At 58.2% G+C, this 57,671-nt stretch carries 49 protein-coding genes, 1 tRNA gene, 3 pseudogenes and 1 riboswitch (1 of these 54 cut by a window edge); of the genes and pseudogenes, 29 read left to right on the forward strand and 24 right to left on the reverse strand.

What is annotated here, in order from left to right; all coding sequences use genetic code 11:
• Positions 1-3: 3 nt before the first annotated feature.
• A pseudogene (locus AGA_RS01100) lies at positions 4-1,652 on the forward strand (carbohydrate porin).
• 117 nt (positions 1,653-1,769) lie between these two features.
• On the opposite strand, the gene AGA_RS01105 reads toward AGA_RS01100, so the two are convergent.
• The 3 genes and pseudogenes from AGA_RS01105 to AGA_RS01115 form a co-directional block, all read right to left on the reverse strand.
• Entirely contained in the window at positions 1,770-2,495 is a 726-nt protein-coding gene (locus tag AGA_RS01105) for a CbtA family protein (RefSeq protein ID WP_059022641.1), read from the reverse strand.
• A 29-nt stretch (positions 2,496-2,524) separates the two neighbouring features.
• Positions 2,525-2,743 carry a CbtB domain-containing protein gene (locus AGA_RS01110; protein WP_048854940.1) on the reverse strand — a complete coding sequence of 73 codons (219 nt, stop codon included), beginning with the start codon at positions 2,741-2,743 and terminating at the stop codon, positions 2,525-2,527.
• 184 nt (positions 2,744-2,927) lie between these two features.
• Positions 2,928-4,479: pseudogene (locus tag AGA_RS01115) on the reverse strand (carbohydrate porin).
• A 204-nt stretch (positions 4,480-4,683) separates the two neighbouring features.
• Positions 4,684-4,906, reverse strand: a riboswitch (cobalamin riboswitch).
• A gap of 164 nt (positions 4,907-5,070) precedes the next feature.
• On the opposite strand from AGA_RS01115, the gene AGA_RS01120 reads away from it, so the two are divergent.
• Together AGA_RS01120 and gabT are read left to right on the forward strand one after the other, a co-directional pair.
• Positions 5,071-6,021, forward strand: coding sequence for a LysR substrate-binding domain-containing protein (locus AGA_RS01120; protein ID WP_059024563.1), 951 nt, complete (start codon positions 5,071-5,073; stop codon positions 6,019-6,021).
• A 163-nt stretch (positions 6,022-6,184) separates the two neighbouring features.
• Complete coding sequence (gene gabT, locus AGA_RS01125; protein WP_059022642.1) at positions 6,185-7,471, forward strand: 4-aminobutyrate--2-oxoglutarate transaminase; 1,287 nt, start codon at positions 6,185-6,187, stop codon at positions 7,469-7,471.
• A gap of 658 nt (positions 7,472-8,129) precedes the next feature.
• Here the strand turns inward: gabT and AGA_RS13975 are convergent.
• Positions 8,130-8,291, reverse strand: a complete 162-nt coding sequence (locus tag AGA_RS13975) for a hypothetical protein (protein ID WP_231945874.1) — start codon at positions 8,289-8,291, stop codon at positions 8,130-8,132.
• Here AGA_RS13975 and AGA_RS13980 point away from each other — a divergent pair.
• Entirely contained in the window at positions 8,284-8,436 is a 153-nt protein-coding gene (locus tag AGA_RS13980; protein ID WP_231945876.1) for a hypothetical protein, read from the forward strand. The genes AGA_RS13975 and AGA_RS13980 overlap by 8 nt on opposite strands.
• Before the next feature lie 91 nt (positions 8,437-8,527).
• On the opposite strand, the gene AGA_RS01135 is transcribed toward AGA_RS13980, so the two are convergent.
• Both AGA_RS01135 and ruvX read right to left on the reverse strand, forming a co-directional pair.
• Complete coding sequence (locus AGA_RS01135) at positions 8,528-8,983, reverse strand: endoglucanase (RefSeq protein ID WP_231945878.1); 456 nt, start codon at positions 8,981-8,983, stop codon at positions 8,528-8,530.
• Between the two features lie 89 nt (positions 8,984-9,072).
• A complete protein-coding gene (ruvX, locus tag AGA_RS01140; protein ID WP_059024564.1) occupies positions 9,073-9,552 on the reverse strand; it encodes a Holliday junction resolvase RuvX in 480 nt (159 codons plus the stop codon).
• Positions 9,553-9,631: 79 nt separating this feature from the next.
• Between ruvX and gatC the strand changes: the two genes are divergently transcribed.
• From gatC to AGA_RS01160, 4 genes are all read left to right on the forward strand, one after another.
• Entirely contained in the window at positions 9,632-9,919 is a 288-nt protein-coding gene (gene gatC / locus AGA_RS01145; RefSeq protein ID WP_025828657.1) for an Asp-tRNA(Asn)/Glu-tRNA(Gln) amidotransferase subunit GatC, read from the forward strand.
• Positions 9,919-11,406, forward strand: coding sequence for an Asp-tRNA(Asn)/Glu-tRNA(Gln) amidotransferase subunit GatA (gatA, locus tag AGA_RS01150; protein ID WP_059022644.1), 1,488 nt, complete (start codon positions 9,919-9,921; stop codon positions 11,404-11,406). The genes gatC and gatA overlap by 1 nt, the downstream gene beginning before the upstream one ends.
• Positions 11,403-12,857 carry an Asp-tRNA(Asn)/Glu-tRNA(Gln) amidotransferase subunit GatB gene (gene gatB, locus AGA_RS01155; RefSeq protein ID WP_059022645.1) on the forward strand — a complete coding sequence of 485 codons (1,455 nt, stop codon included), beginning with the start codon at positions 11,403-11,405 and terminating at the stop codon, positions 12,855-12,857. The genes gatA and gatB overlap by 4 nt, the downstream gene beginning before the upstream one ends.
• A gap of 107 nt (positions 12,858-12,964) precedes the next feature.
• A tRNA-Ser gene (locus tag AGA_RS01160) sits at positions 12,965-13,057 on the forward strand.
• Positions 13,058-13,366: 309 nt separating this feature from the next.
• Here the strand turns inward: AGA_RS01160 and AGA_RS01165 are convergent.
• Together AGA_RS01165 and AGA_RS13985 are read right to left on the reverse strand one after the other, a co-directional pair.
• The gene (locus AGA_RS01165; protein WP_059022646.1) at positions 13,367-15,160 is read right to left on the reverse strand and encodes an ABC transporter ATP-binding protein; all 1,794 of its coding nucleotides are present in this window, start codon (positions 15,158-15,160) and stop codon (positions 13,367-13,369) included.
• Entirely contained in the window at positions 15,136-15,393 is a 258-nt protein-coding gene (locus AGA_RS13985; protein ID WP_231945880.1) for a hypothetical protein, read from the reverse strand. Before AGA_RS13985 ends, AGA_RS01165 begins: the two co-directional genes overlap by 25 nt.
• Between AGA_RS13985 and nth the strand changes: the two genes are divergently transcribed.
• A complete protein-coding gene (nth, locus tag AGA_RS01170; protein WP_083503496.1) occupies positions 15,299-16,057 on the forward strand; it encodes an endonuclease III in 759 nt (252 codons plus the stop codon). The genes AGA_RS13985 and nth overlap by 95 nt on opposite strands.
• Before the next feature lie 7 nt (positions 16,058-16,064).
• Here the strand turns inward: nth and hemH are convergent, their stop codons facing one another.
• Together hemH and AGA_RS01180 are read right to left on the reverse strand one after the other, a co-directional pair.
• Positions 16,065-17,102 carry a ferrochelatase gene (gene hemH / locus AGA_RS01175; protein ID WP_059022648.1) on the reverse strand — a complete coding sequence of 346 codons (1,038 nt, stop codon included), beginning with the start codon at positions 17,100-17,102 and terminating at the stop codon, positions 16,065-16,067.
• 82 nt (positions 17,103-17,184) lie between these two features.
• Positions 17,185-18,252 carry an A/G-specific adenine glycosylase gene (locus tag AGA_RS01180; RefSeq protein WP_157065265.1) on the reverse strand — a complete coding sequence of 356 codons (1,068 nt, stop codon included), beginning with the start codon at positions 18,250-18,252 and terminating at the stop codon, positions 17,185-17,187.
• 99 nt (positions 18,253-18,351) lie between these two features.
• Here AGA_RS01180 and AGA_RS01185 point away from each other — a divergent pair, with 99 nt between their 5' ends.
• The 13 genes from AGA_RS01185 (at position 18,352) to AGA_RS01240 (ending at position 35,548) form a co-directional block, all read left to right on the forward strand.
• Positions 18,352-18,780 (forward strand): DUF721 domain-containing protein, encoded by a 429-nt coding sequence (locus tag AGA_RS01185; RefSeq protein WP_059022649.1) that lies wholly within the window; start codon positions 18,352-18,354, stop codon positions 18,778-18,780.
• A gap of 165 nt (positions 18,781-18,945) precedes the next feature.
• A complete protein-coding gene (locus tag AGA_RS01190; RefSeq protein ID WP_059022650.1) occupies positions 18,946-19,170 on the forward strand; it encodes a hypothetical protein in 225 nt (74 codons plus the stop codon).
• Between the two features lie 70 nt (positions 19,171-19,240).
• Positions 19,241-20,320, forward strand: a complete 1,080-nt coding sequence (locus tag AGA_RS01195; RefSeq protein WP_059022651.1) for a lytic transglycosylase domain-containing protein — start codon at positions 19,241-19,243, stop codon at positions 20,318-20,320.
• Positions 20,321-20,462: 142 nt separating this feature from the next.
• Positions 20,463-22,451, forward strand: coding sequence for an AfsR/SARP family transcriptional regulator (locus AGA_RS01200; RefSeq protein WP_083503497.1), 1,989 nt, complete (start codon positions 20,463-20,465; stop codon positions 22,449-22,451).
• 178 nt (positions 22,452-22,629) lie between these two features.
• Positions 22,630-23,166 carry a DUF3576 domain-containing protein gene (locus tag AGA_RS01205; protein ID WP_059024566.1) on the forward strand — a complete coding sequence of 179 codons (537 nt, stop codon included), beginning with the start codon at positions 22,630-22,632 and terminating at the stop codon, positions 23,164-23,166.
• A gap of 66 nt (positions 23,167-23,232) precedes the next feature.
• The gene (leuS, locus tag AGA_RS01210) at positions 23,233-25,851 is read left to right on the forward strand and encodes a leucine--tRNA ligase (RefSeq protein WP_059022653.1); all 2,619 of its coding nucleotides are present in this window, start codon (positions 23,233-23,235) and stop codon (positions 25,849-25,851) included.
• A complete protein-coding gene (locus AGA_RS01215) occupies positions 25,851-26,546 on the forward strand; it encodes a hypothetical protein (RefSeq protein WP_059022654.1) in 696 nt (231 codons plus the stop codon). The genes leuS and AGA_RS01215 overlap by 1 nt, the downstream gene beginning before the upstream one ends.
• An 18-nt stretch (positions 26,547-26,564) precedes the next feature.
• The gene (gene holA / locus AGA_RS01220) at positions 26,565-27,578 is read left to right on the forward strand and encodes a DNA polymerase III subunit delta (protein ID WP_059022655.1); all 1,014 of its coding nucleotides are present in this window, start codon (positions 26,565-26,567) and stop codon (positions 27,576-27,578) included.
• 818 nt (positions 27,579-28,396) lie between these two features.
• Positions 28,397-29,383 carry a hypothetical protein gene (locus tag AGA_RS01225; protein WP_231945882.1) on the forward strand — a complete coding sequence of 329 codons (987 nt, stop codon included), beginning with the start codon at positions 28,397-28,399 and terminating at the stop codon, positions 29,381-29,383.
• A gap of 70 nt (positions 29,384-29,453) precedes the next feature.
• Positions 29,454-30,914, forward strand: a complete 1,461-nt coding sequence (locus tag AGA_RS13910; RefSeq protein WP_197556483.1) for a PLP-dependent aminotransferase family protein — start codon at positions 29,454-29,456, stop codon at positions 30,912-30,914.
• A 79-nt stretch (positions 30,915-30,993) separates the two neighbouring features.
• Positions 30,994-32,178: an aminotransferase class I/II-fold pyridoxal phosphate-dependent enzyme gene (locus tag AGA_RS13915; RefSeq protein ID WP_197556484.1), complete on the forward strand. Its 1,185-nt coding sequence runs from the start codon at positions 30,994-30,996 to the stop codon at positions 32,176-32,178.
• 94 nt (positions 32,179-32,272) lie between these two features.
• The gene (aspT, locus tag AGA_RS01235) at positions 32,273-33,961 is read left to right on the forward strand and encodes an aspartate-alanine antiporter (RefSeq protein ID WP_059022657.1); all 1,689 of its coding nucleotides are present in this window, start codon (positions 32,273-32,275) and stop codon (positions 33,959-33,961) included.
• A 309-nt stretch (positions 33,962-34,270) separates the two neighbouring features.
• Positions 34,271-35,548 carry an MFS transporter gene (locus AGA_RS01240; protein ID WP_059022658.1) on the forward strand — a complete coding sequence of 426 codons (1,278 nt, stop codon included), beginning with the start codon at positions 34,271-34,273 and terminating at the stop codon, positions 35,546-35,548.
• Here AGA_RS01240 and AGA_RS01245 read toward each other — a convergent pair.
• On the reverse strand, positions 35,545-36,249 hold the full coding sequence (locus AGA_RS01245) for a tetratricopeptide repeat protein (protein ID WP_059022659.1): 705 nt from the start codon (positions 36,247-36,249) through the stop codon (positions 35,545-35,547). The genes AGA_RS01240 and AGA_RS01245 overlap by 4 nt on opposite strands.
• 35 nt (positions 36,250-36,284) lie before the next feature.
• A complete protein-coding gene (locus AGA_RS01250; RefSeq protein ID WP_059022660.1) occupies positions 36,285-38,591 on the reverse strand; it encodes a TonB-dependent receptor in 2,307 nt (768 codons plus the stop codon).
• Positions 38,592-39,063: 472 nt separating this feature from the next.
• Between AGA_RS01250 and exbB the strand changes: the two are divergent.
• From exbB to AGA_RS01275, 4 genes and pseudogenes are all read left to right on the forward strand, one after another.
• Positions 39,064-39,803, forward strand: a pseudogene (gene exbB, locus AGA_RS01260) (tonB-system energizer ExbB).
• Between the two features lie 24 nt (positions 39,804-39,827).
• On the forward strand, positions 39,828-40,265 hold the full coding sequence (exbD, locus tag AGA_RS01265; RefSeq protein ID WP_059022662.1) for a TonB system transport protein ExbD: 438 nt from the start codon (positions 39,828-39,830) through the stop codon (positions 40,263-40,265).
• Positions 40,262-41,107, forward strand: coding sequence for a TonB family protein (locus AGA_RS01270; protein ID WP_059022663.1), 846 nt, complete (start codon positions 40,262-40,264; stop codon positions 41,105-41,107). Before exbD ends, AGA_RS01270 begins: the two co-directional genes overlap by 4 nt.
• Before the next feature lie 126 nt (positions 41,108-41,233).
• Positions 41,234-41,842 (forward strand): superoxide dismutase, encoded by a 609-nt coding sequence (locus tag AGA_RS01275; RefSeq protein ID WP_059022664.1) that lies wholly within the window; start codon positions 41,234-41,236, stop codon positions 41,840-41,842.
• 6 nt (positions 41,843-41,848) lie between these two features.
• On the opposite strand, the gene AGA_RS01280 is transcribed toward AGA_RS01275, so the two are convergent.
• A complete protein-coding gene (locus AGA_RS01280; protein ID WP_059022665.1) occupies positions 41,849-42,916 on the reverse strand; it encodes an NAD(P)H-dependent flavin oxidoreductase in 1,068 nt (355 codons plus the stop codon).
• A gap of 356 nt (positions 42,917-43,272) precedes the next feature.
• On the opposite strand from AGA_RS01280, the gene AGA_RS01285 reads away from it, so the two are divergent.
• Positions 43,273-43,644 (forward strand): HdeA/HdeB family chaperone, encoded by a 372-nt coding sequence (locus tag AGA_RS01285; RefSeq protein WP_059022666.1) that lies wholly within the window; start codon positions 43,273-43,275, stop codon positions 43,642-43,644.
• 289 nt (positions 43,645-43,933) lie between these two features.
• Here the strand turns inward: AGA_RS01285 and tnpC are convergent, their stop codons facing one another.
• The 9 genes from tnpC to trbL all read right to left on the reverse strand — a co-directional run bounded on the left by tnpC (position 43,934) and on the right by trbL (position 53,686).
• Positions 43,934-45,544: an IS66 family transposase gene (gene tnpC, locus AGA_RS01290; RefSeq protein WP_007397838.1), complete on the reverse strand. Its 1,611-nt coding sequence runs from the start codon at positions 45,542-45,544 to the stop codon at positions 43,934-43,936.
• Between the two features lie 63 nt (positions 45,545-45,607).
• Complete coding sequence (gene tnpB, locus AGA_RS01295; RefSeq protein WP_010510701.1) at positions 45,608-45,955, reverse strand: IS66 family insertion sequence element accessory protein TnpB; 348 nt, start codon at positions 45,953-45,955, stop codon at positions 45,608-45,610.
• The gene (tnpA, locus tag AGA_RS01300; RefSeq protein WP_007400224.1) at positions 45,952-46,311 is read right to left on the reverse strand and encodes an IS66-like element accessory protein TnpA; all 360 of its coding nucleotides are present in this window, start codon (positions 46,309-46,311) and stop codon (positions 45,952-45,954) included. Before tnpA ends, tnpB begins: the two co-directional genes overlap by 4 nt.
• Before the next feature lie 561 nt (positions 46,312-46,872).
• Positions 46,873-49,050: a hypothetical protein gene (locus tag AGA_RS01305; RefSeq protein ID WP_231945883.1), complete on the reverse strand. Its 2,178-nt coding sequence runs from the start codon at positions 49,048-49,050 to the stop codon at positions 46,873-46,875.
• A 119-nt stretch (positions 49,051-49,169) separates the two neighbouring features.
• Complete coding sequence (locus tag AGA_RS01310; RefSeq protein ID WP_059022667.1) at positions 49,170-49,418, reverse strand: DUF2274 domain-containing protein; 249 nt, start codon at positions 49,416-49,418, stop codon at positions 49,170-49,172.
• Positions 49,415-50,611, reverse strand: coding sequence for a TrbI/VirB10 family protein (locus AGA_RS01315; protein WP_059022668.1), 1,197 nt, complete (start codon positions 50,609-50,611; stop codon positions 49,415-49,417). Before AGA_RS01315 ends, AGA_RS01310 begins: the two co-directional genes overlap by 4 nt.
• A complete protein-coding gene (gene trbG / locus AGA_RS01320; RefSeq protein WP_059022669.1) occupies positions 50,608-51,609 on the reverse strand; it encodes a P-type conjugative transfer protein TrbG in 1,002 nt (333 codons plus the stop codon). Before trbG ends, AGA_RS01315 begins: the two co-directional genes overlap by 4 nt.
• The gene (gene trbF / locus AGA_RS01325; RefSeq protein ID WP_059022670.1) at positions 51,606-52,289 is read right to left on the reverse strand and encodes a conjugal transfer protein TrbF; all 684 of its coding nucleotides are present in this window, start codon (positions 52,287-52,289) and stop codon (positions 51,606-51,608) included. Before trbF ends, trbG begins: the two co-directional genes overlap by 4 nt.
• A gap of 5 nt (positions 52,290-52,294) precedes the next feature.
• The gene (gene trbL, locus AGA_RS01330; protein WP_059022671.1) at positions 52,295-53,686 is read right to left on the reverse strand and encodes a P-type conjugative transfer protein TrbL; all 1,392 of its coding nucleotides are present in this window, start codon (positions 53,684-53,686) and stop codon (positions 52,295-52,297) included.
• A gap of 161 nt (positions 53,687-53,847) precedes the next feature.
• On the opposite strand from trbL, the gene istA reads away from it, so the two are divergent.
• Positions 53,848-55,371 carry an IS21 family transposase gene (gene istA / locus AGA_RS01335; RefSeq protein WP_059024568.1) on the forward strand — a complete coding sequence of 508 codons (1,524 nt, stop codon included), beginning with the start codon at positions 53,848-53,850 and terminating at the stop codon, positions 55,369-55,371.
• Positions 55,361-56,140, forward strand: a complete 780-nt coding sequence (gene istB, locus AGA_RS01340) for an IS21-like element helper ATPase IstB (protein ID WP_025437151.1) — start codon at positions 55,361-55,363, stop codon at positions 56,138-56,140. The genes istA and istB overlap by 11 nt, the downstream gene beginning before the upstream one ends.
• A gap of 70 nt (positions 56,141-56,210) precedes the next feature.
• On the opposite strand, the gene AGA_RS13920 is transcribed toward istB, so the two are convergent.
• Together AGA_RS13920 and AGA_RS01355 are read right to left on the reverse strand one after the other, a co-directional pair.
• Complete coding sequence (locus tag AGA_RS13920) at positions 56,211-56,660, reverse strand: relaxase/mobilization nuclease domain-containing protein (protein WP_197556485.1); 450 nt, start codon at positions 56,658-56,660, stop codon at positions 56,211-56,213.
• Positions 56,661-57,123: 463 nt separating this feature from the next.
• Positions 57,124-57,671, reverse strand: the 3' portion of a protein-coding gene (locus AGA_RS01355) for a lytic transglycosylase domain-containing protein (protein ID WP_059024569.1). 106 nt of this gene lie beyond the right edge of the window; only the last 548 of its 654 coding nucleotides appear in the window; its start codon lies off the right edge, out of view; its stop codon occupies positions 57,124-57,126.

A 57,671-nucleotide genomic window follows, 5' to 3' on the forward strand; every position in this document is an offset into this window, starting at 1 on the left:
TCAATGTCACGTTTCTGTCTGGCATCACGCCATACACCGCTCAGCCAACACAAAAAAAATAAAGCTTTTTCCAAGACTATTTTTGTATCTGTTGCGTTATCTCTCCTTTCCTCCACTGCCTTTGCGCAGAATGCGGAGACACAGCTGGAGCAGGACCGGCGACGTATGGGCAATTCCGGCCCGCTGGTTTCGGAAGTAGACCCGGCCACGGTGCGTGACAGTATGCGCGCGGCAGAAGCCGCTGCGGCCAAACCCGATGATGACCACCCCGACATGAGCGACCACCTGCTGGGCAATATGTGGGGCGCGCGCGACTGGATGGCCCGCCACGGCATTACCTTTGACATTCAGGAAGTGGACGAACTGTGGGGCAACACCACAGGCGGCACAGCATCCTCTGCCGATGGGGCAAATGGCTCGGGCACCGGCCCCGCCTATGACGGCATGACCATGCCAACCCTGACCGTGGATCTGGAAAAGCTCATCGGCCTCAAGGGCGGGATCTTCAACATCAGCGCACTCCAGCTGCGTGGGCGCTCGATCTCACAGGATCATCTGGGCGTGTTCAACCCGGCCTCCGGGTTCGAGGCCGACCGCTCCACCCGCCTGTTCGAACTGTGGTACCAGCAGTCCTTCCTGGACGGTAAGCTGGACGTCAAGGTCGGGCAGCAGGATCTGGATACCGAATTCCTGATTAGCGATTACGGCAGCCTTTACCTCAACTCCAATTTTGGCTGGCCCATGGCCCCATCGGTCAACCTGTATGGGGGTGGGCCCTCATGGCCGCTGGCCTCCCCCGCCATCCGCATCCGCTACCGGCCTACGGACCAGTTTACCGTCATGTTCGCCGCGGCCGATGATAACCCGCCGGGCAACCGCTACAACTCCCTGCCCATCCAGCAGGCAACCGGTTCCATCAGCGGGTCCAGCAATGACCCGACCAGCCAGAACGCCAACAACAACGCCTCTGGGCACCCAGTTCAACATGGGCACGGGGTCGTTGCTGATGACCGAGCTGCAATACGCCATCAACCCCCAGCCCGAGGATATGTCCAAGGTCACCAAAGACCCCGGCCTGCCGGGCATTTACAAACTGGGCGGGTATTATGACACGGCCAAGTTTGCAGACTACCGCTACAACAAGAACGGTGGTTCGCTGGGGGCTGCGGTCGCAAATGGCGGGTCCGAACGGGACCTGACCCCGCGCTGGGACCGGGGCAACTGGATGGTGTACGGTATTATTGACCAGATGATCTGGCGGCCCTCGCTCCAGTCTCCGCAGTCAGTGGGTGTGTTTGCACGCGCCACGGGGAATGGTGGGGACCGCAACCTGATCAGCTTTGCCGTGGATGCGGGCATTAACCTCAAGGCCCCTTTCAAGGGCCGTGACAACGATACGGTGGGCGTGGGCTGGGGCATTGGCCGTGCCTCCTACGGGCAGCGCCAGATTTGACCGCGACTCCGGCTCCCACGCACAGGGGAACGAAAACCATCTGGAAGTCACCTATCAGGCGCAGGTCATGCCGTGGTGGGTCATGCAGCCGGACTTCCAGTATGTGTGGAACCCTTCGGGCGGTGTAGCTGACTGGACCGGCACCAAACGCATTGGTAACGAGGCCATCTTCGGCCTCCATTCCAGCATCACTTTCTAACCAATGCCAGCGTGACCTTGCCGTAAGGCGGGTCACACCCGGACGTTCTGCCCAAACAAAAAGGGCCACGCAAACGCGTGGCCCTTTTTTATACCTCAACGCCAGTGGCAGAACGCTTTAGCGCGCCTGCACACGGGACGTTTGCAGAAGTTTTTCGGCCAGTGCGCCAAAGATCAACCCAAGCGCGGACCACATTACAAGCTGCATACCAATAGCGGCTTCGCGGAACCGCCACAGCACAACAGCGGGAAAATTATCGGGCACTTCGTTAATATCCGGCAGGCCGAACTGCGCCAGCACAACCAGCGCAATGCCAAGGGCTATGCCGCACAGCGCCCCATTCCAACGCCCAAGAGAGGCTGACAGGGCACGCCCCACCAGCAGCGAGATCATGGAAATAGCGATGGAAATGCCGACCATGGCAAAATACATGCCCGTGCGCAGCCCAATGGTTTCCTCCAACCCAACAGCAGGTGGGTTGGGCGGATATTTAAGATCTGGAATGAGCACAAAGGTTAAAAAACCAACCCCGGCCAGCAGCAGCGCCAGCGCACGCGGGCTGGAAAGTGTGAGCCGTTTGTAAGCCAGTGCAAACACAATGGCGAACATGCCGCCATAGGCCGCGCCATACATGAGCACCGCAGTCAGCAAACCATAGGAGGCCTGCACCGCACGGCTAACAAGTTCAGGTTCGGGGGCGTTACCTGCTGCGGCATCCTGTGCTGCTTCAAACGCAATGGCCAGAGCAACCTGCGGTTCGCCAAACACCTTGGCAAAAACAAACCCCAGCAATGCAGCCACAATACCCGCGGCCATGCCACGGGCGAGAAGACGACCAACCATGAGACGGATCTTTCCTGACGACTAATTATTTAATGGCAGGGGAAACCAAGAAGATGGCGGCCGTCATGCACGAATTCATGCACGGCATGGCCAGAAATCAGGGACGTAGCGCCCTGCTCCGCACCCACAAAATAGATCAGCAGTGCAGCAACGATCAGGCCGAATACACCCCACGGCAGAATGTCGCGCAGTGGAATACCGGCATCGGCCACCAGAGCGGGGGCGGTCGTATGAACAGATGTGTTCATGGTGTTATCCTTTTATGTCTTGGCATGGTGGCACAACGCGGAGCGTGTGCGGATCGGTCAGAAAATATGGATAGTCTCATGGTTGTCGTGCGGGCATCATAGATTTTCAGCACCACACGGCAAGACTTTTAACTGCCGGGCCGCCATCCTCCTGTGTCATCCCCCTGCCTGCTTCTGTCGTTATTCAGAAAGTGATGCTGGAATGGAGGCCGAAGATGGCCTCGTTACCAATGCGCTTGGTGCCGGTCCAGTCGGCCACACCGCCCGAAGGGTTCCACACATACTGGAAGTCCGGCTGCATGACCCACCACGGCATGACCTGCGCCTGGTAGGTAACTTCCAGATGGTTTTCATTCCCCTGCGCGTGGGAGCCGGAGTCGCGGTCAAACTGGCGCTGGCCGTAGGACGCACGGCCAATGCCCCAGCCCACGCCCACCGTGTCATTATCCCGCCCCTTGAAAGGGGCCTTGAGGTTAATGCCCGCATCCACGGCAAAGCTGATCAGGTTGCGGTCCCCTCCGTTCCCCGTGGCGCGCGCAAACACACCCACTGACTGGGGAGACTGGAGCGAGGGCCGCCAGATCATCTGGTCAATAATACCGTACACCATCCAGTTGCCCCGGTCCCAGCGCGGGGTCAGGTCCCGTTCGGACCCGCCATTTGCGACCGCAGCCCCCAGCGAACCACCGTTCTTGTTGTAGCGGTAGTCTGCAAACTTGGCCGTGTCATAATACCCGCCCAGTTTGTAAATGCCCGGCAGGCCGGGGTCTTTGGTGACCTTGGACATATCCTCGGGCTGGGGGTTGATGGCGTATTGCAGCTCGGTCATCAGCAACGACCCCGTGCCCATGTTGAACTGGGTGCCCAGAGGCGTTGTTGTTGGCGTTCTGGCTGGTCGGGTCATTGCTGGACCCGCTGATGGAACCGGTTGCCTGCTGGATGGGCAGGGAGTTGTAGCGGTTGCCCGGCGGGTTATCATCGGCCGCGGCGAACATGACGGTAAACTGGTCCGTAGGCCGGTAGCGGATGCGGATGGCGGGGGAGGCCAGCGGCCATGAGGGCCCACCCCCATACAGGTTGACCGATGGGGCCATGGGCCAGCCAAAATTGGAGTTGAGGTAAAGGCTGCCGTAATCGCTAATCAGGAATTCGGTATCCAGATCCTGCTGCCCGACCTTGACGTCCAGCTTACCGTCCAGGAAGGACTGCTGGTACCACAGTTCGAACAGGCGGGTGGAGCGGTCGGCCTCGAACCCGGAGGCCGGGTTGAACACGCCCAGATGATCCTGTGAGATCGAGCGCCCACGCAGCTGGAGTGCGCTGATGTTGAAGATCCCGCCCTTGAGGCCGATGAGCTTTTCCAGATCCACGGTCAGGGTTGGCATGGTCATGCCGTCATAGGCGGGGCCGGTGCCCGAGCCATTTGCCCCATCGGCAGAGGATGCTGTGCCGCCTGTGGTGTTGCCCCACAGTTCGTCCACTTCCTGAATGTCAAAGGTAATGCCGTGGCGGGCCATCCAGTCGCGCGCACCCCACATATTGCCCAGCAGGTGGTCGCTCATATCGGGGTGGTCATCATCGGGTTTGGCCGCAGCGGCTTCTGCCGCGCGCATACTGTCACGCACCGTGGCCGGGTCTACTTCCGAAACCAGCGGGCCAGAATTGCCCATGCGTCGCCGGTCCTGCTCCAGCTGTGTCTCCGCATTCTGCGCAAAGGCAGTGGCTGGGAGCATCATGCCCGCAACGGTAACGGACTGGCACAACAGGGCAAGACGCCACCGTAGACCATGTGTTTTACGTAAAAAGATCATTGAATTGTGTGCCTGTTTTTCCAACCCTGAGCGGGTTTGCGTTTGAAGAAATGCGCGTGTGGAAAAAAGGCTGTCAGACACAAAGAAACATAAGCGACCATCCACCTCCGGCACCCCCGTCCGGCGATCAAGATATGAGCGGCAACGGCAGGTCTCCTGACTTGCGGATCAACGCATCTGGTCCAACCTTCCCGGTTGCCGGGCAACCAGTGGCAGCGGCGCTTGGAAGCCGCTCGGACCAGAGACTCTCCGCCTACAGTTGCGGGGGCAGTTGCCGACTGGTCTCCCAAACGGGAGCATACGGCATTCCCTTTTATTCCGCTTGCGCGGGACCGTTGGCTATAATGGGTGCGCAATACCCCATGTTTCTGGTGCTTTGCAACGCAAAAACCTACTCCGCGCGCCGCACCATCCGGCATGGCAGGCAGGTAGAGCGGGGCCAGACCTTGCTTTTTGGGGCGTTTGGCCTCCAATGGCGTGCCAGCAACCCCAACCGTGCAACGTACCCGCCCCGTTATGGACCCACGCTACCGTATTCCTCCCCTGTCCGCGCTGAACGCCTTTGTCGCCTTTGCCCGCACGGGTGGCATCCGACGGGCGGCCACGGAGTTGCGCGTGGACCATGCGGCCATCAGCCGCCACATTCGCGACCTTGAACTCTCGCTCGGCATTACCCTGCGGGACAAGGCCACCGGAAGCCTGACACAGGCGGGCCACACCTATTACGACCGCATAGCCCCCCTGCTGGACGGGCTGGCTACCGCCACGGCAGACATGCGTAACCGCGTGGCCCCACTTACGGTGACCTGCGCGCATGGGTTTGCCTACCACTGGCTGCTGCCCCGGCTCTATGCTTTTCGCAAATCGCACCCCCATATGGAGGTGCTGCTTCGCTCGGTGGATGCCAGCGCGGCTTTCCATGTGAGCGGGGTGGAATCCACCAACCATGCCCAGATCGGCTACGTGCGTGATGGGAGCACAACGCCAGAACCGCGCGCCGTCCGCCACATGGCCATAGCCCGGCCGCCGGTTTTTCCCGTAGCGTCCCCCGCATGTATCCAAACCCTTGGTGGCCAGCCCCGCACCACGGAAGACCTGCTGGACGCCCCTCTGCTGCATGAGGAGGACGATACGGAATGGCGGCGCTGGTTTGCGGCGCAGGGCGTTCATGCCTCCGTCATTCCCACAGCGGGCAGGCTGTGGCAGGCCCACATTACGCTGGCTGCCGCCCGTGCGGGCGAAGGCATAGCCTTGGGCAACCCGTTTTTGCTGGGGGATGACCTGCTGACCGGGCGGCTGGTGCGCGTGCAACCCACCCAGACCCCCCTTAAGGAAGCTCCGCTGGGCGCCTACGTGCTGCGCGCCTCCGAACAAATATGGGAAAAACCCTCCCTGCGCACCTTCCGCAACTGGCTGATGGAACAGGTGGAGCAGGATGAAGACGCCACGCGCCTCCCCCCGCCCTGACCCGGCTTTTACACCCGGTAGTGGGGTGTTGTTTTCTGGTCACCACCTACGCACCAAAAAATCGCCTCCCATCACACAATAAAAACACTTACGGAACGACCATGCCTGTCTGGCCCAGCCAACGGCCTGACCACATGACGCAATACCCGGAGCCAAACCTGAAATGAGCACCACAAACAAAGACCTTCTGGCCCGCCGCCACAACGCCGTGCCGCGCGGTGTTGCCACCTCCACCCCCGTTTTTGCCGACCGGGCCGAAAACGCGGAGCTGTGGGATGTGGAAGGCCGCCGCTACGTTGACTTTGCAGGCGGCATTGCCGTGCTGAACGTGGGCCACCGCCACCCCAAGGTGATGGCCGCAGTGCAGAAGCAGCTTGAACGCTTTACGCACACGGCTTTTCAGGTTTCGGCTTACGAATCCTACATTGAACTGGCCGAAAAGCTGAACGCCCGCGCGCCCTTCTCCGGCCCGGCCAAGACCATTTTCTTCACCACCGGTGGGGAAGCGACCGAAAACGCGGTCAAGATTGCCCGTGCTGCCACCGGCCGCAATGGCGTCATTGCCTTTTGCGGTGGGTTCCACGGCCGCACGCTGCTGGCTTCGGCCATGACCGGCAAGGTCCTGCCTTACAAGGCACCGTTTGGCACGCTGCCGGGCGAAGTGTACCACATCCCCTTCCCCGACCATGACATTACGGTGGAAGACAGCCTGAAGATGCTGCACTTCCTGTTTGCTGCCGATATTGCACCCAGCAACGTGGCTGCCATTATTATTGAACCCGTGCAGGGCGAAGGCGGGTTCCGCGTGGCTCCCACAGCACTGCTCAAGCACCTGCGCGCCCTGTGCGACCAGCACGGCATTAAACTGATCGCCGATGAAGTGCAGAGCGGCTTTGGCCGTACCGGCAAGCTGTTTGGCATTGAACACTCCGGCGTGGAACCGGACCTAATCTCCGTTGCCAAGTCCCTTGCTGGCGGCATGCCGCTCTCTGGCGTTATTGGCCGTGCGGACCTGATGGACAGCGTACCCCCCGGCGGGCTGGGTGGCACCTACGCTGGCGCACCGCTTGCCTGCGCAGCAGCCCTTGCCGTGCTGGATGTGATTGACGAAGAAAAACTGCTCGACCGCGCCAACGCCATGGGCGAACGCCTGAAGGCCCGCATTACCGGCTGGCACAAGCGCACGGACCTGCTGCCCGTAAGCATGCCACGCGGGCTGGGTGCGATGATCGCCTTTGACATTCTGGAACGCCATGCAGGTGTTGAACAGCGCGCAGGCTTTGCCTCCAAACTGTGCGCCAAAGCGTGCGAAAAAGGGCTGATCCTGCTGGCCTGCGGCGTGCAGGGCGCAACCATCCGCATTCTGACCCCGCTGACCGCATCCGACGCGCTGCTGGATGAAGGGCTGGATATTATTGAGCAGATTCTGGTGGAAGAAGCCAAAGCCTGATCTCCCAGCCTCTACGGCATAGGCAACATCAAGGGCGGCTCCCCTGTGGGAGTCGCCTTTTTTAATGAGCGACACGGGGCAAAATTCCTGCAAAATGCCGTGCCGTCATAGTCAGGCCATGATTAGCCCCTAACCTTAAAAAAGATTTTAAGCTCAGAAGAGGGGCGCAGGATGACTGCTTTTGAAGCCTACTGGCGGGCCTTGCTCACCAGACTGACCACGTTACGCACAACACGCCGCGCGTTCTGGTGGCCACGCAACGCGGGTCATTGATACACTCAGGGTGCATGCACCTGCCCCCTGCGGCCAGCACCATGTCCGCCGATGTTCTCCCCAGTGGGGAACCAGAACACATACGCAGAAAAACGAAAAATCTGTTTATATAAATTATACTTTTCGATTTATAAAATATAGAAATCCCATACTCGCCTGCTCCGGCATAGACCTTGGCCATCCGGGCTACCGACCCAACAAAACGGCCTTGCACGCCATATGTCCGAATTTGCAAAATTTCTGTTATATCAGCGGCAATGTCACACCATGGTGCCATTCCGCCACACCCCTAAACCGCGCATCGGGCATGAGTGATAAAGATTGACATTTTCCGCGCACAGGCACGAAAATACCGACGTTTTTTAATTCATTAGATAATGGGACATCACTCAATGTCTTCTTCCATTTCAAGCCTGAGCGGCAGCAGTGCTGTAAGCAGCCTGTTTGGCACGTCTTCTTCGACCAGCTCCTCATCCAGCTCTTCTACTTCCGGTAGCAGCGGCTCCTCCTCCTCTTCTTCCTCCACGACCACCAGCCAGGTGTTCAACAGCGATGGGTCCATCACCACCATCGTGAAGAATGCAAGCGGGGACATCCTGTCCGAAACCACCACGGGCGGTTCTTCCAACTCTTCTGGTTCTGCTTCCGATTCTGCTCAGAACGACACCAGCGGTCTGGACATGCTGGCCTAATCGGCTGCCTGCCCACACAACTGGCTGATTACAGCACAAAAAACCCCGCCTCCGGTCAGGATGGCGGGTTTTTTGTAAGAACCGCGACGACTTATTTGTTGTCGTCAGTCAGGCCGTTGTGGATGTCATGCCCAACGGCGCTGCCCGTATTGCCAATTTTTTTGCCAGTACGTTCACCCCAGTTGCCAACGTCATGCGCTGCGCCGGTGGTGCCGGATTTGGTTTTATCCCATGCTTCGGACGTACCAGACTTGGTCTTGTCCCATACCTTGGCGCTACCGGACTTTGTTTTGTCCCACGCCTTGTCTGTTCCGGTTTTAGTTTTGTCCCAGACTTTTTCCGAGCCTGTTTTGGTTTTATCCCATGCCTCGGACGTGCCGGATTTGGTCTTGTCCCACGCTTTTTCTGTGCCCTGACGGGTGGAATCCCATGCTTTGGTCAACGCACCCTGTTCTTCCGCGTGTGCGGGAGCAGCAGGAAGGCTTACAGCAAATACAGCGGCACCCACCATGGTCATCAGTGCAGTAGCAAACGACTGTTTGGTCATTGGGCCTATCCTTCTCAAATATCTTGTCACGTCTTCTGTTACATGGGTGTGCAATGGCTTTGTGGCAAATATAAGCCGCCAATCTGTAATCAGAGTGGCGCTTCAGCCCCCGGCAGGCTGTCCAGCGCTGCCTGTAGAATGTAGGCGGCGGCCAGCCTGTCCACCATCTCGGCCCGCTTCCCGCGGGACATATCCGCTTCCTGAATAAGCATCCGGTTAACTGCGGAGGAGGAGAGGCGCTCATCCCACAGGCAGGCGGGCAGTCCCGTCTGTTCGGACAAAGCCAGTGTCCAGTCCCGGCTGGCCTGCGCTGCCGGTCCAAACGACCCATCGAGCGAGAGGGGAACCCCCACCACAAGCCCGGCCACCTCATGCTCCTGCGCCACGGCACGAATAAGGGTTACCATCTGCCCCAGCTTGCCGCGCTTTACGGTCTGGAAGGGGGACGCCACCATACGGGACACATCAGACAGGGCCAGCCCCACCTGTTTGCGCCCGGGGTCTATGCCCAGCAGGCGGGCATGTCTGGGCAGGGTGGCAGCTAATTGGGGAAGAGTGAGAAGAGTCATGCCCATGGTATGTTGCCTTCCGCGCGATTATGCTAGGTGCAATTCTCTATTCAGACTGAAGAAAGAGGGGCCCACTCTCATGTCGCTAGACCTTGCGACCACCCGACGCATCGCAAAACTGGCCCGTATAGGGCTTGAGGAAAACGAGCTTGAGGCCACGCGCCAGAAGCTGAACGGTATTCTGGGCTGGATTGACCAGCTTGCCGAGGTAGATGTTACGGGTGTGCCGCCCATGGTGGGAACGGAAACAGAAACCCTGCGCCAGCGTGAAGACAAGGTGACCGACGGCAACTGCCGCGATGCCCTGCTTGCCTGCGCACCAGAAACATCTGGCCCCTTTTATACCGTACCCAAGGTGGTGGAATAATGCTGACCGGTCTAACCCTAACCGAAGCCCGTGCAGGGCTTGCCGCCCGCAAGTTTTCCGCGCGGGAGCTGGCACAGGCTCATCTGGACGCCATTGGCCGCCTGAACACCGCCCTTAACGCCTACATTACCGTCCTGCCCGAAGCCGACGTACTGGCCAGCGCGGACGCAGCCGATGCCCGCTACGCAGCAGGTACGGCTGGCATTATGGATGGCCTGCCCATTGGCGTAAAAGACCTGTTCTGCACCAAGGGCGTACGCACCACGGCCGCAAGCAAGATGCTGGCCGACTTTGTGCCCCCGTATGAGAGCACGGTAACCGCCAACCTGCTGAACGCAGGCGCTGTGTTCCTTGGCAAGACCAATCTGGACGAGTTCGCCATGGGCTCGGCCAACATCAACTCTGCCTTTGGCCCGGCCACAAACCCGTGGAAGCGCAAAGGCGACGAGGCAACCGCCCTTGTGCCCGGTGGCTCCTCCGGCGGGTCCTCCGCTGCTGTTGCCGCTGGTATGGCACTGGCCGCAACGGGGACCGATACGGGTGGCTCCATCCGCCAGCCCGCCGCCTATTGCGGTATTGTCGGCCTTAAGCCCACCTATGGCCGGTGCAGCCGCTGGGGCACCATTGCCTTTGCCAGCTCGCTGGACCAGGCAGGCCCAATGACCCGCAGCGTGGCCGATGCCGGGCTGATGCTGGAAGCCATGGCGGGTTTTGATGCCAAGGACAGCACAAGCTCCAACCGCCCCGTGCCCGAATTCCACAAAGCCGTGGGCAAAAGTGTTAAAGGCCTGCGCGTGGGCATTCCCGCAGAATACCGCGCACCCGGCCTGCCAGCCGAGGTTGTGGCCATGTGGGAACAGGGCATTGCGTGGCTGAAGGCCGCAGGCTGCGAGGTGGTGGATGTCTCCCTCCCCCACACACGCTACGGGCTGACCACCTACTACATTATTGCCCCGGCCGAATGCTCTTCCAACCTTGCACGATACGATGGCATCCGCTTTGGCCTGCGCAAGGATGCGCCAACACTGGATGGTGTGTACGAAGCCACCCGTGCCGCAGGCTTTGGGCAGGAAGTGCGCAACCGTATCCTCATGGGCACGTATGTTCTGTCCGCCGGGTATTACGATGCGTATTACCTGAAGGCCCAGAAGGTCCGCACCCTGATCAAGCGTGACTTTGAAAACGCGTTTGAAAACGTGGACGTGCTGCTGACCCCCACCGCCCCGTCCGCCGCCTTTGCACAGGGCGAAAACATGGACGACCCGGTGCAGATGTACCTCAACGACATCTTTACCGTGCCTGCCAGCATGGCTGGCGTGCCAGCACTTTCTGTCCCTGTCGGGCTGGACGGTGCCGGGCTGCCACTTGGGCTACAGGTTATTGGCAAGCATTTTGATGAAGAAACCGTGCTGTCCATTGGCGGCGCGCTGGAAGCGGCGGCAGGCTTTACGCACACGCCGTCCGTACATGCGGGAGCAGGCGCATGAGCTACACAATTGAAGGCCGCACCGGCACATGGGAAATTGTGGTCGGTCTGGAAGTCCACGCACAGGTTATCAGCAATTCCAAGCTGTTCTCCGGTGCGTCCACCACCTTTGGGGGCGACCCCAATACACAGGTCAGCCTTGTAGATGCGGCGTTCCCCGGCATGCTGCCGGTCATCAACCACGAATGTGTGGCGCAGGCCATTCGCACAGGGGTCGGGCTTAACGCGCAGATCAACCTGCACAGCCGGTTTGACCGCAAGAACTACTTTTACGCCGATCTGCCGCAGGGCTACCAGATCAGCCAGTTCGAGCACCCCATTGTGGGCAAGGGCGTCATCAGCATTGAGCTGCAAAATGGCGATGTGCGCGAGATCGGCATTACCCGCCTGCACCTTGAGCAGGATGCCGGTAAGCTGCTGCATGACCAGGACCCCACAAAGTCCTTTGTGGACCTGAACCGCTCCGGCGTGGCTCTGATGGAAATCGTGAGCGAGCCTGACATCCGTGAGCCCGAAGAAGCCGGGGCCTACCTGCGCAAACTGCGCCAGATCCTGCGTTACCTTGGCACCTGCGATGGTAACATGGAAGAAGGCTCCATGCGCGCAGACGTTAACGTATCGGTCCGCAAGGCGGGGGAACCCTTCCGCACACGGTGCGAGATCAAAAACGTCAACTCCATCCGCTTTGTCATGCAGGCCATTGAGGTGGAAGCCGCCCGCCAGGTAGAAATCTGGGAAAACGGGGGCGAGGTGGACCAGGAAACCCGCCTGTTCGACCCCGGCCGAGGCGAAACCCGGACCATGCGCTCCAAGGAAGATGCGCATGACTACCGCTACTTCCCCGACCCCGACCTGCTGCCGCTGGTGCTGGAACAGGCATGGGTGGACGAACTGGCCGCCAACCTGCCCGAACTGCCAGACGCCAAGCGCGCGCGCTTTCAGGCCGAATACGGCATTTCCTTCTACGATGCCGGGGTGCTGATCGCCGAGCAGGCCGTAGCAGACTACTACGAAACCGTGGCCCGTGGGCGCGATGGCAAGCTGGCTGCCACATGGGTTATGGGCGACCTGTTTGCCGCCCTCAACCGCACCAGCAACACCATCGAGACCAGCCCGGTCAGTGCTGATGCACTGGGCAAGATGCTGGACCTGATTGCGGACAAGACCATTAACGGCAAAATTGCCAAGGAAGTCTTTGAAGACATGGTGGAAACGGGTGAAAGCCCCGATGCCATCGTGGAAAAGAAGGGCCTGCGGCAGGTTACCGATACGGGTGCAATTGATGCGGCCATTACCGCCGTGCTGGAAAAACACCAGGACAAGCTGGCCGAATACCGCTCGGGCAAAGACAAGCTGTTCGGCTTTTTTGTTGGTCAGGTGATGAAAGAAACCAAGGGCAAGGCCAACCCGGCCATGGTGAACGAAGCCCTGAAAGCCCATCTGGACGCGTAAAAACGACCAGATAAAAAATAACACCAAATTACGCCTCTGGGGGTTTGACGGAACGCGCCAAACCCCCTAAAAGCAGCGATGCAAACGTCGTGTCTGCACTCTTCGGCGGAGGGGTGGCCGAGAGGCTGAAGGCGGCGGTTTGCTAAACCGTTATACGATGTCAAGTCGTATCGAGGGTTCGAATCCCTTCCCCTCCGCCAAAGCCTTTCCCAATAAAATTCTAATTGCACACCACGCTTGGCCCATGCCTGCGGATGGTTCTACTTGGTTAGTGCAGAGCCATTCATTGACCGGCACCCTTGCCGCATGAACTGGCACCTAGATTTTTGATGCGTGCCCCCCTCAAAACCATCACGGCTCGTACAGTCTCACACTTCGGACCTAAGAGAGCATTCCTGCTGCATGGAAAGACCAGATGGAAAGCAGGCTCATCTGGCCTGCTCCAATATCCGGTTTTATGACCATTTCAGCCAGACAACAGGAAGCTGGATAAGGGCGGGGCTGACTTGCTACAGGCTTTGCAGGGCATAAAGCCGTTGGTACAACCCGCCCGCCTGCTGGACCAGTTGAGCATGGGGGCCATCCTCCACAATACGTCCACGTTCAAAGACCAGAATACGGTCCAGCCCCACCACGGTCGCCAGCCGGTGCGCCACAATCAGAACCGTGCGGCCTTCCATCAGCCGCTCCATGGCCTCCTGCACCAGTGCCTCGGACTCGGAATCCAGACTGGCCGTGGCTTCATCCAGCACCAGAATACGGGCATCCGCCAAAAAGGCGCGGGCAATGGCCACACGCTGCCGCTCCCCGCCCGAAAGTTTGATGCCCCGCTCCCCTACCAGCGTTGCATACCCTTCGGGCAGACGCTCAATAAAGTCCGCCGCATTGGCCAGACGCGCAGCCTGTGCAATCTGCTCTGGCGTTGCGTCCGGCCTGCCATAAGCAATATTTTCGGCCAAGGACCGGTGAAACAGAATAGGCTCCTGCGGCACAAGCGCAATCTGCCGCCGCAGGTCAGACTGGCGGACGGTAGCGGTATCCACACCATCAATCCGAATGTGCCCACTATTTTGCGCATATAACCGCAAAAGCAGCTTGGTAAAGGTGGTTTTGCCAGACCCCGAAGGCCCAACCAGCCCCACACGGCTCCCCGCCGCAATGGTCACGGACAGGTCTGTGAACAAAGGCGTCTTCTGCCCCGGATACTGGAAAGTAACGTGCGCGAACGTAATCGCGCCGTGCGCAACATGCAGGCTGACCGGCTGTACCGGGTCTGGCACAGCGGGAGGCGTGCGCCAGAGAATGAGCAGTTCCTCCATCTCGTTCACGGAGCGCTGTACGACGGAAACCTGCTGCCCGATCTCGCGCAGATAGCCTTGCACCAAAAAGGTCATGGTCAGCACATAGGCCACATCCCCCGGCCCAGCACGCCCTTTGAACCACAACCAGACCGCCGCCCCGGCCAGCGAGAGGCGCATAACCACCACGGCCGCCGCCTGAATATTGGCGCTGTCTGTCCCTCGTATCCACATATGAGCGGTTGCGTGCCGCCACTGGTCCAGCGTCTGGGCCAGACGTGTCTCCTCCCGCTCCTCCGCACCAAACGCCTTGACCACGGCGTTACAGGTCATGGCGTCGGCAAGGGCGGCCCCCACTTTGCTGTCCCCCGCATTGGCCGCCTGTGCGGAAGGGGCCACGTAACGCAGGGTCAACGTGCAGGACAGGGCGACAAACAGAACCGACAACACCCCAAGCATGGCCCCCATGGCGGGCCAGTGCCAGCCCAGCACAAGGGTTGTCAGCACCAGCAGGCAGAACTCGGGCAGCAGCATAAGCAGCAGCGTGTCATCCAGCATGTCCACCGCCCACATGCCCCGCGTCAGCCGCCGCACAGTCGACCCTGCAAAGGTGTTGGCGTGCCAGTCGGTAGAAAGGCGCTGCACATGTGCGAACGACTCCGTACCAATTTTTTGCATGACGCGTGTTGTCAGGCGCGTAATGCCCAAATAGGCGTAACGCTTGGCCAGCACACTCCCAAACCCGCAGGCGGCAAGGGCGGCAACCATCCACAGCGCATCCTGCAAAAGGGCAGTCTGGCTGGCTGGCACCGCCACGTCGGACACCAAACGCCCGGCTGCCAGCGGCATAAGCACATCCGCCACCGTTGCCAGCAGAACCATAACAACCGTAACCGCCAGCGGAAGCGGGAACGCCAGCCACAGGCGGATCACAAAACCCAGCACATCAACAAACAGGGAAGTTTTCCGTACGCCTGACGCTACGCCGGAAGCAGAAGAAGCCATGAACCAGAAATCCGAAAAAAGCGTCCATCCACACCAACGCGATGGGCACGCTGTCTGTATCGTGAAGGCGTAATATTGCGCAAATCCGCCACCACTGGAAAAATAGCACCCCCGACCCCTTTTGCGGTAAACAGCCCCATGCCCCCCAAAGCAACGTCCAGAAAAGTGGCAAAGACCACCACAAAAACCAGCAAAACAGACACCCCGGCTGCCCAGACCGCCACGCGCGACATGACAAAAAGCGAAGTCCACCAGTTTTTGACCGACCTGTCCCGCGCATGGCCGGATGCCCAGACGGAGCTGCACTACACCACCCCTTTTACCCTTCTGGTGGCTGTTGTGCTGTCGGCTCAGGCAACGGATGCCTCGGTCAACCGCGTAACCCCGGCCCTGTTTGCCGCAGCCCCCACCCCGCAGGCCATGGTGGCATTGGGGGACGAACAGGTGGGCACCCTGATCCGCACCATCGGGCTATGGCGCAACAAGGCCAAAAACGTGGTGGCCCTCTCCCGCCAACTTTTGGCAGAGCATGACGGGCAGATCCCCCACACGCGGGAGGCGTTGGAAAAACTGGCAGGTGTAGGCCGCAAGACGGCCAATGTGGTGCTGAACGTTGCCTTCAACCAGCCCACGGTACCGGTGGATACGCATGTCTTCCGGCTGGCCAACCGGTCTGGCCTTGGCCGTGGCCGCACCGTGGAAGCCGTGGAAAAAAAGCTGGAGGCGCGCATCCCCCTCGATATGGTGCGGGACTCGCACCACTGGCTTATTTTGCAGGGGCGTTACGTGTGCAAGGCCCGCAAGCCTGAATGCTGGCGCTGCGCGGCAAAGGAGAGTTGCCTGTTCCCTGACAAAACACCCCTACCCCGGCCCAAAGCCCCCCGATCCGCCGCGTAACGCGGTGTTAGAGCCAGCCCAGCAGTTCGCGCCGGGCCAGTTTTTCCAGCAGGCTGATGCTGGCCGGGCTGTCGTTCAGGCATGGCACAAGTGTAAAGGACTCGCCCCCGGCCTGCATGAACTCATCGCGCACCTCGTTCCCGATTTCATCCAGCGTTTCTAGGCAGTCGGCCATAAAGCAGGGTGTCACCACCGCAATGCGCGTAATGCCCTTGGCAGGCAGGCCCGCAATAAAGGGAGCGGTGTAAGGTTCCAGCCACTTGGTCGGCCCAAAGCGGGACTGAAAGGTCATGGGGAGGGTGGTCTCATCCATACCCAGTGTGGCGCGCAGGCCCTCCACCGTGCGGGTGCATTCCGCCAGATACGAATCCCCCTTGTCCACATACTGCTGAGGCAGACCGTGGAAGGAGGCAACAACCATCTGGAACGGTTGCTCCGCGTTCATCTGCTCCTCGCGGATGGAGGACGCCACGGCGGTTATAAAATCCGGGTCATCGGGGAAGGAAGGCACAGTCCGAATGGCGGGCTGGTTCCGCAACTTCATCAATGCCCGAAAAAGCTGGTCATTAGCTGTGGCCGTGGTGGTGGCGCTGTATTGTGGGTACAGCGGCAGGCACACAATGCGGTCACACCCCTGCTCCATAAGCGAGCGGAGCGCCTGTGCAACAGAGGGGCGGCCATAACGCATACCCCACGCCACCGGCACACCATCCGCCGCAAACTGTTCGGCCAGTTTTTCAGCCTGATGGCGGGTGTAGGTCCGCAAGGGGCTTTCGTTCCGCTCCGCATCCCACACACGAGCATAGGCCCGCCCACTGCGCGAGGGGCGCGTGGTGAGAATAACCCCCTGCAACAATGGCTGCCAGAACAGCGGAGACCCTTCGATAACCCGACGGTCAGACAAAAATTCGGACAGATAGCGCCGCACGGCACGGTAGCCCGTCCCCTCCGGCGTACCCAGATTAAGCAACAGCAGGCCCGGTCTGCCACGGGTCTGGCCCTGACCGGCCAAATGGCCCTGTGGGGGAATATGGTGAAAAACCATGTAACCTCTTTATTCTTGTTTCAAGGCCCGGCTGCATACAGCCGTTATATTCAGTGTGCCGTGCCAGAACACACCGCACCAGTCAGGCACGATGCAGGAAGTCGTATCCGGTTGTCATACATTTTTGCATAATTGATGGCAGGGATGTGGCTTTGGCCTGCGCAACCGGCAACAAAAACCCTTCCCCCACGGCCTGATTGGAAAACCGTGCAACACGCGCGGCATAGACCACCACATTCAGCGTAAAATGTGTGAACACGTGTTTGACCGCACCGGCTTTGTGCCATGCGGCCTCCACCGGGGCATGGGCCAGCGCCTCGGCCTCGCCCCACGGGGTGGTGCGCCAGTCGGTCCCCGGCAGTTCGGTCATGGCGGCCAGCAACCCTGTTTCGGGCCGTTTGCGTAGCAGGACATTCCCTGCATCATCCATCACCATAAAATGCACGCCATACCGCACGGGACGTTCGGCCTTGGGGGTCTTACGTGGCAATGTGGCGGCGGTACCCTGTGCCGCCCCCATACACACACCCTGCCACGGGCACAGCCCACAGGCGGGCTGGCGGGGCGAACACAATGAAGACCCCAGATCGAACAAAGCCTGTGCAAAATCTGAGGGACGCTGCCGCGCAGGTTCTTCCCCATTCAGCCCGCCGGCCAACTGCGCCAACTTCTTGCGCGCACCGGGCAGGGGGTCCAGCACATTGTACAGCCGCGCAGTCACACGCTCCACATTGCCATCCACCGGCACAACCGGCACGCCAAAGGCAATGGCCGCCACGGCTGCGGCTGTGTACGCGCCAATACCCGGCAGAGCACGCAGCCCTTCCACCGTCTGGGGGAACCCNNNCAGTGCGGCCACCGCCTGCGCGCAGGCGTGGAGGTTACGTGCACGGGAATAGTACCCAAGCCCCGCCCACGCCGCCAGAACCTCGTCCCGCTCCGCGTGCGCCAAGGCCTGCACGGTTGGAAATTTTTCCACAAATCTGAGATAATAAGGTCCGACAGCCTTGACCGTTGTCTGCTGAAGCATGATCTCGCTCAACCAGACACGATACGGGTCTGGTGTTTCCCCCTCCCTGAACCGCCAGGGCAGGGAGCGGCGATGTCTGTCATACCAGTGCAGCAGGGCGTGGGCGGGTGGCGTAATCACGGAGGCTGTTATGGCGAAGGAACCTTATTCGGGCAAGGCGCGCCCCCGCACAACACGTGCCACAAAGGAAGAAGCGCCCCCCCAGCCCCCCGCCGGGCCATGAAGGCCCGCACACTGGCGGCCCTGCTCCCCAATGTTACCGCGCCAGCCTTCCGCCGCCGCTCCCCCACCGGGGCCATGCTGTTTGCCAGTTGGCCGGATATTGTTGGCCCGGCCCATGCGGCCGTTACATCCCCCCACCGGCTGAGCACGGGCACGCTCACCGTGGCATGTGCCGGGCCAGTAGCCATGGAGTTGCAACATCAGGCAGATATGCTGATGGCCCGCATCAACACATGGTGCGGGGAGCCGCTGGTGGCCCGCCTGCGCTTTGTGCAGGACCCCACGGCGGGCATTCGCCGCAAAAAAATCCTCCGCAAAGGACCAGCCCCCACCTGCTCCCTGCCCAACATAGATGATGAGTCGCTCCGTACTGCGCTGGAACGTCTGGGCACGGGAATTTTACAAGATACGACAAAAAAAACCTAACAATATGAATGGTTTACTTATTTTATTATCATGTTTTTATGACAAAACCGCTTCGCGCTTGAAATTGACACATTGTGGGTGTTCTAAGACCTCGCGCCAGATGCCCGATGGCACACTTGCGCAACAGTCAAGAGCCGATTCAAACGAACTAACAGGATTTACATTATGTTGCGTAAACCCGGCACCACGCCAGGGATTACTACCCCCGCCGCCCTGAAGACCCTCCGGCAGCACGGGCCAGAAACCCTGTCCGACCTCCAGTTTCTGGAAAGCTGGACAAAACGGCCCAGCTATACGGCGGCCAGTGTACTGCGCGCGGGGCAGATCCGCCGCACCAACCCGACCCTGATGCACGACATTACCTCCAGCATACACCAGCGGAGCAAATAACCCCGGCAGGGTAAGCCTTTGTGGGGCATGAGCATTTGCATCCGCCCGCCCGAACGGGCACCATAGGCTTATGCTGCCATGTGCTTCCTACCGTGCGGACCAACGTGTCTGGCGCAGGGTCTTTTCCCTTATCGCTCTAGGCGGGCTGGCCATTCTGTCCGCCTGCGCGGGGCCGGCAAAAACATCCTACCGCGCCCCCGGCTCGGCCCTTAATCCATGGGGGCCGTATATTCGGGAGGCATCGGACAGGTTTTCCATCCCCCAGTCATGGATCCGCGCTGTCATGCAGCAGGAATCGGGAGGCCACCAGTATATGAACGGGCACCTGACCCGCTCCGTGCATGGCGCAGTCGGGCTTATGCAGATCAAGCCTGATACGTATGCTGAACTGGCGCAGCGCTACCACCTTGGCTCGGACCCCTATAACCCGCACGACAACATTATGGCCGCCAGCGGCTACATCCGCGAACTGTATGACCGGTTTGGCACACCCGATTTTCTGGTTGCTTACAGCTGTGGCCCACAATGTATGGAAAACCATCGCTCACGCGGGGTCTCCCTGCCCTCCTACGCACGCAACTATCTGGCGTCCGTCGCGCCACATCTGAACGACCCCGTGCCAGCCAGCCCCCTGCCCACGCAGCCCCAGCCTGCCATTCTGCCTGATCAGGCCGCACCTGTGCAGGTTGCCGCCGCCAGCACGGCCACCGGCTCCTATGGCCCGGCCACGGCCCCCCCTCTGGATGACGACACACTTCCCCCACCCTCCGCGGGGAATGACGCCATAGCCCAGCAGGATATAGGGACCAGCCAGCAAACGGCCAGCTACCAGCCTGCAGGTTACCAAAGCATCAGCACGGCGCCACTTGCTGGCCCCGGCATTGTCTGGCAGCCGGGCAGCACTGCGGGGAATGCTGTTATTCAGATCGGGGCTTTTTCCTCGCCCGAACGGGCCATGCACGCCATTCAGATTGCACGGCAGTCCAGCAGCGCGCTGAGCCATGCCCAGAACCGGGTGGAAAAGGTGACTCCTGCGGGCCGCCCCCCTGTATGGCGCACAAGGCTGGCGGGCCTTCCCTCCAGCCAGACCGACACCATATGCTCCGCCCTGCGGCAGCAGGGGCTATCGTGCATTGCGGTCACACCTTGAAATATTACCCAGCTGTTATATCTTTTTATTCTTAAGATATTCTTTCTACAGGAAAATACTCACACACGATCCATCCTAACCGGCGTGAATAACTTGAATGTTCGTGACCGGTACCTTCTGGTAACCAACGGACGCCCTGCCCATGAACCCACGCCCCGACACTGACAGCATACGAACAGAGCAGCCTTTGCTGAGTATCTCTCTGCTCGGGCATATGCGCGTCATGTCCTGTACAGGTCTTTCGCTTTTACCGACGGGCACAAAAACCAAGGCGCTACTGGCTGTTCTGGCCCTATCCAACCGGCAGCCCGTTGCACGGACAAGGCTGGCCAAACTGCTGTGGAGCACACGCGCCCCCGAACAGGCGCGCGCCTCCCTCCGGCAGGAAATCCACCGGCTGATGGATATTCTCCACCCCCTTGGGCCGGAAGTGCTGGATGTGCAACGCCACACGCTGGCCATCCGCCCCGACCTGACCGACATAGACACCGAGCATGTGCTCCGCACCACGCCACAAACCGTTATAGACCTGCCCGACCCCCTGCCCCTGCTGCTGGAGGATCTGACTGCGGTTGATCCGGCCTTTGACCTGTGGCTGAAGGAAGAGCGTAATCGCATTCTTGACCACAAGATGGAGCAGCTCGAAGCCCTGCTTAGCAGCACAACCGTGCCGGGCATCATCATGCGGGCGACCCAGCGCCTGCTCCGCCTGAACCCGCTCAACGAACGCGCGTGGCGCGCCCGTATTCTGGCCGCCATGCAGAGCGGGGAAGAAGGCACGGCCCTGTTAAGCGCCGACACCTGCATCCGCACATTTCAGAACGCCATCGCCACCACACCGGGGCAGGAAACCATGTGCCTGATTGCGGACCTGCGGGTTGCGCACCACCACAACATACAGGCAGTGCAACCTGCGCCCGCCCCTCCGCCACCCATGGCGGCTGCCCCTCCCCTTATGATCAGCGCCACCGTCTTTGTGGCCAGCAACGATGCTATGGGAGAGGACGGCGGGCTGGAACTGGCCACACAGTTCCGCGACGAGCTGGGGCTGGACATTGCCATGCACAGCGTGCTGGACGTCAGCGTACAGACCGAGCGGTTTACCGCGCCCCCTTTCCAGTCGCTCCCAGCCCGGAGACAATGGGATTTTCTGGTCGGCATTACCCTGACTGGCGGCAACAGGTCGGCAATGTCCTGCCTCTTGCAGGTCTTTGACACCCGCCTGAACGACACCATTGTATGGGGCCACAGGCTGCACATTACCCCAGCCAACCTGAGCGCCCTGTCCAACCGTTTTGCCTCGGTGCTCATTCTCAGCCTGTTTCAGACAGAAGCGCGCAGGCTGGCCAGCAAACCTGTGTCCGAACTCTCACCCCTTGGGTTGGGCCTGCGGGCCTTTACCCTGAGTGTGCAGAGCGACCCGGCCCAGCATCAGACGATTGAACACCTGCTGCAAAAAGCGGAAAAAGACGCGCCAGAAAACCAGTTCCTGTTTTTTGTGCATACGCATTACCTGCTCACCCGTATGTACGAGGAATGGACCATGCCTGTGGCGGCGGCCATTCAGCCCATGGTCACCTTGCTCCAGCAGAAATTTGCCATGTTCCCCGGCAACATCGCCGTACGCTACCTGCTGACGGCGGGGCTGTTTTACGTCAACCAGCCAGAAGAGGCCCGGTTCCTGCTGGGGCAGATGCACGCCGCCCTGCCCTCCGATTCTCACGAGGGTATGCTGGCCCTGCTGGACGGGCTGGATGCGCTATGCCGGGGGGATGCGGAGACCGCGTTCCACATTTACTCAGAATTTTTCAAAATTCCGTCCACCGTGCCGCTGTTCAGTGCGCCGGATCAGGAATTTATTCTATCCTGTTTTCTGGCCGACAAGTACGAGGCCACCCTCCACCACGCACGCGGTATTCTGGCCACCACACCCGACCGTTCGGCCATTCTTGTTCCCGCTCTGGCGGCCGCCAACGTGCTGGGCCAGCAGGCTGTGGCGCAGGATTACCGCCAACGTCTGCACCGACTGCACACACCGTTGAGTGTGCAAAGCATAGAAGACCATTATGCGTATCTGCCCGCCGCCATGCGCCACAAACTCTGCAACGCCCTGGGGCTGCAACCGGGCTGAACACGCCCGCCCCCTGCCCCGCCAGAGCAGGCAGACCACGCAGACGCTTGGCGGAAAAGAGTTGAAAGGATATGAATACGGACAGGAACACCTGTGCCGCCTGCCAGACCTGACTTCTTTTTTACCCGGCGGACCGGGAAAGACGGATACCCAAGTGCCAAGGAGCCACATCAACGCCATGCTTCGCCGTCTCATGCCCAGCCATGCCGCTGCAAGTCGCCCGCATACAACGCTGCTCCTTAAACGGATGGCAACCGCCACAATGCTGGCGGGGGTCAGCCTGCTAAGCGCCTGCTCCAGCTCTGACCGTACCCAGACCGGCCTTGCCGCCCCCAGCAACCACCTGCTGACGGAAGACCGCGGGGCCTCTGGTGGGGAAGCCAGCCTGAAAGGGGGCGTAAACGCCTACCTGTGGCGCGCAACGCTGGACACCCTCTCCTTCATGCCGGTTGCAACAGCCGATGCGGAGGGCGGCATTATTCTTACGGACTGGTACACCCCGCCCGCCACGCATGATGAGCGGTTCAAGATTACCGCCTTTGTGCTGGACCGCCGCCTGCGCTCCGATGCGCTGCGCCTGAGCGTGTTCCGCCAGATCAAGCAGGATGGCACATGGGTGGATACCCCGCCTGCACCCAATACTGCGTCCGATATTGCCACACGCATTTTGTCCCGCGCGCGCAAACTCCGCGCCGACAACGGCAACCAGGACTAACATTCCCGGCTCTGGCCGTGTTCGCCCTTTTCCTTTTTACAGCCTGCAAGCGTAGATCCAAATTCCATGTCCCAGCCTTCCAGTCCGTCACTTTCCTATGACTTCAACTCTGTCGAGCCAAAATGGCAGAAGGCGTGGGAACAGGCCGATATCTTTACCGTTCCGGACGTACCTCCGGCGGATAAGCCCAAGTATTATGTGCTGGAAATGTTTCCCTACCCATCGGGGCAGCTCCACATGGGGCATGTGCGCAACTATGCACTGGGCGACGTAATTGCCCGCTACAAACGCGCACGCGGCTTTGCAGTGCTGCACCCCATGGGGTGGGATGCGTTTGGCCTGCCGGCGGAAAACGCAGCGCGTGAACGTGGCGTGCATCCGCAGGAATGGACGCTCAACAACATTGCCGCCATGCGCGCCACCCTCCAGCGGCTTGGCTTCTCCCTCAACTGGGACCGTGAGATCGCAACCTGCCTGCCCGACTACTATGGCAAGCAGCAGAAGCTGTTCCTCGACTTCATGCAGGCCGGTCTGGTTGAACGGCGTGAAAGCTGGGTGAACTGGGACCCGGTGGACCAGACCGTTCTGGCCAACGAACAGGTGGTGGACGGCAAGGGCTGGCGCTCTGGCGCGCCTATTGAAAAGAAAAAGCTCTCCCAGTGGTTCCTGCGCATTACCGACTTTGCCGAAGACCTGCTGGACGGGCTGAAAACGCTCGACCGCTGGCCAGAACGCGTGCGCACCATGCAGGAACGCTGGATTGGCCGCTCCGAAGGGGCCAGCCTCACCTTCTCGCTGCATGAACCCCCGGCAGGGCTGGACAGCAACCTGAACGCGGTGGAAGTGTTTACCACCCGCCCCGATACGCTGTTTGGCATGTCCTTCCTTGCCATTGCGCCGGACCATCCGTTGGCCCAGTGGGTCGCGGAACAGGACCCGCAGGCCGCTGAATTTGTGGCGGAATGCCGCCGCCTTGGCACCTCGGTCGAAGCTGTGGAAACGGCGGAAAAACGTGGGTTTGATACGGGCCTGCGCGTCAACCACCCGTTCATGGACAAGAGCTTCCCCATCTGGATCGCCAACTTCGTGCTCATGGACTACGGCACGGGTGCGCTGTTCGGCTGCCCGTCGGGGGACCAGCGCGATCTGGACTTTGCCCACAAATACAACCTGCCAGTAACCCCCGTGGTGCTGCCAGAGGGCAAGGATCAGGCAGACTTTGCCATTACCAACCACGCCTTTACCGGCGATGGCACCATGATCAACTCCGGTTTTCTGGATGGTCTGACCACCGCGCAAGCCCGCAAAGCCGCCATTGAGCGTTTGCAGGACCTTGGTGTAGGCAAAGGTGTAGTCAACTGGCGACTGCGTGACTGGGGCATTTCACGCCAGCGGTACTGGGGCTGCCCCATACCGGTCATTCATTGCGACACCTGCGGCGCGGTGCCGGTGCCCGACGAGCAGCTCCCCGTCAAACTGCCCGAGGACGTCACCTTCGACAAACCCGGCAACCCGCTGGACCACCACCCCACATGGAAGCACACCACCTGCCCATGCTGCGGCAAGCCCGCCACGCGTGAGACCGATACGTTTGATACGTTTGTGGACAGCTCATGGTATTTTGCGCGCTTTACCGCGCCCCATGCCGCGACCCCCACGGTACGCGAGGCGGCTGATGGCTGGCTGGCCGTGGACCAGTATATTGGTGGGATCGAACACGCCATTCTGCACCTGCTTTATGCGCGCTTCTTTACCCGCGCCATGCACCGCACTGGCAACCTGAACGTGGACGAGCCGTTTGCAGGCCTGTTTACCCAAGGCATGGTCAGCCACGAAAGCTACAAGGACAGCGCAGGAAACTGGCTGTACCCCGAAGAAGTGGAGCGCACGCCCGAAGGTGTGGTCAAACGTGGCACAACCGACCCTGTTACCGTGGGCCGGGTGGAAAAAATGTCCAAGTCCAAACGCAACACGGTGGCCCCTGTGGCCATTATCGAACGCTTTGGGGCCGATACCGCACGCTGGTTTGTCCTGTCCGACAGCCCACCCGAGCGGGATATGGAATGGACGGAAGCCGGGGTTTCCGGGGCGGCCCGCTTTGCGCAGCGCCTGTTCCGCACGGTGTGTGGGGTTGCCAGCGCCGTGCCCGCCACAGCCACCTGCCCGCAGGACATGGACCGGCAGGCCGACACGCTCCGCCGCACCACCCACCGCACCATTGCCGCCGTGACCGAAGCGCTGGAAAACTTTGCCATCAACGTAGCGGTTGCCCGTATTCATGAGCTGACCTCTGCTCTGGCCGATGCGGAAAAAGCCGCCAAGGTGGCGGGTATGGATTTTGCACGGCGTGAGGCCGCACACATTCTGTGCCTGCTCTGCGCCCCCATGATGCCCCATCTGGCCGAGGAAATGTTTGCCTACCTCGCACCCGGTGCCGGGCTGGCGGCAACACAGACGTGGCCCACTGCACAGCCTGACCTGCTGGCGGCAACACAGGTCACCATTGCCGTGCAAATTCTGGGCAAGCTGCGTGGCACCATAGAAGCCCTGCCGGATGAAGACCCGGCAGCCGTTCTGGCACGGGCGGAAGCCGAACCCAACGTGGCGCGGCTGCTGGAGGGCAAGCGTATTGTCAAACGCGTGCATGTGCCCAACCGCATTGTTAACTTTGTAACGGCAGGCTGATGACCCGAACCCGCTCCCTTTTCTCCCTCTGCAAGGCCGCACTGGCCGCAACCGCCCTTATGGGAGCGCCCCTGCTCCTGAGCGGCTGCGGGTTCAAGCCTTTATACGGGGAGGAAAAGGGCGGGGTCGATATTACCAACGAACTCAAAGATATTTACGTTGCCAACATTCCCGAGCGCTTTGGCCAGCAGCTCCGTCTGGCGTTGCAGACCAGAATGGCCAGCGATGGGCCGGAAGACCCGCACAAATACAAGCTGGTCGTTGCGCCAACCCTGAGTGCCGAAGCCATTGACATCCACGGGGACAACACAACCGGGCGGACCCGTATGCTGGCCACAGCACGCTGGCAACTGCTGACCATTGAGCCCACGCCGCAGGTTGTGACACAGGGCGAAGCCCAGACGCTTGATGGCTATACCACCACCTACGAACAGTATTTTGCCCAGACGCTGAACATGGAAAGCACCATGGACCGCGTGGCGCAGGCACTGGGGGAGCAGGTTACACAACAGCTTGCCACGTGGTTTAAAACCCAGACCGCACCGGCCTCCACCCCGGATGACCGCCCAAGGGCCATTTACCCCTCACCCAACCTCATTCCCGATTCCGACCAGAACGAACCCATGGAAAAGGAAGGGGCGGACGCCATTCCTGACATGGCAACAGGCCGCGCCCCCATCGACACCAACTTCTGACAACCGCACGGGCCCGTCATGAAAATAGATGCCCGCAGCATAAGCCGCGTTCTGAACGACCCGGGTGGATGGCGCGTTATTCTCCTGCATGGGGAAGATACGGGCCTGATCCGCGAACGCGCCATGCAGGCCACACACCGGCTAGCCGGTACGCTGGACGACCCCTTCCGCATTGCCCTACTGGATAAGGAAACCCATAATCGGCTGGAGGAAGAGGCCACAGCGCTCTCCCTTATGGGCGGGCGCCGCGTTGTGCGTGTGCGGGACGCATCGGACGCGCTGCTCAAACCCATTGAGCACGTTCTAGCCCAGAATACGGATACGCTGGTCATTCTGGAAGCGCCGGGCCTTGCCTCGCGCTCCAAGCTCCGCCAGCTTATGGAAAAACAGCCCCAGTGCGCCAGTATTGGCTGCTACCCTGAAGAAGGGCGTAATCTGGAATCCTCCATTACCCAGATGCTGGCCTCCCATCAGGTGCGGATTGATGCAGACGCCCTGCACTGGCTGGCGGGACGTCTGGGAGCGGACCGGGCCGCAGCACGCAGTGAAGTGGAAAAACTGGCCCTGTACGCAGGCGACGAAGGCACGCTAACGCTGGAAGATGTGCGCGCCTGCATAGGGGACGCGGGCAGTGTATCGGTCGAGGATGCCGCCTTTGCCGCAACAGAGGGCAACCGGACGGAAACCGACATAGCGCTTGAACGCGCACTGGCGGAAGGCACTGCTCCTATTGCCATTATTCGTGCCTTTATGGGCCACCTGCACCGCCTGCGCAGGGTACGAGCCGCCATGGCTGCGGGACAAAGCCGGAGCGATGCCCTTAAAACCCTGCGTCCCCCTGTTTTTTTCAAACGCACGGCAAGCTTTGGCCGTGCACTGGAGTTCTGGTCCCTGCCTGCGTTGACCAAGGAGCTGGCAGACCTTCAGGCACTGGAGCTGGCCTGCAAGCAGACCGGCGCGCCAGACGTGCTGCTCTGCCGCCGCCACATTGCCACGCTGGCGGCCCGTGCGGCCCTGTACAGCCGCCGCTAGGTCCTGCTTTTCCCCTTGTCCGGGGGATGGGCATTCAGTATACAAAACCGGTGTGTCCGCGTAGCTCAGCAGGATAGAGCACAGGATTCCTATTAAATTGGGCACCATAACTGGAAACATTATGGTGAATCCGCTCAAAGTCGGGGAACGCTACGGCCTGCAAGGGCCTTGCCAATCCCGAGCCAAGCCGTCCCCTATGGACGGAAGGTGTAGAGACTGGACGGGCGGTGCCTAAAGACCTGTTTGCGCAGGCCCAAGGCAAAGGGACAGTCCAGCCCACAAACGCTCTGGCAACGGAGCGGCTGTGAAAACTGTAGTGGGATGAATCCTGGGGCCGTGGGTTCGAATCCCGCCGCGGACACCAAACACACACAAAAAGGGTTTTCCATTTTGCCGCCGTGACGGCATTGGTGACGTGCCTTTTATTCCCACAAAAAATGCCACACGCCAGAGCATGTGTCTGCACAGACCTGCTTGCGTACGATGCCGTGAAAAGCCGACAGCGCTGATGCCGCGCACTGACAACCAATAAGAATTAAATGACTTGTTATAAAATATTAAACACGATTATTCTGGAAAAACAAAAATCATAAAAATTATAACTGTGTATTTCCTTGATAGAGTGAAAAAATAATGCTCTAAAAAATACATTATATCTTGTTTATAGAATGTTTAATCTAATTTAACATTCTGAAAGGTGGCATATGAGACGTACAGCTAATCGAATATTGTGTTGTTCTCTCATTTTATTAACAAGCGGATGCTACAGTATTGGCAGTTATAAGCTGGGCAAAGACCAGGACCAATATGCAAGCTCCATGATTGAGGCCAGCAAAAGACAAACCCTTTCCAACCTTGTGCGCCTACGCTACGCAGACACCCCCGGATTTTTAGACACCACCCAGCTCATTTCCGGCTACCAGCTTCAAAGAAACGCTTTTCTTGGTGTGGCATCGGACACTTTTCCGATCCGCCCCAATGGGGGACTTGCCGCGCAGTTACAGGAAAGTCCAACTTTTACCTTTCAGCCCGTTACGGGCGATGCCTACGCCCATAATTTTTTGCGCCCGCTCCCCCCAGCCAGCCTGCTCCCCCTTGCCATGGGCGGCTTGCCCATAGACGTTCTGTTGCGCCTGTCTGTACAGTCTATCAATATCATGAGTAACAATCGTCCATTTTCTCGTAACTCGGGCGATCTGGATGCAACGGTTGAGTCCCATAGTGTTGATTTTTTCAGTCTGGTGCATGACCTGCGGTTGCTACAGGCCGCTGGCCTGCTGAATATTCAATTACAGAAAAACAGCAGCACAACGGGAAAAGATGTTGAAAACAGTCGTGTTTTCATGAGCATTTCATCAACAACCGACCCAAACCTGTCTAGCATTGTTGATAGAACCAGAAAACAGCTCAATTTTTCTTCCAAGCATGACCGTATGGAAGTGGTGTACGGCGTAGGCCAACCCGAACCCGGGCAGATCAAGCTTCTGACCCGCAGCATGTTAAGCATTCTGGGTCAGATCGCCTACCAGATTCAAATTCCCGAAGACGAGGTCTCCTCTGGCAATACCCGGAAAGCTGTTGATATTCTGGGAAACCATGGGGAAAAACCTCTGATGGACATCCATTCGGGCCACAAAGAGCCTGCCAATGCGTTTGTGTCCATTTTGTACGACCATTATTACTACTGGATTGAGAGGGGTGATTTTGAAAGCAAACTGGCTTTTACAATTACCCAGATGCTTCTTGAACTTTCCAAAACCACCCTCAATCCCGGCGCGGTCGTGACAATTCCTGTCAACAAGTAGACGGTTTTCCATACAAAACCACAAATACACTTATTTTTCTTTGGTTTTTCATAAAACAGGAAAAACGTACATGACGGATTCTTCTTCCTGCACACCACCTACGCGCTCGCTCATCAGCGCGTCTCTGGCAACACCGGCCTTACGCGCGGATCGCTGGCTTGCGGTTTTAAGCCTTGCCCGCAAATGGTCTGGCAACAATGCTGTTGATATTAAAAAAAACCTGTCCAGTTCCTTGGGTAAGCTTGATGAGCTGGAAAAATTTTTTGCATATCCTGGCGCACAACTCCTCGACCGGCTGAAAAACTGCCTTATTGAAGATGATAACAAGGCTTTTCTACGCCTTGCCCAGCGCATTTCCACAACCATTGTTTCACGCAAGTACCATCGGGATGCCTCCTCGTGGAATATGGATGACCATGAGGATGAACCGCTCAACCGGTTACCTCAGGCCATAACACACCTTAAAAACACCCCTTATTTTGAAGTCCTGAGTGTTGTGCCGCACGCCCCCTCGCGCTGGCCCATTATTCAGGAAGAAGCACGCGGGGTCCGCCGCCCCGAGGACGACTTTATTTACCAGCCAGTCGTAGTGGGCAACGCACAGGACGCCCTGACAGGCATCCTGCTGAACCCCGACATTAGCGCTGTGGTCCTGTACGAAGGCTTTGCCGCGCAAAACGCCGTGGACAACCCTTTGCTGGCTGCCTTCCAGAGCGTTATCGATTTCTCAACCATTGAAGATGACGAAACACTGGTCCTGCAACTTGCGCAGGCCATTAAAAAAATTCGTCCGGAAATGGATATCTACCTGCTGAGCGACAGAAATATAGAAACATTGGCAGGCAAACCGGAAAGCCGTCTGTTCAATAGAATTTTCTACCAGATGGAAGAACCGCTGGAGTTACACCTGTCCATACTGGAAGGAATTCGCAACCGTTACAGAACGCCTTTTTTTGATAACCTCAAACGCTATGCGCAGCGCCCCATTGCCACATTCCATGCCCTGCCCATCGCCCGTGGCAAGTCAGTCTTTACATCCAACTGGATTAGCGACATGGGCGAGTTCTACGGGCCCAACCTTTTTCTGGCCGAAAGCTCCGCCACAACCGGCGGACTGGACAGCCTGCTGGAGCCAACAGGCAACATTAAGGATGCGCAGGCCATGGCCGCGCAAGCTTTTGGCGCCGATCACGCATTTTTTGTAACCAACGGTACATCCACCAGCAACAAAATGGTGTTGCAGGCCCTGCTGGCCCCCGGTGACATTGTTATTCTGGACCGTAACTGCCACAAATCCCACCATTACGGGTGTGTGCTGGCCGGTGCGCTGCCCTATTACGTAGAAGCCTTTCCACTTGCTGAATACTCCATGTATGGCGGCGTACCCCTCCGCACGATCAAGCAGGCGCTGCTGACGCTCAAAGCCCATGGGGACCTTGAGCGCGTCAAAATGGTTGACCTGACCAACTGCACCTTTGACGGGCATGTGTACGACACGCGCAGGGTGATCGGAAGAGTGCCTTGCCATTAAACCAGACCTGATTTTTCTATGGGATGAGGCATGGTTCGGGTTTGCCCACTGGTCGCCTCTGCTGCGCCAGCGCACGGGCATGGGGGCTGCTGCAGCCCTGACCGAGGCTCTGGCCCGACCGGAAGCCCAGAAGGCATGGGACGAGCAGGCCAGCACGCTGGGCGAAAACCCCGATGATGAAACCCTTCTGAACACCCGGCTTGTGCCAGACCCCCGTGCTGTGCGGCTGCGGGTTTACCAGACCAACTCGGTGCATAAGTCCATGTCCGCATTGCGTCAGGGGTCCATTGTGCTGGTCAGGGATGTGGATTTTGAGCATGTGGAATCCCAGTTCCATGAGGCGGTGTTTACACATGCTTCCACCAGCCCCAATCTCCAGATTATTGCATCGCTCGATGTCGCACGGCGGCAGATGCAACTTGAAGGGTATGGGCTGGTCAGCAATGCCCTGCAGATTGCGCTCGAAATTCGCAAACAGGTTAACAACCACCCTCTTATTTCCAAATATTTCCGCGTGCTCAACTCCGCAGAGATGATCCCGGAAGCCTACCGCAAGTCCGGTCTGGCGGATTACAACACCCCCGACATAAGCTGGGACCAAGCGCTCCAGTCGATCAAGAGCGATGAATTTCTGCTGGACCCCACCCGTATGACCCTCTCATGCGGGGCGGCAGGCTTTGACGGCACGACGTTCAAAAACATTCTGGCGGACAAATTCAATATTCAGTTGAACAAAACATCGCGTAACAGCGTGCTGCTGCAATCCAACATCAACAACACCCGCTCCGACATTGCACTGCTCATACGCGTTCTGGTTGATATTGCCACTGATATTGACAAGAAAATTCTTGATAATGACGATGGGTATCAGAAATCATTCGCGCATAAAGTGCATGAACTAGTAGACGACCTCCCTGCACTGCCCAACTTTAGCTGTTTTGATGACCAGTACCGCGAGCAAGCCACGGCAACAACCCTGCATGGCGACATCCGCCGTGCCTTCTACGATGCGTATAAAGAGTCCGAATGCGAATATATTGCGCTAGACAGCCCCGAAATTGACCAACGCCTGCAATCCGGGCCCACACTGGTTTCTGCCAACTTTGTTATTCCCTACCCGCCGGGTTTTCCCATCATGGTGCCGGGACAGGTAATTACTCAAGGCATTGTGGACTTCATGCGTAAGCTGGACGTTAAGGAAATCCACGGTTTTAACAAAGCTTTGGGGCTGAAGCTGCTCAAACGTGTTTCCAACAAAACCTGAACACACCTCCCCGGTTTGCTCCCGCACCATCCGTGCGGGAGTTTTTTTGCATAGGCTCTGCAAGACTGTGCCTTGCGGGTAAAGGAGCTTACACATGACAGTGCATTGGATTGCCGAAACGCTACGCGCTTCCCCCGATCTGGCAATTTTTCTAACACTCGCCATCGGGTTCTGGGTGGGGTCGCTCAAATTTGGCAGTTTTAGTCTGGGAGCCGTAACGGGCACACTGCTGGCCGGAGTTGTGGTTGGTCAGTTGGACATTGTTATTTCACCTCAGGTCAAATCCGTCTTTTTCATCATGTTCCTTTTTGCCGTGGGGTTTGGTGTTGGTCCGCAGTTTGTGCGCGGCATCGCCAATGACGGTTTGCCGCAGGCGATTTTTGCCGTCATCATTTCGTCCCTATGCCTGCTGTGCGTGTATGTGGCGGCCATTGTATCGGGCTATGGTCCGGGCATGGCAGAGGGGCTTCTGGCCGGGTCTCAGACCATTTCCGCCTCCATTGGTCTGGCAACCGATGCCATCAATCGCAGTGGCTTAACAGATGGGCAGATCCAGTCCGAATTAAACGCCATTCCCGTGGCTTATGCGGTTACCTACCTGTTTGGCACGGTTGGCACCGGCTGGATTTTGGCATTTTTGGGACCGAAACTTTTACGCATTAATTTGGCGCAGGAATGTGAGCGTTATGAACGCGACATGAACATCCGCTCCACGAACGAAGATGCCGAAAGTGCATGGCACAACTACATCGTACGCGCCTACAAGCTGGAAACGGCTGGCCTGATTGCCGGTAAAACTGTAGCCGAAGCCGAAAAAACGCAAAAAACACGCATCTTTTTGGAAAATCTGCGTCGTGACGGCAAACTTGTTCCCTTTGACGGCTCAACCGTTCTACAAGTCGGCGACATTGTTGCGGTTTCCGGCCCGCATGACGCTCTGGTGTACTGGTCGAACCATGCAGAAGAAGTGGCTGATCAGGAATTGATCGAAATTCCGGTGGAAACGGTTGATGTGGTCGTCACCAGCAAACAGTTGAATGGCCAGCGGTTGATCGACCTCTCCACGGCCCCCTATGCGCGGGGCATTTACATTAATGCGATCCGTCGCGGTTCCATGAATGTGGAAATTCCCGTCCTCTCCCAGACTGCCCTCAACCGGGGGGATATTATCAACATTACCGGCAGCCGCAGGCATGTGGCAGAGGTGGTCAAAAATGTTGGTTACGCGGACCGCCCGACCAATGTGACCAGCATGGTACTGGTGGGGGGCGGTATTTTTGTGGGGGGCCTCCTTGGCTCACTCGTACTCCCCATCGCGGGTGTGCCCATTACCCTGTCCTCCTCCGGTGGGGCGCTTATTGCGGGGCTTGTTCTGGGCTGGTTGCGCAGCGTCACTCCACGGCTGGGGAATGTACCCGCAGCGTCCATCTGGTTCATGAACACCGTAGGGCTGAATATTTTTATCGCTGTTGTAGGCATTTCGGCTGGGCCAACCTTTATCAAAGGGTTGCAGGAAGCCGGGATAAGCGTGTTTTTCTGGGGTGTGTTTGCCAGTGCCCTGCCCATGCTGCTGGCCCCTCTTATTGGCAAATACATCTTTCGGTTTGATCCGGCCATTAATCTGGGATGCTGCGGGGGCGCACGCACCAGCACGGCCTCTGTTGCCATGGTGGCCGATGTTGCAAAAAGCAATGTGCCCATGCTGGGCTACACATTACCCTACGCCGTGAGCAACACCTTGTTGACCATGTGGGGGCTGGTTATTGTTCTGCTGCTTGCCTGAGACGACACGCAGCATAAACAGAGCTCCCAAGAGCATATACGACAAAGGCGGGGAAAGATTTTTCCCCGCGCACCATTTCGTGTCTGGCACGGTTTTGTTGGCGGCAACAGGCCGCCTCATTCCCTACCCTGCCAGCCTACGCCCCATAATATGACCGTAATGCCCCCCACACACCGGCATCTGGCTGCGTGCGCCCGCACGGGCAGCGCCATAGGGGCCACGTGCCTTACCTTGTAAAAATGCAGGAAATCCTTTTTATAAGTTCGCAGTAAAATACTTAATTTAAAATAAATTTCACGGGATCATCTCATGCCACAGGCCCCGCAACCTGTTACCCCCCATACAGAAAAACCCGTCTTAACCAACCAGACGGCCTATATTGTTGCGTGGTTTTTGTGCCTGATATTTTACTGGCTGCAATATTCCACCCGCTCCGCACCCAGCGTTATGGTGGGGGAACTGGTCTCCGCCTTTGGGCTGACAACCGTTGGTCTGGGGTCTTTGCTTGGGCTTTATTACTACACCTATTCCCTGTGCTCCATTATTTCGGGGGCGGCAGTGGACCGGTGGGGGGCCAAATACACCATTTCCTTCGGGGCGCTGGTTCTGGCGGCGGGCACTTGCCTGTTTGGCTGGGGGAACGAATGGGTGGCTGGCCTTGGCCGCCTTATGCAGGGCGCGGGGTCAGCCTTTGCGTTTGTTGGTGCAGTTTATCTGGCGGCACGCGGTTTTTCCAAACAGCATCTGGCAACAGCCGTGGGTGTAACCCAATGCGCGGGCATGATGGGGGGCGCCATGGGCCAATCCACCGTGGCGTGGTTGATTCATGATGTTATTAACTGGCATTTTTTCTGGATTGATACGGGCGGCCTTATTGCGCTGGTTGCCGTTTTTATATTTTTCCTGACCCCGCAGGAGCATAAAACTGCACACGTGGTTAGCCATTCTGCCGGTTCCATGTTTGCGCCTTACAAAAGTGTGCTTTCCAACCCACAATCCTATTTGTGCGGTTTGTGTTCTGGCCTTCTGTTTTTACCAACAACCGTGGGCAGCATGACGTGGGGCATAACCTTTTTGACCCAAAGCTGGCATATTGGGTACCATGAGGCCGTTATGCGCGCAGCCATGGTGCCAGTGGGCTGGATGGTGGGCTGCCCTGCCCTTGGCTACCTGACCGACCGCATAGGCCGCAGAAAACCCGTTCTACTTGGTGGCATTGTGGTTATGGCGCTAACCGTGGCTGCCATTATCTACCTGCCGGGCAACACGTTTCCGCCTTATGTACTGGCCTTTATGCTGGGTGTTGCCTCTGGCGCCGCCATGATCCCCTATTCCATTATCAAGGAGGTCAATGCAGACGAGGTTAAAGGGAGTGCTACGGGGGCAATCAATTTTCTGGTGTTTGTCATGAGCGCCATTGTCTCGCCCCTGTTTGCCGCGTTTTTGCAGCACCTTGGTCATGGCCAACCCCTGACCGGTGTGCAGTTTACGCAGGCATTCAGCTTTGGGTTGGCGGGTATTGTACTGGCTGGGGTTCTAACCTTTTTCCTGCAAGAAACAGGCCCCGCCAGCCGCGCAAACCGTTAGGACTGTTTGCCCAGCCGCTGCTCCACGCGGGCAAGCAATTCCGTTCGGTAGGGCTCGGGCATAAAAGGCAGCAGTTTTTTCATGGCGATAAAACACGCATCAAACCCGGTTTCGAGTGTTTTATGAAAAAACACCTGTGCGCAAGCGGTGTCTCCCTCCTGTAGGGCCAGACGCGCCATATTGAGCGCACCCCAACAATCCCCCGCATCGGCTGCGGCCTGATAGTACTGGCGGGCCGCAGCAACGCCAGAGGGTGATTGGTCCTCTTGCAAAAGACCAATCATATTTAACGCTTTTGCAACTCCTGCCTGCGCTGCCTTGACGTACAACGCGTAAGCCCGCGGAACATCACGCGGGATTCCCTGACCGGAAAGATACAGATCGGCCATATTGAAAAAAGCCCATCCGTAATTCTGCCGTGCGGCCATTTCAAAATATTGCAGGGCTAGCAAAGGGTTGGGCGTAATACCCCACCCTCGCTCATAGGCCCGCCCCAGCATGTTCAGGGCTTTGGCGTCACCACTTCTGGCGGCAACCTCAATCATGCTGAAGGCAGCGTGCATCTGCTGCCGGTCCAGATAAATCTGGGCCAGCAGAAGCTGCCCTTCAACAGGAGGAAGCGGGTCCGCATCCTCCTGCTGTATTGCTGCGGCAGAGGCCGTAAGCGTTGTGTTGTCGTCCTCTGGTCCAGAACACAGCATGGTCCCTGTCCGCCACAATACAGAATTGAAGATGCTCAGAAAGTTACGCCAACGTTGCCAATAAAGGTACGTCCTGCCGCAGGCACTGCACGGCCGGTAGAGAACGACGAGGCATAATTCAGGTGGTTGGTAATGTTATTGGCGTTAAACGACACGCGGTAATGCTTGTAGTCCCATGACAACATGCCATTGAAGTTGAAGTTGTAGGGCATACGTGCGGTATTGGTCGTATCGGGACCAGCCCAGTAACCGGAAGCATACTGAACACCACCCCCAATTTTGAGATCACCCCAGTTCGGGCGAAGCAGCGCGCGGGACAGGTTGTAAGAGCTCCAAACCGACATGGTGTTATGGGGCACCTGTGGTGCGGTCTTGCCGTTATCCCCTGTGGTGCTGTGCGTTACTTTGCCATCCATATAGGAGTAGGAAGCAAAGATCTGCCAGTCTTCCGTAATTTTTCCGGTTGCACTCAGTTCAACACCACGAATGCGGCGGCCGCTACCGGAATCTGCAAAACCGGTTTCCATGTCGCCATTGGTGTCATAATAGCGCGAGTTGTTTTCGCTAATCTGGAAGAAGGACAGGGTTGTACCCAGCCGTTTGTGCAGGAAGTCGGCCTTTGTGCCGAATTCAAACAGGTCACTCCGCTGCGGGGAGAGGTTAACCCCCTTCTGCGCTACGTCACCCGCCTGCGGTTTGATGGTCACCAGAGAGGACACATCAGTCCCGACAGGCTTATAGGACCGGGCGAACGTGAAGTAGAAAGACGCCATTTTGAACGGTGAATAGACAATGCTGCCAGAAGGGCTCCACCGGTCAGATTTCTGTTCCGCGCGGCCATTGGCCTGCGTGGAGCGGGCGTAATACGAGCTGGAGAAGGAATCCCACCGCCCGGTTCCAAACAGGGCAAGCTGCTTGGTTAGCTGGATCTTGTCCGCAATAAACAGGCCCAGATCCCGCGCATTGGCATTACCATAACCAGAGTCCGGGAAGGTCAGCGTTGTAGCACTAGACTGGTACTGCGGGTTGCGAATGGTCTGGTTATTTGTCCGGTCGGTATATTTTCCGGGCCAGCGGGAATCACTCGTGTAGTTAATATCGACCCCGGCCTTCAGGTCATGTTTGACAAAACCGGTGTTAAAGCGGGCACGCCCCATAAACACGTTCTGCACACCCCAGCCTTGCTGGCGGTACGCGGCGCCACCCCCTGCGCCATATGGCAGGGTCGGATTGCCACCACTAAGGAAGCTGGTCGCACAGGTTCCACTACAGGCCGCTGGCGTGGTGGCCGCATATTCACGGTCATACAGGCTCAGGCGCGTATCATTGGTAATGGTCAGCCAGCTGTTGACTTCGGACTTTAGCCCTGAGGTCAGCGTATGGATGTTGGACTGGTCGCGGTCAAAGCTACGGGTATAGCTGGTGTTGCGCGGCAGGCCGTATTCGGTAATCGGGCGGTATATGCCGTTCACCTGCAACATGCTGACCCCGTAGTCTGGGTTGCTGTCACTCCCCAACCATTGCCATGTCAGGTGCCAGGACGTCTTGCTCCGCAGGCCAACACCAAAATCCACAGCCGCGCCATAGCGGTTGGCGCTGACGTTATCACGGTCAACAATGTCCTGACGGTTGAACATGCCGTTCACCCGAATGGCCATGTCATCGTTGATCTGGTAGTTGATGTCCCCCGCCCCACGGAAGAGGGGGCCGCTACCAAAGGACTGGTCATAACTGAACTGGTTGCCAAGGTGCGCGTGCTTCTGGCTCTGGTTAATAACCCCGCCCACGTTACCGGCACCAAAATATTCACCCGATGGGCCTTTAATGACCTCAACACTCTCGGTGTTGAACATGTCACGCGTGTAGGTGCCAAAATCACGCAGACCATCCGTGTACATATCGCCACGGGCCTGAAGGCCACGAATACGGAACTGGTCCCCGTTCAGCCCGCCCGCGCCTTCCCCCGTGGAAAGGGTAATGCCGGGCACGTTGCTGAGAGCCTGATCCAACGTAAAGGCACGCTGCTGTTTGATCAGCTCCTGCGGGATAACGTTGATGGTCTGCGGCGTGTCCCGCACGGAATCAGGCATTCTGGCAATATTGAGAACCTGACTGTTGGTATTCCCAGACTGATAACCGTCCTGATCATCCTGCGTGCTGTGGCCACCCACACGCACGGCAGGCAGCTTGATGGCATGATCTGACGAGGATGGTTCGGTTCCAGCTTGCAACTCCTGTGCCTCGGCCTCCCCTGCGGCAAGACCAAAACCCACCGAAACACCGATGGCCATGGCGGTTCGCAACGTCCTGGTCTGTGTTGGGGGCCGCTGTGAGTAACCCATTCACTATACTCCCCGTTCAGCCCCTTGGGATAAGGCTGAACGCTGTCAAAACATGATTGAAACACACCGTCTCATAATTTTAGTCAGCCCTGATATGCAAATGATTCTCAACATCAAGAATCGCCTTCCCGTGATGATTGTGTTAATTTTACCACAACCCGCGCACGCAACTCGGAAGCAGTTTTTTCTGTTTCTGTTTGATTTATCATCGAATAATCAAAAAATGATGTTTATGGACCGGACGGTCTGACTCCTGTTTTTTTGATTTGATAAAGATTCTCACTTGCAATTAAATTTGTGTTTAGGCATTGCTCACCCACTGCACGGGTACGCGGTTCACACCGGCTCAACCCGCCGGACAAAACCAAAGCCTCAGACACAGGTTGAGACATGCCCGAACGCCTTATCCTCCAGACAACGGCGTTTTCCCCTGTGGTGAAGAGTGAACTTTATTGTTGAACAGGTTTAAACCATGCCTTCTGCCGCACTGCTTTCACAGAGTTTTTCCCCGTGGGATATGTTTCTTGGCGCAGGTGCCATTGTTCAGGGTGTTATGGTCATTCTGGCACTGGCCAGCCTGCTGAGCTGGACGGTGCTGATTGCCAAATCCGTGGAGTTCATTCGCTTAAAAAAAGCCTGAAACAGGCTGACAGTATTCTGGAAGACGCCGAAACTTTGGATGGGGCCGAGGCCTATACCCGCGACTGCCGCATTGCCCATACACTGGTTATGGCCGCAGAAGCAGAACGCACCCGCTCGCACGATATTCCTGATGACACGGAAGGGTTGAAGGAACGCATTGTCCTGCACCTTGAGCGGCTGGAAGCTGCCGAAGGCCGCCGCCTGATGCGTGGTACAGGGCTACTGGCCACCATTGGCGCCACCTCTCCCTTTGTGGGGCTGTTTGGCACGGTATGGGGGATTATGACGTCCTTTACCGGCATTGCCGCCACCAAGGCGACCAGTCTGGCCGTTGTGGCTCCCGGTATTGCAGAGGCTCTTCTGGCCACGGCACTGGGGCTGGTGGCCGCCATTCCTGCTGTTGTCATCTACAACCATCTGGCCCGCCAATGTGCCGGGTGCCGCGCACAGGTGGCGGACCTTGCCTCCCTTGTCATGCGTCTGGTCTCGCGCGATCTGGGGCGGATGCAAAGCCTGATGGCCAAGGGGCAGGTCGTACGGCTCGGCAACCGCTCCGTTGGCGCCGAGTAAACAGGGCAAGGGAGTAAGGCAGCCATGGCCATCCGCCTGCGTCATACAGATGAAAACCCGCATGAGGCGCATGAGATCAACGTCACACCGTTTATTGACGTCATGCTGGTGCTGCTGGTCATTTTTATGGTCACCGCCCCGCTAACAACCGTAAACGTACCAGTTGACCTGCCCTCCTCCACGGAAAAACCGGCCCCACGGCCAGATAACCCGGTTTTTCTAACCATAAAGGCAGACCAGACTCTGGCTTTGGGGGAAGATAGCGTCACCCAGAATGACCTGCCCAACGCCCTGAACGCGGCAGCAAAAGGGAATAAGGACGAACGCATTTTTCTGCGGGCCGACAAAAGCGTGGATTACGGTACCCTTATGAGCGTTATGGATAAGCTACGGGCTGCCGGATACCTCAAGGTTGCGCTGGTCAACCTGCAAGGGCAGGAAGAAAGCACGCAAGCACCATGAGCGGGCATATATCTCCCCTCCCCCACTTTTCTTTCAGCCACTGGCAGGCGGACCTGCTGCGCCGGGAGCAGCGCCGCGAAAACTTGTTATGGGGTCTTTCACTTCTCGCAGTCAGTGCTGTTAGCGGTGGGGTGTTGTGCTGGGTTCTGCTACAACCGCCTGCGGCTATCCCTACGCAGGAAGCGCCTCCGGCGGCCATTGCCATGGATCTGGCTCCCACGCCTGTTTCCATCCCCTCTCCGCCAACGGATGCCCCGCCCGGACCACAGCAGACCCTCTCGCAACCAGACCCAGCCCCCGAACTCCCGCCCGAGGTTTCCGCACCACCGGCTCCGGCACCCAACCCGCCAGTGCCCGTACCCGCGCCTGAAAAACTCCAGAAGATTGTTAAAAAGCACAAACCTGTGCCGCATCTGCCCAAGCCTGCACCAGACCTGCAAAAAACAGCTGAGCAAACCACAGCGCCTCCGGCTTTTTCCGCCCCCTCTTCCACAACGCAGGCCGCTCCGCCGCCGGGTCTGGCCTCCTCCCAAACCGCGCATGAACCTGCAACATGGCAAGGGCTGCTGCTGGGGCGGCTGGAAAAATACAAGCGCTACCCGGCACAAGCTCAGGCTACGCAGCAACAAGGTACAGCTCAACTCACATTCACCATGAACCGCAAAGGCCACGTCCTGTCCGCCCGACTGGCCGCCAGCTCCGGCCATGCCCTGCTGGATGAGGAAACTCTGGCCCTTGTCCATCGTGCTGAACCCCTCCCAACGCCGCCTGACAGCGTGCCGGGAGAGCAGATTACCCTGACCGTGCCCGTCGAATTCGAGCTCAAACACAATAGTGACTGAAACCCCGCATGAAAGCGGGAGTTACTAACCTGTAGCGTGCCTGCTCCCCAACCGGAGCAGGTGCAGGGTCGCGCCTCATTATGCGCGGCCTGTCCTATTGAAAAACGTCATATAAAGGAACCCGTCATGGCTTTTGAACTGCCAGCCCTCCCATTTTCCTACAATGCCCTTGCTGGCAAAGGCATGTGCCAGGAAACTCTGGAACTGCACCACGACAAGCATCATCAGGCCTACGTGACGGCACTTAACGGCTTTGTGGAAGCCAAACCGGAACTACAGGGCAAATCTCTTGAGGAAATTATTCTGGCCGTTAAGGGCAAGCCTGATCTGGCTCCGGTCTTTAACAATGCCGGGCAACACTGGAACCACATCCTGTTCTGGAACAATCTCTCCCCCACCGGCGGGGCTATTCCCACCGCGCTGGAAACCAAAATCAAACAGGATCTTGGTAGTGTGGAAGCGTTTAAGGAAGCGTTTAAAAAAGCCGCCATTTCGCAATTCGGGTCCGGCTGGGCATGGCTCGTGCTTTCGCCCTCTGGCAAGCTGGCCGTAACCAAAACCGCCAATGGCTCCAACCCTCTGGCAGAAGGACACGGGCAGGTGCTTCTGGGGCTGGATGTGTGGGAACACGCCTATTATCTGGATTTCCGCAACCGTCGCCCGGACTACATTACAAACTACCTCGACAAGCTCGCCAATTACGAATTTGCCGAAGCCCAGCTTAAAGCGGCCTAACGCCCCTTACCGGCGGCCCGCACGGGCCAGAGCCAGTTCCGCCTGCACTGTTTGCACCAGTCGGGCGGCTGGCATGGTGCGCACCAAAGGGGCACCCTGCCCTGCCCACTGCGCCCCAAACCCAGCTTCATCACATGCTCTGGCGGCAGCGTTAAGGGCTTTCTCTGCGTCATACGCAATGGGGTAGGCTGGGGGTGTGGGCACATCCGCCCTGTCCGCCAATGCCGTAAAACGGTTTGCCAGCGCCCGTGCCGGCCTGCCGGAAATAAGCTTGGTCAACCGGGTATGGTATGCCGCAGGCCCCAGCAGGGCCCGCCGGTAGGCCTCATCCGCTGCGGATTCCGGGCATGGAATAAACGCCGTGCCCATCTGGGCTGCCACAGCCCCCAAATCCAGCATGGCCGCAACACCCGCACCATCCATAATGCCACCGGCCGCCACAACAGGGCAGCGCCCCCAACGCACCAGAAGCCGCGTTAGCGCAACAACACCCAACCCATCATCCGGCGCATTCGGGTCAAACATTCCTCTATGTCCCCCGGCCTCTACCCCTTGGGCTATAACCGCATCCATTCCAGCCTTTTTTGCCGTGCGCGCTTCTGCCAGACTGGTCACGCTTGCTAGCAGAATGGCCCCTATGCCGCGCAGCGCCGCCACGGTTTCTGCATCTGGCACCCCAAAATGAAAGCTGATGACAGGCGGGCGAACCTCCAGCAGCATCCGCAGCATGTCCGGGTCATCAGCAAAGCTGGTGTAAGGAGCCTGCAGTGCGGTTGGCGCGGATGTACCAAACTGCGCAAACAGCGGTTGCAGCCATTCAAGCCATGCGGCCTCCCGCTGTGGGTCCCGCTCAGGCGCCCTGTACACGAACAGATTGACGTTAAAAGGCTGGGATGTACGAACCCGCAGCTCTGTTATCATCCCACGCGCAGCTTCCGCATCCACCGCACCGAGACCAAGAGCCCCCAGCGCACCCGCATTACACACAGCTGCGGCCAGAGCCGGGGTGGAAACGCCCGCCATAGGTGCCTGCAAGACAGGTACATGCAGCCCAAGCTGGTCAATAAAGGACAATACCTTCTCCTTCCAACACACCAGCAAAGGGTGAATAGCCTACGCGTGGGTCACATTACATGCTGCATTGTTTATTATGCAGGAGACTCTAACAAATCATAAGACAAATTCTGATAGACGCCAGTAAAACCCAAACCATTCCAACCAGAATAAAAGGTTAATTTTGTCTGATGATAATCGAATAAAATGGAACACAATGAATATATGTTTAAATTAAATGAATGTCTGGCAGAAATTTATAAATCCCCCCCTAAATGCGGGCTTGCATTATGAACATAGAGATTTTTCAGCATAAATATGCCATAGGGCATCCATAACAAAATGAAACAGGCACATTAGCCACAAGAAGGAAAACCATGATGCTGCGGAGTATAACCGTAAAAACCATTTTTCTTTTAAATATTGCACTCCTGCTCACGCATCCAGCACATGCTGAAACCAGTGTTATTGGTCTTGGCAACTTTTCCTGCGAAAAATATCTGAAGCTTCTGGATATTAACCCCCGGTCCGAAGAAAAGTTCATGGCCTGGGCACAGGGCTATATCAGTGGTCTTAGTAATGATCTGGCGCAGGCCAACCCGAACGCCAACCCAAATGACTTCGTCAGCAACATGACTTACGGCTCAGAAAAAATAAAACAGTTCTGTATCGAAAACCCAGAGTCCAAGTTCTCTGCGGCTGTTGATAGCGCGTTCCACGATATTGAGAAGCATCAGGGCGCTGAATAATATCAGCCTGCATTCTTTTAAGCGGGTAGCGCTGTGTAAGGACAATTGTCCGCACAGCGCTTTTCAACCTGACTCACACCCTATGTACACCCCCGTGAATAACCCTGTGGATAATGTGTATAAACCACAGAGTCGCATCATCCACAAAGCGCTACAAACGGCAGAAAACCGCCATTATTCTGCTTGCATCTCTAAACCTTCGCAGCATTAGCATTTTTGATGCAAAATCTTGATGTCAACTGATATCAAACTCAGAAATGTCGTAACCGGCCGCTCTGGGCCGCCTTGATTATGCGGCCTGTCTGTGCAGTGTATTCACGGGTTTCCAGTTCCATGGCAACAGTTCGTGGAGCCGGTTGATCTTGTGCTCGTTGATACGGGCCAGGACGTCGGCGAGGTAATCGTGCGGATTAAGCCGGGAGAGTTTTGCGCTTTCGATAAGCGTCATGGCATCAGCGATGTTGTCGCCCCCGGTGTCGGATCCGGCAAAGAGATAATTTTTTCGCCCCACGCATACGGGCCGTATGGCGCGTTCGGCAGGATTGTTGTCGATGGCGACACGACCATCTTCGAGGAACAGGGTAAAGGCCTTCCACCGGTTGAGCGCATAACGGATCGCTTTTGCCAGTTCCCCCTTTCCAGGGATACGGGCAAGCTGTGTTTCGCACCATGCGTGGAATGCTGTGACACGGGGGCGGCTTTGTTCCTGTCGGACAGCCAGACGATACGGGGCCGGGTGTCCGGTGATCTGGCGCTCGATATCGTAGAGCTCTCCGATCTGTTCAAGTGCTTCCCTTGCGATTGTCGAATCACTGCCCTTCCAGACATCATGGAAGGCCCGGCGGAGATGAGCCCAGCAGGCCGCTTCGCGCACGTGCACGGTTCCTGTTGCGTCTGGTTTATACAGATCCCTGAACCCGGCGTAGGCGTCAGCCTGCAGAATGCCCCGGAACTGTGCCAGATGGGTCTGGGGATTGATCCCCTTGCGATCGGGAGAGAACCAGTAGGCCACGGCGGGCGGATCACTCCCTCCCCATGGGCGGGGATCGCGCAGATAGCTCCAGATCCGCCCTTCCTTCACGCCCCGGGGTTTGCCAGCCTGACGCAGACGGGGGTCAAGAACCTGGATGGGTGTATCATCAGCATGTAGCAGGTCTGCCTTTACGACATCCTGACGGATCAGATCTGTCAGAGGACGCAGAACGGCAACGGCCTGACCACACCAGTCGATCAGGGTTGAACGGGGAATGTCCACACCCTGACGGGCAAAGATCTCATTCTGACGATAAAGCGGAATGTGGTCATCGAATTTCGAGACCAGGATATGGGCTAAAAGCCCGGTGCCAGCCATCCCCCGTGGGACAGGGCGCGACGGTGCTTCAGGCTGCACCAGTGTTTCGCAGTGACGGCAGGATTTCTTCAGCCGTGCCGTTTCGACAACTTTCAGTTTTGCCGCAATAAAGTCCAGTATTTCGGTGACATCTTCGCCTACAAGACGCAGGGGACCGCCACAGGCAGGACAGGCCTCACCTGGGTCGAGAACAATACGCTCCCGTGGTGTCGTGTCAGAAACCTTTGGTTTGCCACGCTGCCGTGGGGGAGAGAGTGCATCATCGCTGACATCATGCTCCCTGATATCAGGAGAAGGATCGGCTGCCGCGATGGCGATTTTTACATCTTCAAGGAGCAGTTCGAGTTGTTCAATCTCACGGTCTATCTTTTCTGAACTGGCCCCGAATTTCTGTTTCTGAAGACGTGCGATCCGGATTTTGAGAGACTGGACAAGAGCTTCATACGCACGGGCTGACGCAGAAAGCCGAGCCACTTCGGTCTGCAGGGAAACAATCATTTCCCTCAGGGTATCCGGATCATCAGGCAGGACCGCAGGTGCAGACGTCATTATGAAAAAATAGCAGAAAACCTAAGAAAATTCAAAATGTTCTGCACTCTCACGCCATAAAAATCAGGCCACGCGAGACGGTGGTGCAGACCAGGAAGGGCGTCTCCACTCCATGCCTTCCCACAGCATGGCCATCTGTGCTGTCGTCAGGCGTGCAACGCCCTCTGCCGGAGACGGCCATGGAAAACGTCCCTTCTCAAGCACCTTGTAATAAAGACAGAACCCCTGACCGTCCCACATCAGAAGCTTGATCCTGTCCCCACGGCGACCACGAAAGGCAAAGAGCGCCCCTGATGTCGGGTTCTGACGCAGCACGTCCTGTGCCAGTGCTGCCAGACCCGATATGCCCTTGCGCATATCGGTCACCCCGCAGGCCAGATAGACACGCACGCCGTTGCCCACGCCAATCATGCCGTCTCCGCAATCCGGATGACCCGGGCCAGAAGATCTTCGGCAGGATGTCCCGTCACCCTGATACTACGGCCATTGCGCAGCACTATGGCCAGTTCGTCAGGATCACCGCCAGATGCCACAGCAGGTGTCGTCACTGAAGCAACAGGAACAAACGCCACAGACTGATCTGGGGAAGATAGTCTTTGACGGAATGACGTCCGCCATTGGTAAAGATGTTGGCGGGTCAGGTCATGTCGACGTGCCACATCCGATACACTTGCTCCATCCACACCAACTTCAGCCAGTATCGCCAGCTTCCGTTCATCCGACCAGCGGCGGCGGCGTTCAACGCCAATCAGGATTTCCTGGGTCATTCTTACCTCTCAAATGACGTCAATAACGACGTCGTTAACGACGGTAAGTTACCAGTCACAATCCTCAATCATAAGGCGGCCTCAAACGGCCGGTTACCGAAATGTCCGCGAAGGCTGCGAACCAAACGCCACCTACAGCGTTGGCATGATGCCCGCTGGACGAGGCACATGGAATACCAGCCCCCAAAGTCGGACAGAAAACGCCCAATCGTTTCATTCTTCACTGCGCAGGCATAAGGCCTGTCATAATCGAACGAGCAATCGGCACTGCAAGGCTACGCGGCTTTCCACGTCTCACTACCCTAGATGCAAGTTGAATTGCTACGTCACTCCCACTGTCATCCCGATTTCCCCCTACGCGGGATTCCGATCACAAAAAAACCCGCCTCATTGGGGCGGGTCCATCGTGTCTTATCAGGCGGATAATGTCTGGTTGCGGGGGCACGCAGCCCCCGATACCGACACTCACTCATGTTTGCTGTCTAAACGCATGAATTGCTTTCCTATAATATTAGGAAAACAATCCTTGCCCGGAAAAACAATTACCTAATGAAACTCATATTATATATTATTACTGTCAAAATTTAGTCTGAGTTTATCTTGATAAACTGCAATACGCTTCTTCGCGCGGTCTATTACGTCGCTGAAATGCAGAATTTCAAAATAGGTTTCGCCTAGTGGAAACCGAGTAATAGGATCTAGCAATAGACTGGACTGGAACCATCCCTTTCCCGTCGGGAACGGAGTCCAATTCCCGCTAAGGCGAAGTGTGTTAATCTCGTTACCGATAAGATAACCATAGAATTTTTTAAGTCTTCCGCCAGACTTTGCTGCCAGTAATTGTGCATATTCCGATAGATCGCCGATATGTTCGTCTGTAGAGACACCGGGCGCCTTAAATTCCACAATGATCACGGAACCTTCTTTACTAAACACCGCGATATCGGGTCGTTTACCACTATTTTCCTCCACCCTTTTCGCGAGAATGTTTTGCATTGCAGCGTCAATGTCGCTCTCGAAGACAGCTTCACCGTCATCCCACTTGATATTGGCCAATGGCATATCTGAAGCGATATAATCATAATATTGATACTCCTCGCTCAGGAGCCAGATGTCGTGGTCCGTTACGTCTCTACTATCCTTACGCATAGGAAAGAAAATATTGTGAATGATCTGTTCGTCTTTCCTGCGAACACCAGCAGCGACATTCTGCATCGTAAGTTTTCGGTCACAGGCCAGATCCAGAATCTGGACGATAGCCGCCCGGCGTACAACGAGTTGCGAGAGCGTTGCCATATCAAAATTCTTGAGTGACGAAGTATATTTCCAAGACAATTCGTTAATTTTACTCCGGAATGTATCTGAATCCGGTTCAGAACAGAGGATTTCTTGCTTAAGCGTGAAAATTTCTGCAGTCTCGTCGAGAACTCGTTCCTGATACTTTTTAAGAACACGCTCGGCTAATTTACTCGCCGGCTCACCATAGACGATACGGGTCGAAGTATCCTGAAGCATAGCCTCACTGATACCGAACTGCTCTGTGACCTCTTTTAATAAATCATCCTTATTCCAGTCGGCGGGTGTCACCATTTCCTCAATGACCGGGTCGATCACACGATGAATATCTTCGTAAGAGATCTTCCCCTCAGAAAATAGATCGCCGCTGGGTATTGTGCTCGGGATATTGTCAAAGTCGTCACGCTGTTCGTTAACACAGATGTCGAGATATTCGCCTTCGATAAGGACGATATGATGGAAGCCACCTACTGGATTATTCTGCTCGGCGCGCGTACGGAGATAGAGTGCGGTGATGTCTTTCACAGGGGAGGATTTTGCACAAAAGGCAATTGCATTTCGCGGCAAGTCATAATGAGCCGCATCAAGTTTATAATGGGACAATTTCAATTGTTGGTAGGTTCCAAGCCCCGCACCGGTCGCTGGATCTCTCTCCTCAACATTCACCAGACGGTCAGTAGTCACTTTAGGTAGATCTGAATGCTGCAAGGTTCTGACTTGCTCATCCTGTTTCCAGTGACGGCTCACAAAGCGAATTCTAAAGTCACCCAACTGGTCACCAAGACTGACCAGACGTTGAAGAAACACGACAAGCATCTGCTTGCAAATTACCGGCGCCGCAAAAAAGCTATTCAGCGCTTCATTCTGAAAAATCCGTGAGCGAATACTCTCTTTGAGCCCATCCATTTGGATAACAGTGCCAATGTCCGATTCCTGTCCGGAACCCAGGATAAAATCGTCTGCTTCAATCTGCTTTTGGGGCTCCGCATAACGCAACTCACGCTTTAAAACAGTGTCGCCAACTCGGTAGCAGCTATCAATCGAGATATCTGTAAAATAAAGAAAAAACTGGATACGCCCTGCCCCTTTACATTTTCCAATTCCGGCAATGGGCAGATCATCCTTGTAGGATGTATCCTTCGTTAAAAATGCCTTAATCTGATCATCACCGATGCCGCAACCGTTGTCACGGCATGAAACTGACATAGTTTCACGATCACCAACCAAATCTGCGGCCGAGAAAGTTACTTCAATATCGATTTCCATAGCAGGCGCATTGGCATCACTGTGCCGACGGATTAAATAAGCATCAATAGCATTGGAAATGAGTTCTTCGAAAATGACATATTGATTCGAACTTATCTTAGTGTTTTTTATGCTTCCCCGGATATCGAGCGTCATTTTGGTCTCTCTCTGCGTCCCCAGGGTAAGTGATTTTGCCATTGGACACCAGTACCAGGGTGTGTCAAGTCTGGGCCTTTTGGCGCGGCAATCGGTAGCAACCGCCAAAAAACTGCGCCAATAGCAATGGAGAGAGAATTGTTCCGCCTCTTTTATCCCATTTAGAGATAATTATTGCCGCCGCGTATTACTGTATTGGCCCGCCGCGCCTTTGCGAACCCTCGATTCGTGGCGATAAATCGCTCCAGCATAGGCACAACGAGACGCACGGGATCGATGGGCGCTTGCCCGGTTCCGCGCCCTAATATCTCGGCATAGGTTGCGAGATCACGGTGCAGGGTGGCTGGCAGCTCCAGCGTGACCTTCACGGGCTTGTCGTCCTCGATCGGACCAAGCTTCAACTTCGTCATGGGCGAAATTCTTTCTCTTTCCAGGGCTTGAGGACGAGATCGCGATTCAAAACAAGCGTGAACGGCAGGCCCGGCCGATCAGTCAGCGTCGGCTGAATATTCAGGCTGCGATCGATCAGCCGGTTGCCGACCATGGAGAAACCGTTGCTCGCCCCGCTGCGGATCGCCTGCATCAGGTTGTTCTCATTCCATGACGTCCCGGCTTCGGAGCCCACGCTGAGAAGGGTCGTGACCAGGGCAGCCTTGAAAAGCTGTCCCCAGTGGTTGTTCACCTCGTCGGACAGGCCTGACTGGCCGATGGCGTTGCCGCCTGGCAGCTTTTCCAGCACGAAGCTATCCCCATTGGGTAAGATCAGCCGAGTCCAGATGATCTGGGTCCGCTGCTGCCCGAAGGAAACACTGCTGTTATAGGCCCCGAACAGGGTGCTGCCCTGCGGGATAAGCAAGAACCGTCCGGTCGGACTGTCATAGACGTTCTGGGTCACATGCCCGACGATCTGGCCGGGCAGATCGGAACTGATCTTCGTGTTCAGCGCCCCAGCGATCACCGTGCCCGCCTGAAGAACGTATGGGGATGCGGGCGGCGTCATCCGGTCCGGGCTGACCGTCACGCGATCCGGCTGACCTGCCAAAAAGGTACGATTGCCGGTTTGTTGGTCCGTCCCAGCCGGCGATGCCGGCGCTCCGGGAACGGTGGCCATCACCGGAACCACCTGCGTACTTTGACCGTCGCGCACTTCGACCTGCGCGAAGAGCCGACTGGTCCGCGCCGCCTCAATCTCCTGGTCGCCACGCCGGTCTCCCATGCCGGAAACCGGTCCCGCGCGGCCCTGCCGCTGTGCGTCGAGGATCGGCTTGCCCAGATCGCCGGGCAAAGGCGGTCCGAGCCTCGGGGTGGCGGTATAATCGCTGGGCAGTGCCGATAGCCCGTCGGCCGAGGCGCGCGCATCCGTGTCTTGCGCCGCCTGGACCGGACCCTTTGGTGTATTGCTTTGCAGCGCATAGCCCAGCGCGAGGCCGATCGCGAGCATCCCGACACCACCCAGCGTCCAGATGACGGGGCGCGAGAGCTTTACGACTGGTGGCCGCTGCGCGCGCAGCCGCAGATCGGCAGAGGGCGACAGGGATGATGGTCCTGTTCCGCTTGTGGTGCCTCCCGTATTCCCTTCCGGGCGCTCTTCCACGCCGCTCATGACTTCCTGCCATCCGTGCGCACGATCCGCACACGCTGCTCGGAATGCTTGTCGCCCAGCCGCAATTCGGCTGAGGCGAACAGACGGTCGACGATCATCCAGTTCTGCCGGACGCGGTAGTTCACCAGTTCAGGCCCGCCATCGGCTCCCAGTACAAAGAGCGGTGGCAGTTCGCCCTGCCCGATACCGGACGGAAACGCGATGAACACCTTTCGCCCGTCATCGAACGCCCGCAGAGGCATCCAGGGCGGCACCCCACCTTTCACGCTTTCGATCGCGTAGCGGAAATTGAGTGCGTCGAGATTCAGCCCCGCTTCCGCCGGGGTGGCATCGTCGGCGTCGCTGTCCTGCCTATGCAGGGCAATCAGATCGTCCTCGGGATAACCCCACGATACTGACGCCATATAGGTCGCCGGTGTCGCCCGCAATTCGGCAAGGTAGGTCCGCCGGTCGGTATTGACGATCAGGTTGGTAGTCAGGTCCGGTCGCGTCGGCTTGACCAGGATATGCACGCGCCTGGTCATGCCCGTGCCACTGGTGGTATCGCCGACGATCCAGCGCACGGTATCCCCCATCGCGACCGGCCCAGTGCCGACCAGCTTCTCGCCGGGTTGCAGCATAACGTCGGTGATCTCGCCGGGCGAGGCATAGATCTGATAAAGCGCGCCCGCGCTGTAGGGGTAAACCTGCACCGCGTTCACATAACCAGCCCGTGTTGGCTGGATGCGAGCGGCAAGATTGGCCTGCGTCACCCTCACGGTAGGGTCGCTCGCCTCGGGCGCAGAGCGGCTACGCCGTAAGGGCGGAAGCGGCTTGAGCTGGCCCGGCAGAGGAAGGATTTTCGGGACTTCCACGACCTGCACCGGTTTCGGCGGATCGGGCTGGCGCACGGCCTGAGCCGCATCGTCATAGCGGATGACGGGTGGATGGTACTGCTGCGCGCATCCGGCCAGGGGCAGGACAAGCAGAGGAAGAAAACGAAGAGCATGACGGATCATTGGCCTAGCTCCTTCGACCAGTTGATGGCGGAGACGTAGATTCCGAGCGGGTTTTTCCGCAGATGATCCGCGTCGCGCGGGGTGCGCAGAACAACCGACACGATGGCGGTCCAGCGTTCGGTGCCGGTGAACGCGCCGTCACGGTAATGGCGCTCCGTCCAGGCGACACGGAAGCTGCCGGGCGAGGCCCGGATCACCGAGGCAATGTCCACCTCAACCTGCTCATGTCCAATGCGTGAGAACGGATCGTTCAGGCGGGCATAATCGTTCAGCGCTGCTGCGCCCGATGTCGTGGTGAAGTCATAGGCCCGCAGCCAGTTATGCCGAACAACCACAGCATCGGACGACAGACCACGGACATCACCGATAAACTGCGCCAGATACCAGGCGATCTGCGGATCGGCTGGCCTGTAACCGGCCGTCGCCGGGGCCACGACCTGTGCCTGCCCCAGATGGTCGACCTGCACAACCCAGGGCACAACGGTCCCGCGCATAGATTGCCAGATCAAACCGGCGCCAAGACTGGCGGACAGGAATAATGAGCCAAACGCCATCAGTCGCCAGTTGCGCGCCTGCACGCGAGCGGAGCCGATGCGCTCGTCCCAAATCTGCGCGGCTTTATGATAGGGCGTGACCGGCTCGGGCGTGGTCCCGTAGCGTGTGGTGGAGCGACGGAACATCGTCCTCATTCCTTTTCCGAGAGATCAATGCTGGAACTTCCGCCGCCGCCATCGGTCGAGCGGATAACATGGGCGGCCTCGGCGGCATGGGTCGCGGCATTGCGGCGCTTCATGCTCCGTGCCCAGCGCGGTGGCTTGCCATCTGGCGGTGAGCCGGGGCCATCGCCACCAGGATTGCCACCCCCGCCTGGCCCTGGACCACCGCTGCTTCCGCCGTCATTCCCATCACCGCCAGCGCTACCGCCCATTCCGCGTGCAGCCCAACGACCGCCGGCGGCATAGCTCTCTTTCAGGGAAGAGGCCGCTGCTCCGGCCTTACCTTTCACGGCGTTCGCCGCTGCGCTGCCGGCAGCGCGACCGACATTACCGGCGGCGGCTGCCATACCCGCCGCTCCTGTCTGTCCGGCTGCACCCATGGAATAAACAGTGGTAGCGGCACCTGCGACAGCAGCACCTCCGCGCGCTGCTGCCGCCGTTGCGCCGAGTGCGGCCGCGCCCCCTGACGCCAGGACAGCGGGCGCGGCCACAGCCGCAGCACCCATTGCACCCACCGCCATCGCGGTTCCGGCCACTGCCCCGGCACCAAGCTGGGGCGCGCCGGAGATCAGCCCGTTGGCGAGAGAGCCGCCGAAAATGGCGAGGCCGACGATGCAGAGCGACGCCAGCACGACGGACAGCGCCTGCCCGATCGTGGGTGCGCTGTCGCCATAGGAGGTCGTGAACTGTTTGAAGAGGCCGGAGGCAATGGCGGAGATCACCGCCAACACCATGATCTTCACGCCGGACGAGACGACATTGCCCAGCACCTTCTCGGCCAGGAAAGCGGTGCGATTGAACAGGGCAAACGGGATCAGCACGAAGCCCGCGAGTGATGTCAGCTTGAACTCGACGATGGCGACGAAGAGCTGCACGGCGAGAATGAAGAAGGCCGCCAGCACGATGAACCAGCACAGGAGCAGAACGAGGATCTGCACGATGCTGGCCAGGGCGCCGAAGGAAAACGCCAGTTTACTCGCCGCATCCAGAAGCGGTTGCGCGGCATCGAGGCCGGTCGCCGCCAGTCGGCCAGGATGCATGAAATCCCCGAGGGCTAACGTCCCTCCGCCGGCCTTGAGGCCGAGAGCGGCAAAACTGTTGAAGACGATCCCCGACAGGCCACTGAAATGATCAATGACGAAGGCAAAGAAGCCGATATACAGCGTCTTCTTCACCAGACGCTGGATGATGTCTTCATCGGCAGCCCACGCCCAGAACAGCCCCGCCAGCACGATATCCAGCACCGAGAGCGAACCCGCGAGCGACACCACACTGCCCCGAACCAGACCGAAACCGCTGTCGATCGTGGTTTCGAAGGTGTTCAGAAAGCCATCGATGATCCCGACATTATTGCTCCCCATCGCTCAATATCCGGAATCAGGGATCGCGACGGACTGAGGAACATAGGCTGTTGATTTTCACTGAGAACTGACCCGGGTAGGGCGGAAATTTTCATCGAGATTTGACCCATGCCTTCACACTCCCCGGCATCATCTGCTGGGGGGGTTTTGGAGTGATTGACATGGAGCTTCTGAGTGTGATCCGCCGGTGGCACTGCCGGGATCATCTTCCGATCCGCGAGATCGAACGCCGGACGGGACTGTCACGCAATACGATCCGGAAATATCTCCGGGCACAGAGTATTGAACCGCGGTTCCAGGTCCCCGAACGTCCCAGCCGACTGGACCCGTTTGCTGACAGGCTGAGGGGATGGCTGGTCCTGGAAGCCGCTCGCCCCCGCAAGAATCGGCGCACGGCGCGACGACTGCATGAAGACCTTGTGGCACTGGGTTATGATGGATCCTACGGACGGGTGGCCGCTTTCATCCGGCAGTGGAAACACGAACAGCACCAGGCACGCCAGACAACGGGTCGGGGTGTTTTTGTGCCCCTGTGCTTCCAGCCCGGGGAAGCGTTCCAGTTCGACTGGGGCGAGGACTGGGCGGTCATTGCCGACCGTCGCGTCAAGCTGCAGGTTGCCCACACCAAACTGTCCTTCAGCCGGGCCTTCATACTCAGGGCCTATCCCCTACAGACCCACGAGATGCTTTTTGATGCGCTTACCGAGGCCTTCCGCGTGCTCGGTGGCGTGCCGCGGCGGGGTATTTTTGATAACATGAAGACGGCCGTGGACCGGATTGGGTCGGGCAAGGCGCGTCAGGTCAACCTGCGCTTCATGGCCCTGGCCAGCCATTACCTGTTCGAGCCGACCTTCTGCAATCCGGCAGCCGGATGGGAGAAAGGGCAGATCGAGAAGACCGTGCAGGATGCCCGGCGCCAGATCTGGCAGGATTTGCCCGTCTTTCCCGATCTGGGGGCGCTGAATGCCTGGCTGGAAGCCCGCTGCCTGGACCGTTGGGAACGGCTGCGGCATGCTGGATTGCCGTGTAGCGTCTCCGAGGTCCATGCAAGCGAACGTCCCCACCTCATGGTGCCGGGGCGTCCCTTTGACGGGTTTGTCGAACAGACCAAGCGCGTCTCACCAACCTGCCTGATCCAGTTCGAAGGCAACCGCTACAGCGTGCCGGCCTCCTTTGCCAATCGTCCGGTCAGCCTGCGGGTTTATCCTGACAAGCTGCGCATTATCGCCGAAGGGCAAGTTCTGTGCGTGCATGACCGGATCATCACGCGTTCGCATGGTGTGCCAGGCCGCACGGTGTATGACTGGCGGCATTATCTGGCGGTCATCCAGCGCAAACCGGGCGCCCTACGCAATGGCGCGCCGTTTACCGAATTGCCAGCCGCCTTCCGGACCCTGCAGGATCAACTGCTCAGGCGCCCTGGAGGCGACCGGGAAATGGCTGAAATCCTGGCCCTTGTGCTGCAGCATGATGAGCAGGCTGTCCTCTGCGCGGTTGAACTGGCACTTGAAGACGGCGTGGCGACCAAGACCCATGTTCTCAATACGCTTCATCGCCTGATCGATGCCAAGAGAACCGTGGTTCCCCGGCTCGATGCCCCACAGGCCCTGGTGCTCGAACACGAACCGTGCGCCGATACAGGGCGGTATGACATCCTGCGAAGGGACAGCCGCCATGCGTCATGATCCTGCGGCTGCTTCACTTGTGGTCATGCTCCGTGGATTGCGGATGTATGGCATGTCCCAGGCCACGGCCGACCTCATCGAGCAGGGGGCACCTGCCTTCGAGGCGGCCATCCCCATCCTCTCACAACTCCTGAAGGCGGAACTGGCCGAACGCGAAGTGCGCTCCATCGCCTACCAGACAAAGACCGCCCGGTTCCCCGCCTACAAGGACCTGTCCGGGTTCTCCTTTGCCGATACGCAGGTCAACGAGCCCATGATCCGCCAGCTCCATAGCGGGGACTTCATCGAGCGTGCTGAAAATGTCGTGCTGATCGGCGGTCCGGGAACCGGGAAAACCCACCTGGCGACCGCGCTGGCCATCCAGGCGATCACCCATCACCGCAAGAAGGCGCGCTTCTGGTCAACGGTCGACCTGGTCAATGCGCTCGAACAGGAAAAGACCGCCAACCGGGCCGGGCAGATTGCCGACAGGCTGCTCCGCCTGGATCTCGTGATCCTTGATGAACTCGGTTATCTCCCCTTCAGTGCGTCTGGGGGCGCCCTGCTGTTCCATCTGCTCAGCCGCCTCTACGAGCGCACCAGTGTCATCATCACAACCAATCTGAGCTTCAGTGAATGGGGAGACGTCTTTGGTGACCCGAAGATGACAACGGCGCTCCTCGATCGGCTGACCCATCACTGTCATATCCTCGAGACAGGAAATGACAGCTACAGGTTCCGCGCCAGCACCGCCGCGTCAAAAAACAGAAAGGACAGATCCTCTTCTTGACCGCCCGCCCGACTGTGCCTGAAATAGCATCTGGCTGGGTCAATTCCTGATGAAAAACCCGGGTCAGTTCTCAGTGAAAATCAACAACCAGATCCTCGCCCAAGGCGTCACGGCCGTTGACGACGACATGCACATGCAGATGACCGGTATTGTGGTGGTTAACCGCAACCCAATCGAGCTTCGTGCCGAGATCGGCTTCGACCTGGGCCATCAGATCTCGGGTGTAGCCCGTCAGATCGGCGAGATCTCCGGCATCCTCCGGTGAGACGATGAAGCGGAACTGGTGGCGGTCATCGCGGCCGCGATCGAGAAAGGCATCACCATCGGCACGATCCTCGGTCCCCGAATAGAGCCGTCCGCGTTCACCGTCTCGGGCGGTGCCGTCGCGCTGGATATAGCGAAGATGGGCAGCGGCCTTGCCGTTTCGCCCGGCGGCACGGACGGAGCGGGATTTGACGACGACACGACGACTGCCCGGCCGGCGATGGCTCCAGCCATTCGAGAGGTTCCGGGTGCGCACGAACGTCGCCCCCCTTCCACGCCGCACACCACGCCCAGATGCGATGCTTCCGTCCCCTTTCGGTACATGGCTAGGACCGCCGCCTCGGGGGCGTCCGCTCCCGCCGTTCGCCGCCTGCTGCTGGCGCGTGACCGTCCGCACCCTGGTCAGGAAACTCCTGGCACGACCGACCTTCGGCGTGTTGGCGCGGATGCGACCCGGCCTCGGGCGAAACCGGTTGTCGTCGCCCGCGCTCACGACCGCCGACCCGTCCAAAACTGCCGAAAACAGGTAAGAGTGCCGCGAAAAACGGGGTAGACACTGAGTTCGCCGCCTGTCGCGGCACCATACCCCCTCATAGGGGGTGCCACCCAAACCAATGTGCAGACAAGGGCTTGCCCTGCGGATCGGACCCATGGGGTGCCGTCCGCTTTAATCTTGCGCTCCCTTTCCGCCTCTCCACCCCCTGCCCTGCACATTGTCATCATGGCCGCGATCCCATGCCACCTGAAGCCACAAACAGGCCATCCGATCGCGGCATGATCCCCGACATATCGCGCATAGACGCGACCGCCGTGCTGCGATCCGGCTGCACGATGAACAGCGGCGCACGGGTCCAGGCAAACCGATCCGCCGCCGCGATCATGACGGAAGCATCGCCACCACCTACGATGATCGGTGCAACGGCGGCAACATAAGCGCGCGTTTCCAATGGGAGCGGACGCCCAGCCAGGGACGCCTCGTAGCGATCGGGACCGGCGTTATAGGCGGCCAGGAAACCCGGCGAACCGTAGCGGTCATGCAGTTCGCGGAGATAGGCCGCGCCCGCCAGGATATTGTCGCGCGGATCGTAGGGATCACGGCCGAGATGATGCCGGATGCGCAGATCCGCCCATGTTCCGGGCATGATCTGCATCAGCCCCATCGCCCCCGCTGATGAAACGACGCCCGGATCACCTGCACTCTCGGCGCCCATGACGGCCCTGATCCAGGTTGCCGGAATGTCGAAACGCCGCGCAGCCTCAGCGACTT

The sequence above is a fragment of the Acetobacter ghanensis genome (assembly GCF_001499675.1).
In the GTDB taxonomy this organism is placed as follows: domain Bacteria; phylum Pseudomonadota; class Alphaproteobacteria; order Acetobacterales; family Acetobacteraceae; genus Acetobacter; species Acetobacter ghanensis.

What these genes read in the sequence shown, in the direction of transcription:
- tnpB (WP_010510701.1), bottom strand. Translation starts at nt 45,955, where the DNA reads ATGATTGGCGTGGGCAACGGCGTGCGTGTCTATCTGGCCTGCGGGGTG.
- AGA_RS13915 (WP_197556484.1), top strand. Translation starts at nt 30,994, where the DNA reads ATGGGGGCTGCTGCAGCCCTGACCGAGGCTCTGGCCCGACCGGAAGCC.
- AGA_RS01315 (WP_059022668.1), bottom strand. Translation starts at nt 50,611, where the DNA reads ATGAGCGGCGTGGAAGAGCGCCCGGAAGGGAATACGGGAGGCACCACA.
- gatA (WP_059022644.1), top strand. Translation starts at nt 9,919, where the DNA reads ATGCTGACCGGTCTAACCCTAACCGAAGCCCGTGCAGGGCTTGCCGCC.
- gabT (WP_059022642.1), top strand. Translation starts at nt 6,185, where the DNA reads ATGAGCACCACAAACAAAGACCTTCTGGCCCGCCGCCACAACGCCGTG.
- AGA_RS01110 (WP_048854940.1), bottom strand. Translation starts at nt 2,743, where the DNA reads ATGAACACATCTGTTCATACGACCGCCCCCGCTCTGGTGGCCGATGCC.
- AGA_RS01205 (WP_059024566.1), top strand. Translation starts at nt 22,630, where the DNA reads ATGCTTCGCCGTCTCATGCCCAGCCATGCCGCTGCAAGTCGCCCGCAT.
- tnpA (WP_007400224.1), bottom strand. Translation starts at nt 46,311, where the DNA reads ATGACCCAGGAAATCCTGATTGGCGTTGAACGCCGCCGCCGCTGGTCG.
- holA (WP_059022655.1), top strand. Translation starts at nt 26,565, where the DNA reads ATGAAAATAGATGCCCGCAGCATAAGCCGCGTTCTGAACGACCCGGGT.
- AGA_RS01275 (WP_059022664.1), top strand. Translation starts at nt 41,234, where the DNA reads ATGGCTTTTGAACTGCCAGCCCTCCCATTTTCCTACAATGCCCTTGCT.
- AGA_RS01245 (WP_059022659.1), bottom strand. Translation starts at nt 36,249, where the DNA reads ATGCTGTGTTCTGGACCAGAGGACGACAACACAACGCTTACGGCCTCT.
- trbF (WP_059022670.1), bottom strand. Translation starts at nt 52,289, where the DNA reads ATGTTCCGTCGCTCCACCACACGCTACGGGACCACGCCCGAGCCGGTC.
- exbD (WP_059022662.1), top strand. Translation starts at nt 39,828, where the DNA reads ATGGCCATCCGCCTGCGTCATACAGATGAAAACCCGCATGAGGCGCAT.
- istA (WP_059024568.1), top strand. Translation starts at nt 53,848, where the DNA reads ATGGAGCTTCTGAGTGTGATCCGCCGGTGGCACTGCCGGGATCATCTT.
- AGA_RS01165 (WP_059022646.1), bottom strand. Translation starts at nt 15,160, where the DNA reads ATGGCTTCTTCTGCTTCCGGCGTAGCGTCAGGCGTACGGAAAACTTCC.
- AGA_RS01105 (WP_059022641.1), bottom strand. Translation starts at nt 2,495, where the DNA reads ATGGTTGGTCGTCTTCTCGCCCGTGGCATGGCCGCGGGTATTGTGGCT.
- nth (WP_083503496.1), top strand. Translation starts at nt 15,299, where the DNA reads ATGCCCCCCAAAGCAACGTCCAGAAAAGTGGCAAAGACCACCACAAAA.
- gatC (WP_025828657.1), top strand. Translation starts at nt 9,632, where the DNA reads ATGTCGCTAGACCTTGCGACCACCCGACGCATCGCAAAACTGGCCCGT.
- AGA_RS01135 (WP_231945878.1), bottom strand. Translation starts at nt 8,983, where the DNA reads ATGACCAAACAGTCGTTTGCTACTGCACTGATGACCATGGTGGGTGCC.
- hemH (WP_059022648.1), bottom strand. Translation starts at nt 17,102, where the DNA reads ATGGTTTTTCACCATATTCCCCCACAGGGCCATTTGGCCGGTCAGGGC.
- ruvX (WP_059024564.1), bottom strand. Translation starts at nt 9,552, where the DNA reads ATGACTCTTCTCACTCTTCCCCAATTAGCTGCCACCCTGCCCAGACAT.
- leuS (WP_059022653.1), top strand. Translation starts at nt 23,233, where the DNA reads ATGTCCCAGCCTTCCAGTCCGTCACTTTCCTATGACTTCAACTCTGTC.
- AGA_RS01305 (WP_231945883.1), bottom strand. Translation starts at nt 49,050, where the DNA reads ATGGCAAAATCACTTACCCTGGGGACGCAGAGAGAGACCAAAATGACG.
- trbL (WP_059022671.1), bottom strand. Translation starts at nt 53,686, where the DNA reads ATGGGGAGCAATAATGTCGGGATCATCGATGGCTTTCTGAACACCTTC.
- gatB (WP_059022645.1), top strand. Translation starts at nt 11,403, where the DNA reads ATGAGCTACACAATTGAAGGCCGCACCGGCACATGGGAAATTGTGGTC.
- AGA_RS01310 (WP_059022667.1), bottom strand. Translation starts at nt 49,418, where the DNA reads ATGACGAAGTTGAAGCTTGGTCCGATCGAGGACGACAAGCCCGTGAAG.
- AGA_RS01250 (WP_059022660.1), bottom strand. Translation starts at nt 38,591, where the DNA reads ATGGGTTACTCACAGCGGCCCCCAACACAGACCAGGACGTTGCGAACC.
- aspT (WP_059022657.1), top strand. Translation starts at nt 32,273, where the DNA reads ATGACAGTGCATTGGATTGCCGAAACGCTACGCGCTTCCCCCGATCTG.
- AGA_RS01270 (WP_059022663.1), top strand. Translation starts at nt 40,262, where the DNA reads ATGAGCGGGCATATATCTCCCCTCCCCCACTTTTCTTTCAGCCACTGG.
- tnpC (WP_007397838.1), bottom strand. Translation starts at nt 45,544, where the DNA reads ATGACGTCTGCACCTGCGGTCCTGCCTGATGATCCGGATACCCTGAGG.
- AGA_RS13910 (WP_197556483.1), top strand. Translation starts at nt 29,454, where the DNA reads ATGACGGATTCTTCTTCCTGCACACCACCTACGCGCTCGCTCATCAGC.
- istB (WP_025437151.1), top strand. Translation starts at nt 55,361, where the DNA reads ATGCGTCATGATCCTGCGGCTGCTTCACTTGTGGTCATGCTCCGTGGA.
- AGA_RS01200 (WP_083503497.1), top strand. Translation starts at nt 20,463, where the DNA reads ATGAACCCACGCCCCGACACTGACAGCATACGAACAGAGCAGCCTTTG.
- AGA_RS01240 (WP_059022658.1), top strand. Translation starts at nt 34,271, where the DNA reads ATGCCACAGGCCCCGCAACCTGTTACCCCCCATACAGAAAAACCCGTC.
- AGA_RS01195 (WP_059022651.1), top strand. Translation starts at nt 19,241, where the DNA reads ATGCTGCCATGTGCTTCCTACCGTGCGGACCAACGTGTCTGGCGCAGG.
- AGA_RS01190 (WP_059022650.1), top strand. Translation starts at nt 18,946, where the DNA reads ATGTTGCGTAAACCCGGCACCACGCCAGGGATTACTACCCCCGCCGCC.
- AGA_RS01225 (WP_231945882.1), top strand. Translation starts at nt 28,397, where the DNA reads ATGATTGAGGCCAGCAAAAGACAAACCCTTTCCAACCTTGTGCGCCTA.
- trbG (WP_059022669.1), bottom strand. Translation starts at nt 51,609, where the DNA reads ATGATCCGTCATGCTCTTCGTTTTCTTCCTCTGCTTGTCCTGCCCCTG.
- AGA_RS01185 (WP_059022649.1), top strand. Translation starts at nt 18,352, where the DNA reads ATGAAGGCCCGCACACTGGCGGCCCTGCTCCCCAATGTTACCGCGCCA.
- AGA_RS01215 (WP_059022654.1), top strand. Translation starts at nt 25,851, where the DNA reads ATGACCCGAACCCGCTCCCTTTTCTCCCTCTGCAAGGCCGCACTGGCC.
- AGA_RS01120 (WP_059024563.1), top strand. Translation starts at nt 5,071, where the DNA reads ATGGACCCACGCTACCGTATTCCTCCCCTGTCCGCGCTGAACGCCTTT.
- AGA_RS01285 (WP_059022666.1), top strand. Translation starts at nt 43,273, where the DNA reads ATGATGCTGCGGAGTATAACCGTAAAAACCATTTTTCTTTTAAATATT.
- AGA_RS13985 (WP_231945880.1), bottom strand. Translation starts at nt 15,393, where the DNA reads ATGTCGCGCGTGGCGGTCTGGGCAGCCGGGGTGTCTGTTTTGCTGGTT.